The following is a 54099-nucleotide window of genomic DNA, read 5'->3' on the forward strand; positions in this document are numbered from 1 at the left end:
GAAACGATGCATCGCCGATGGTAGTGTGGGGTTTCCCCATGTGAGAGTAGGTCATCGTCAAGATTAAATTCCGAAACCCCTATCTGCGTATGCAGGTAGGGGTTTTGTTTTTGTCCGGGAGAAAGTTACATTTCAGGATCGACACAAAATTGCACAGTTATTTCTGAGCCAGAACACTAGAATAGAGCCCTTATTTTCACACTCAGAGCCTTCTATGCCAGATCCGGTTGACGCCTGCGGGCTGTCAGATTTACCGCTGGACAACTTGGTGGGGTGTCATGAATGCGACTTGCTGATGCGCAAGCCACACCTCGCTCATGACGAGAAAGCCTTATGCCCGCGCTGCGGTTATGAGCTCTATGCCCATCGACACAATGTTGTGGAGCGTAGCCTCGCACTAGTGATCGCTGCGCTGTTGTTGTTCGTCCCTGCGAACTTTTTACCGATCATGGAACTCAATCTACTCGGGCAGACGTCACACGACACGGTCTGGAGTGGTGTCGTTGGCCTGTTCGATACCGGCATGCAAGGCGTGGCGGTGGTGGTGTTCCTGTGCAGCATGGGGATCCCCCTGCTGAAGTTGCTCTGTCAGTTATTGGTGTTGTTAAGCGTTCGATTCGATGTCGGGCGCAGCTACGGCCTGCTGCTTTATCGCATTTACCACCATCTGCGGGATTGGGGGATGCTCGAGGTTTATCTGATGGGGGTGCTGGTGGCCATCGTCAAGCTGGCTGACCTGGCGTCCATCACCATTGGCTTGGGCCTGGGGTGTTTTATCAGCTTGTTGTTGGTTCAGGTCTGGCTTGAGGTGGTGATGTCGCCGCACCAGATCTGGGAAGCGCTATCCGGGGAGGATGCACATGCGGGCGATTGATGCAGGCATTCTGATCTGTGCTGAGTGCCATCAGTTGAACAAACAGGAACCCGATACCGACGAGCAGACCTGCACGCGCTGTGGCGCGTTGGTCCATGCTCGCCGGCCCAATAGCCTGGTGCGCACCTGGGCGCTGCTGATCACCGCCGCGATTCTGTATATCCCCGCCAATTTGCTGCCCATCATGACGGTCAGCGCCCTGGGGCAGGGGGAAGGCGATACGATCATGTCCGGCGTGATCACCCTGGTGCAGCACGGGATGATCCCTATCGCGGCCGTGGTGTTCGTCGCCAGTATCCTGGTACCGACCTTCAAGCTGGTCGGCATCGCCTTGCTGCTGTTTTCGGTGCAACGCCGCCAGCCTTTATCCGCGCGGCAACGCATCCTGATGTACCGCTTCATCGAGTTCATTGGCCGCTGGTCAATGCTCGACATCTTTGTCATCGCGATTCTGGTGGCAGTGGTCAACTTTGGTCGGCTCGCCACCATCGAGGCCAATCTCGGTGCAGTGGCTTTCGCCAGTGTGGTGATTTTGACAATGCTTGCTGCAGTAACTTTCGATCCCCGACTGATTTGGGATAACACGGAGTCGGACGACGACCATGACTGATTTGCCTAAAGCTAAAACCCGACCGGCTTCCAACTGGTCGGCCATCTGGGTACTGCCCCTGATCGCCTTGGTCATTGGAGGGTGGTTGGGCTGGCGTGCCTACAACGAGACCGGGATCCAGGTCCAGGTCCGTTTCGAGAGCGGTGAAGGCATTCAGGCCAACAAGACCGAAGTGGTCTACAAAGGCATGTCGGTGGGCAAGGTCAAAAGCCTGGCCCTCGATGACGAAGGCAAGAGCCGTGGGGTGATTGCCACGGTCGAGATGAACAAGGACGTCGAGCAGTACCTGAAGACCAGCACGCGCTTCTGGCTGGTCAAGCCCAGCGTGACCCTGGCCGGCATTACCGGTCTGGAAACCCTGGTCTCGGGTAACTATGTGGCGATCAGCCCGGGTGAGGGCGAACCCACCCGCAAGTTCAAGGCCCTCGCCCAGGAGCCGCCCCTATCGGACTCCAAGCCGGGTCTGCACCTGACCATCAAGGCCGATCGCCTGGGCTCGCTGAACCGCGGCAGCCCGGTGTTCTACAAGCAGATCCAGGTCGGTCAGGTGAAGAGCTACCTGTTGTCCGAGGACCAGAGCACCGTCGAGATCAAAGTCTTCATCGAACCCACTTACGCCAATCTGGTGCGCAAACACACGCGTTTCTGGAATGCCAGCGGGATCAGCATTGATGCCAACCTGTCGGGTGTGAAAGTGCGCAGCGAGTCGCTGGCCAGCATCGTGGCCGGCGGTATCGCCTTTGCGACGCCGGAAAACCGTAAGGACAGTCCGCCCACCGACCCGAGCCTGCCGTTCCGGCTCTATGAAGACTTCGACGCGGCCCAGGCGGGTATCCGGGTCAAGGTCAAGCTCAGCGATTTCGAAGGCCTGCAAGCCGGTCGTACACCGGTCATGTACAAAGGCATTCAGGTCGGCAATCTCAAGGCCCTGAAGGTCGACTCCGACCTGTCCAGCGCCACCGCTGAACTGACCCTCGACCCACTGGCTGAAGATTACCTGGTCGATGGTACGCAGTTCTGGGTGGTCAAGCCGTCGATTTCCCTGGCCGGTATTACCGGGCTGGAGGCCCTGGTCAAGGGTAACTACATTGCCGTGCGTCCGGGCGACAAAGGCAGTGCGCCCAAGCGCGAGTTCGAGGCGCGGCCGAAGGCGCCGCCATTGGACCTGCGCTCCCCAGGCCTGCACCTGGTGCTGTTCACCGAGAACCTCGGCTCGCTGGAGGTCGGCAGCCCGATTCTCTACAAGCAGGTCAAGGTCGGTTCGGTGCAGAGCTATCAGTTCTCGCGGACCAAGAAGCAGTTGGTCATCGGCGTGCACATCGAGAAGGAGTACGAGGGCCTGGTCAACGCCTCGACGCGTTTCTGGAATGCCAGCGGCATCACCCTCACTGGTGGTCTCACCGGCGGCATCCAAGTCAAGAGCGAGTCCTTGCAAAGCCTGATGGCTGGCGGTATTGCGTTCGAGACGCCGGAAGCCAAGGCACCGCTGCAAAAACGCATCCCGCGCTTCCGCCTGTTCACCAGCCATGACGAAGCAACGCAGAAAGGCGCCGTGGTCACCCTTAAGCTCGATCGCGGCGACGGTCTGCGCAATGGCACGCCGATTCGCTACAAAGGCCTGGATGTCGGCAAGGTGGAAGACGTCGACCTCAGCGACGACCTGCAATCGGTGCTACTCACCGCGCGCATCACCGTAGTGCCGGAGCGTATTGCCCGGGTAGGCAGCCAGTTCTGGGTGGTCAAGCCGCAGCTGGGCCTGATCAAGACTTCCAATCTGGAAACCCTGGTGACTGGGCAATACATCGAAGTGCAGCCGGCGGCGAAAAACCTCGGCCCACAGAACAACTTCGTTGCCCTGCCGCAGCCACCCGAAGCCACCGCGCAAGAGGCGGGCCTGAGACTGGTGCTGAGCGCCGCGCGCCGTGGCTCGTTGAAAACCGGGGTACCGGTGACCTACCGTGAAATCACGGTGGGCAAGGTCACCGGTTATGAGTTGGGGCAGACCGCGGATCGGGTGTTGATCCATATCCTCATCGAACCGAAGTACGCGCCCCTGGTACGCAGCGGCACGCGCTTCTGGAATACCAGCGGTTTTGGCCTGGATTACAGCCTGTTCAAGGGCGCGACCGTGCGCACCGAATCCCTGGAAACCCTGATCCAGGGCGGCGTTGCCTTCGCTACTCCGGACGGTGAGCGCATGGGTAACCCGGCGCGACCACAACAGACCTTCCCTTTGTTCGACAAGTTCGAAGACGAGTGGCTGGAGTGGGCGCCGAAAATCTCCCTCGGCAAGTAAGCCAAACCTGCTGTACAAAAAAGGCCGCGATCCAATGGATCGCGGCCTTTTTTGTTGTGCACCAATAGAGCGTTTAGACAGCGTCCAGCTCGGCTTCGGTCGACTCGACGCTGACCGCCGGTTTCACCTCGTCATGCCGGCGAATGTACTTCCAGTCGGCCTCGTCGATGTAGATACCGTTCGGTCCGCTGCCACCTTCCAGGTCAATCGCCACACTGGCGCAGACCTGTGGCTTGACGCTGGCCAGGATCGGCACGAAGCCCAGTTGCAGGCTGGTTTCCAGCAGGGCCGCCTGGTTCTTCTCATCGATGTCCGCGGCTTCGTCGAGGTAGTACGGCAGACGCACACGCCCGGCCTGGTCGCGGTCCATCAAGTGCAGCAACAGGTACATGTTGGTCAGTGCCTTGATGGTCATGGTGGTGCCGTTGGACGCCGCGCCATCGATGTCGGTGTGGATCACCGGCTGGCCGTTGACCTTGGTGATCTCGAACGCCAGTTCGAACAGGTCCTTGAGGCCGAGCTGGTTGTGGTTCGCGGCCACCAGGCGCGCCAGATACTCCTTGGCCTCTTCGTTCTTGTTGTCCTGCTCGGCACTCTGGCTCAGGTCGAATACCGAGAGGGTTTCGCCTTCTTCGTACTGACCGGCACTGTGGATGATCTGGTCAATGTGCTTGAGGGCTTCCTTGTTCGGCGCCAGGACGATGCGGAAGCTTTGCAGGTTGGACACCTGGCGCTTGTTGATCTCGCGGTTGAACAGCGCCAACTGGTGCTCGAGGCTGTCGTAGTCGCTGCGGATATTGCGCAGGGTCCGGGCGATGTCGGTGACGGCCGCACGCCGCGCCTTACCCAGGGTCAGGGCTTCGTCGGTACGGTGGGCGTAAGCGTTGATCAGCAGTTGCAGGCGACGCTCCATGTCGTCTTCGCTGTCGAACTTGGCCACGCCCTTGAGGCGAACCTGGGCATACAAGGCATCGATCTGGCCGTCGACACGCAGCAAGCCTTGCCAACTGTCCTGGTAGTCATTGAGCAGCGGTAACAGGTTGTCCATGGAGTCGTCGATCGGGTCCATGAACGGCGTGCCGAACGGCAGATCGGCCGGCAACAACTGACGGCGGCGCAGGGCGTCGTCGAGGGTGCGTTGCTTGGCTTCCATGTCGCCGATCTGCCGGCCGACCAGTTGCAGTTTGGCCGACAGTTGCTGGACGCGTTCGGTGAAGGCATCGCTGGAGCGTTTCAACTCGTCCTGGGCGGCCTCCATCTGCGCCAGTTGTTCGAGCTTGTCGCCTTCCTCGGCGCTGAGGGTTTGCGCGCGGCGGAAGTCCTCCAGGGCCTTTTGCGCGTCCAGCACCTGCTGGTACAGCGCTTCAGTCTGGGTCTTGCTGGCAGCGCGGTCGGCGGCGACGGCTTGTTGGGTCTTGAGTTGCTTGAGTTCTTTGTCCAGGCGCTCTTTCTGGTCGCGCAGGGCGGCGCGGTCGGCCAGGGCTTGCAGGGCCGGCGGTTCGATGTGGGAGATGTCGATGGACAGTCCCGGCACTTCGAAACGCTCACCCTTGAAGCCGTCGAGGATCAGCTCCAGGGATTTGACCCACTGACCGTCCTCGTCCAGCGTAATGCCGTGCTCACCCAACGGCAGGCTGAACAGTGCGCTGTTGAACAAGCGCATCAGGCGTTCAACGTCTTGTTGCGAAAACTCTTCGCGCAGGCGTGCGTAGCTGTTGTTGTCGGCGTGATCGAGTTGCTGTCTGACCGACTTCAGGCGTTTTTCCAGGTCCCGCAGGCGCTCTTCCAGGTCTTCGGCACTGAACTGCCGGGATTGGGCCAGGGCGCCGGCCAGTTCATCGTGGGCATCCTTGGCTGCCAGCAATTGCTGCTCCAGCACTTTGACGTCGTCGACCAGCGCGAAACGATGCTTGAGCACCGACAACTCGCCGAGCCAGCGCTGGATGCCGGTGATCTCCCGTTCCAGGCGCATCAGTTCCTGGGTGCCACCACGTTGGTCGTTCTGCAGGGCGTCCTGCTCGTTGCGGTAGTGCTCGGCCTGGATCGTCAGCTCTTCCTTGCGCGCACTGGCGTAGTCCGACCAGGTGCCCAGCAGGGAGTCGAGCAAAGGCGAGATGCGGTGCAACTTGCCGCGCAAAATGTTGCGCTGGGTCACGCCTGCGGACAGGGCTTCGACCAAGGGGCCGGCGGTAACCAGCGAGTTGTAGTCCTGCTCCATGCGTCGCACATCGCGGAAGGCTTCTTCACACGCGGCAATGTAATCGACGCTGCCGGAGCGCAGGCTATGTTCGAAAGCGTCGAGGAACAGTTGCTTGAGCTTGGCCGCAGTGATTTCCCGCATGTGCAGCAGGTTGATGAACAGCGCCCGGAAGGTCTTCAGGCTCTGCTCACTGGTGGAGCGCAGTGGAATCAGGGTCAAGTCCAGCGGGATTGACGTATGGCCGCCCACCAGCAGGCGCCGCAGTTCATCGGGCTTGAGCTCGTAGGCCTTGAGGCCTTCGCGTTCGAGGTTGCTGAACAACTCTTTCTGGCGCAGGCACGTGTCGTTTTTCTGGTAATGGGCCAGGTCCAGCTTGCCGGCGTAAGCGAAGAACTGGTGGCCAAAACCACCGCCCGGTCCACGTCCGACCACGCCGATCACGTGGGGACCGTGCGGCAGCGAAACCTCCACCAGGATGTAGCTGGTGTCGGAGGCGAAGTAGAATCGCCGCGATTGCTCCAGGCTGTACTTGCCGAAGCTCATGTCCGACATGCGCGCCAGGATCGGGAACTGCAGGGCGTTGATCGAAGCGGACTTGCCCAGGTTGTTCGCACCGTAGACCGACAGCGGTTCTTCCAGCGGGAACAGACCGAGGCTGTAGCCGGCGGTGTTCAATAGGGCAAAGCGGCGAATGCCGTAGCGTTCCTTGCTCATGCGTCGAGCTCCTGTTCTTCGGCAATGGCACGGGCCAGGGCGTCTTCTTCACTGTCTTCAGCGAAGTCGCTGAGGTCCAGCGGATCATCGGTCTGCAGCAGTTTTTCGTCGCTGTCGTCGTCAATCAGCACCGGCGCCGGCAGTGGCAGCACGCTGTGCAGGCTGGCGGCCAGGTCGCGGTCCTGCTGCACCGACAGGCAGACGTCGAGGAAACGGTGCATTGGTGGCAGGAAGCGGTAGATGCCGTTCTCTTCCCCCGCAAAACCGAGCTGGGTCATGCGCCGCATGATTTTTTCTTCGAGTTCTTCCACGGTCTGCACTTCGGCCTGGATGAACAGGTCACGGTACTTTTCCAGCAACGACGGCAACTCATCGCGGCCCAGGCTGCCGCCGTCCAGCACGGCGATCGGGTCGCGGCCCTGATCGGCCAGGTGTTCGACCAGGATGAAGGTGAACAGCGCCAGGCGCTGGGCGGTCTTGTTCACGGCCGCTGCGGCGAGGTCCGGCACGAAGTAGTAGAAGCCCCGGGTGTCGCACACCAGTTCGAAGCCCAGGGCCCGGAACAAGGTGCGGTACTGGTCCTGAAAATTCGACAACTGCGCGTACAGCTCAGGATCGCGACGGCTGACGTGATAACCCTTGAACAGCTCGCGAAAGATCGGCGCCAGCTGAGACAGTTCGGAAAGATCAAGATGCATGGGGAGTGCTCGCAGAATTCTCGCTGGCGTCAGTGCCGGCCGAGAGCAGGGCGAAGGAGCGCAGGCTGACCTGATGCTCGTGAGTGTGGTAATCGCGGCGCTCCAGGCGCTCGCGCTTGAAGCGTTTTTCCCGTGACAGGCGCGAGAACCAGTACAGCAGCTCGTCGGTCGCGCCATCCGGCTCCTGCTCCAGCAGCCAGGTCATCAGGTCCGGCATCGGCAGCGCGTCTTCGCAGCGCTCGAGCATTTCCCGAACCGTACGTGGCGCGCGCGGGGCTTCGCCGGTCTGGGTCTTGTGGGCCTTGGGAAAGCGCGCCGGTTTAGGCTCGAAACGCGCCAGGGCGTAGACGTAGGCTTCGACCTGGCTGGCACTGCCGAGGAAGGTGCTTTGCGGACGAGTGAACATCGGCATCGCCGCTTGTGGCACCGCGTCGATGCCCTTGCGCCGGATCACCGACAGGGCCAGTGCCGCGCCACGGGTCACGGCATTGTGCCGGCGCGCTTCTTCGCGCAGCGGCAGCAACAGTTCGCGGGCATGGCGCAGGGTCAATTGGGCGCTGGTCTGCATTTCGAGGATGCGTGCATGGGTACGCAAGAGCATGTCGTCGTCGACCAGATGGCCCAGGCGCTGCTGCTCGGTGAGCATCTTGAGCAGGACGTTCTCGACCTTGCGCACGCCTTGTTCGAAGGCGCCGTCGGCGTTGACCAACTGGATCATCGGCTCGACATATTCGTCCCAGGTCGCCAGTACTTCGGCATAACGCTGGCGCAACGGGATCTGCCGATCGCTGGTCTTGGCCCGTTCGGCGACCGCCACCAGGGCCTGTTCGTCGTTGGCGAGCTTTTTCAACACATCGCGCACGCGCATGTCGAGCAAACGCAACTGGCGCGCCAGGTCGTTGCCATCGCGAATGTCGAAGGCGTCTTGGATGTAGCCGGCCAGCCGCTCCAGGTGCCGCAGATAGGCTTCGATCTCCAGGCACAGTCCCAAGCGGTGCTCACGGCGCAGGTAGGCCAGGAAATCGTGGATCTGCGCGTTCAGTTCAAAGCGGTTCGGGCTTTTTGCCACCGGAACCAGAATGTCGAGGCGGATCCACACGTCCAGCAGGCTGGTGATGTCCTGTGGCGTGCTGTCCAGTTGCTGGGCGGCCAGTTGCGAGCGCAGTTCGTTGAGGCTCAGGGTGCCTTGGTCGAAATGCTCACACAGTGGCTCCAGAAGTGCCCAGTGTTCGGCGAGGGCGCGCAAGACGCGCTTGGGTTCGATCATTGGATTGGCCGGCTGGTTGGCGATTAAAAGCAGCGATTGTACTGCATCGCAGGCGATGAGAATCCCCCTCGGCAGATCGACGGGACGGACTGTCGCTTTTCTCTGCGCTACTGCGGGCGATCTTTGGCGAAGGGCGGTAGAATCCCCGCACTTTCAGTTATCCACAAGTGGCCGACCTTTGCTAATCGAGTCCCGTCGCCGCGCCTATTTGACCGCCATGCAGGTGGTCAACTGGCTGCCGCGCACCGAATTGCCCTTTGCCGCCCCCTCGCGGCCCGAGTTGCAGGAGCGGGTCGAACCGTTGGTCGTCGAGCCGCCAGTGCCTGTGGCTGGGGCCAAGGTCGCCGTCGCGGTCGAGCCGCTAACCGCCCCCGCGGCGCGGCCCAGGATCGAAGTGCCGCGCCCGTCGCTGGCCAGTACCCGTACCAACGCCAAGGCCGAGGAAGAAGCGGCCCCGGTTGTGGTCAAGACCCCGACCGTGCCGCCACCGCGGTTTGCCCTGCAATTGCTGCGTGCTGGCCGTTGTCTGCTGCTGGTGGAGTTACCCACAGGCGACACGTTTCAAACGCGCGACCCGGCCTACCTGCTGCTCAAGGACATGCTGCGCGCCGCCGGCCTGCCGGACAGCCCGCAAATCGTCGGCGAGCCGGTGCGCTGGCCGCTGTTGACTCGGGGCACCCTGGACCAGGGGCCGGAAGCGGCGCGGGATTTCGTCCAGGGCTTCGTCTCGGCGCGCCTGGAAGATGAGCCCTGCGTCTGCCTCTGGCTGATCGGCCTGCCCGCCGTGCGGTTTGCCGGCGAGGGGGATGCACAGGCGTACAATCGTGAACTCCAGGTCGAAGGCCTGGGGCCGGTCTGGGCGCTGCCTGGCCTGGAATTATTAATGGAAGAGCCACAGCGTAAGGCTGATGTCTGGCAAGCCATGCGTCGGCTGATGGCGCGCTGGAAAGAATCCAATGAGTGACGCTGTATCGTTCCGCCCCATGACCGAAGCCGACCTGGACGCTGTACTGAAGATCGAATACGCGGCGTTCAGCCATCCCTGGACCCGCGGGATCTTTCTCGATGGCCTGGGCAAGTACCAGATCTGGCTGATGTTCGAGGGGCAGCAACAGGTGGGCCACGGGGTGGTGCAGATCATCCTCGATGAAGCGCACCTGCTCAATATCACGGTCAAACCGGAAAACCAAGGGCGTGGCCTGGGCCTGACCCTGCTCGAACACCTGATGTCGATCGCCTACAAGGCGCAAGCACGGGAATGCTTCCTCGAAGTGCGCGACAGCAATCGCGCGGCCTTTCGCTTGTATGAACGTTATGGTTTCAACGAAGTGGGGCGCCGCCGGGATTACTACCCGGCGGTCGGTGGGCGTGAAGACGCGGTGGTCATGGCCTGCACCTTGGTCGACTGATTCCTTGGCGCTTCGCGGGCAAGCCTTGCGCCTACCGAGCAAGGCGTTCTATCGATTGCCGTCGACCGGATCGCGCCGCGCCAGCTCCGCCTCATCCAGGCCATTGCCGCCGCCAATCTCGTCCTCACCGACTATGCTCAAGTCCCAGTCGGCCTGATCACCTTCGCCGACATCGTGGGCGTCCCGTGCGCCGTCTTCACGAATCAGGTTGCCCGGGGTCAGGTCATCATCGCTGGCGTCGTCGTCATCGGCCGAAGTCTCGTGCATCCCCGCTTCAGCCGCAGGTTGGCGGGGCACGGGTGGCTTGCGCAGGTGTTCGGGCAACTCATCGCGCAGGATGGCGCTGGAGGGTTCCTCGTCGAAGTCCAGTTCGCGCATCGAGCCCATGCGGTCTTCGTTGTCGTCGATGGGCTCGGGTTGTACCGCGCCATACGGACGTCGTGAATCAGTCATGGCAAATCCTCATAATGTGGGGCTTATAGGGTGGACAGGCGCTACCCTTGAAGATTCCAAGCCATTTGCCCTAATAACGGCGTGACCCCGGCGCACGCTGGGGTGTCAAACCAGCGCATCATTCTTGAGGCTTCAGAACATGAACGAATTACAAGATCTGATTGATAACAACGAGCGCTGGGCTGATGCGATCAAGCAGGAAGATCCTGACTTCTTCGCCAAACTGGCCCGCCAGCAGACGCCTGAATACCTGTGGATCGGCTGTTCAGACGCGCGCGTGCCAGCCAACGAGATCGTCGGCATGCTGCCCGGCGACCTGTTCGTACACCGTAATGTGGCCAACGTGGTGTTGCACACCGACCTCAACTGCCTGTCGGTGATCCAGTACGCGGTTGACGTGCTCAAGGTCAAACACATCCTGGTCACCGGTCATTACGGCTGTGGCGGGGTGAGGGCGTCCATGCAGGACCGTCAGTTGGGACTGATCGACGGTTGGCTGCGCTCGATCCGCGACCTCTATTACGAACACCGCGAAGCGTTGGCCCAATTGCCGACTGAAGAAGAGCGGGTCGACCGGCTCTGCGAGCTGAACGTAATCCAGCAAGTGGCCAACGTCGGCCATACCAGCATCGTGCAAAATGCCTGGCATCGCGGGCAGAGCCTGTCGATCCACGGTTGCATCTACGGCATCAAGGACGGTCGCTGGAAGAGCCTGAACGCGACCATCAGTGGTTTCGAGCAACTGCCGCCGCAGTATCGCTTGCGTCCGGTGGGTGCCATTTAGGGCTCCCCTGATGGGCGTTCAGCAGAAGCCATGGCGATGCCATTGCTGCAGGAAAAGCCGCCCCTCAGCGCTGGGCTGTTCATCATGACCGGTGATCCAGCCACGGCACTGAGGCGAGTCGCATTCACAGGCAAACTGGCGCAACAAGCAGGCTTCAGTGCTGGCGTAGTCCATGCACAGCGGGCTGCCGGGTGTAATGTCCTGCAGCGCCCATAGCCAGAGCTCGCTCATATCGAGAAAGACATTGGGGTCGCAGGAGTGGCGCAGTCGTCCACAGAAGTAAGGGTCATAGGCGTGAATGCCCGCCGCTAACTGGACGCTGTGCAACTGGGGGGTGTGGATCAACTGTCCGGAGACCCGGCACATTCGGGTAATCCGCTGATAGTGACGCAGGGCCATGACTCCCCGGCCTTTCGCGCCGCGCCCGGACTCCACAATGAAGTCGGCGATGGACGGGTAACCCTGCTTGGGGCTGAGCCCCTCGAAAGGATAGAGGCATCCGTTGTGTATGGACTGGGCATTGACCTGGGGTTTCATAGACATCCCTGCCTGGTTCAAGCCTGCGACAGCCGTAGACGGGGCATCCTGTCAGCCCTGCAACGCTTGAGTGTTGTTCAAGCCTCTCGCAAATGACACAGATCGTCTACTGTCAGGCCTGACAGGGGATAGTGGCGATTTATGCTGTAAGCCAAGACTTACAGTGGCATTCAAGTCACCTCGGCAGTGGTGTTTTATGCGCTTGGGACTATGGTCTAACGGGTTGTCCGGGAGCGCGTTTGCGTAGACCATGGGCGCCGTGATTTTTTGCCTATTTTTCGAGCCCGTTTATGACTGCCATTGCCGACACTCGACCCGCCCCTTTCTCCCGGTCTGATTACAAGACCCTGGGCTTGGCGGCACTGGGCGGGGCGCTGGAAATCTACGACTTCATCATTTTCGTGTTTTTCGCCCTGACCCTCAGCCAACTGTTCTTCCCGCCGGAAATGCCCGAATGGCTGCGTCTGCTGCAGAGTTTCGGGATCTTTGTCACCGGGTACCTGGCGCGGCCGCTGGGCGGCATTCTGATGGCGCACTTTGCCGACCGGCTGGGGCGCAAAAAGGTCTTCAGCCTGAGCATCCTGATGATGGCGCTGCCGTGCCTGCTGATCGGGATCATGCCGACCTACGCCCAGATCGGCTATTTCGCGCCCTTGCTGCTGCTGGTGCTGCGGGTGTTCCAGGGCGCCGCCGTCGGCGGGGAAGTGCCGAGTGCCTGGGTGTTTGTCGCCGAGCATGCTCCCGCCGGCCACCGGGGGTATGCCCTGGGATTCCTGCAGGCCGGGCTGACGTTTGGTTACTTGATCGGCGCCTTGACGGCGACCTTGCTGGCGCAGGCCTTTACCCCGGCGGAAATCCTCGACTACGCCTGGCGTTATCCGTTCCTGCTGGGTGGGGTGTTCGGCGTGCTGGGCGTGTGGCTGCGCCGCTGGCTCAACGAGACCCCGGTGTTCATGGCGATGCAGGCAAGCCGTGAGCGGCACGTCGAGCTGCCGTTGCGCACGGTGCTGCGTGATCACCGCCTGGCGATGCTGCCGGCGGTGATCCTCACCTGCGTACTGACCTCGGCCGTGGTGACCTTCGTGGTCATCACGCCAACCATGATGCAGAAAACCTTCGGCATGACCGCCAGCCACACCTTTGCGCTGAGCAGCCTGGGCATCGTGTTCCTGAACATCGGCTGCGTGATCGCCGGGTTGATCGTCGACCGGATCGGCGCCTGGCGTACGGTGATGCTCTATAGCCTGCTGTTGCCCCTGGGCATCGGCGTGCTCTACAGCAGCCTGATTGGCGGAGCGCAGTGGATCGGCCTGGCCTATGCGATTGCCGGTCTCGGCTGCGGGGTGGTGGGGGCGGTGCCGTCGGTGATGGTCAACCTGTTCCCGGCACGGATTCGCGTCTCGGGGATTTCCTTTACCTACAACATTGCCTACGCAATATGGGCCAGCACCACACCGCTGTTGCTGATCGGCCTGATGCCGTGGAGCCCATGGATCTGCGTGATCTTCTGTGCCGTGATGGGCGCGGTGGGCATCAGTGCGGCGCTGTACTTCGGCTCGCGCCTGCCCCAGGTCGCCCAGCCGGCTGGCGCGACCTGCTGTCCCTGAGAGCGGTCAATCGCTGATCGAGTCTTCATCCAGCGGCGCTGCGAGCGGCTTGAGGGCGACAATCATGTCGACTTCGACCGCGGCGCCCTTGGGCAACTGGTACACCCCCACCGAGGTGCGGGTATGCACACCGGCCTCGGCGAAAATCCGGTACAGCACGTCTGAGGCGCCGTCCGCCACTTCACTTTGCTGGGTGAAGTCTTCGGCGCTGCGCACGTAGACATTGATGCGCAAGATCTTGTCGATCCGCTCCAGGTCACCCACTCGCTGCGTGAGGATGGCCAGCGCGCGCATCGTACAAATCTTCGCGGCCAACCGCCCTTGCTCCAGCGACACCTCGGCGCCCACGCGGCCCACCACCCTCACCGTATCGTCGAGGCGCGGAATCTGCCCGCTGATGTACACCTCATCGCCATGTTGCACCGCCGGCACGTAGTTGCCGCCAATGCGCATTTCACCGTTGAAACCGTGATCCAACGTCTGGGCGATGCCCTCGAACAGCGCTTTGCGTGATTGATCCATGCCGGGTGTCTCCTGAGTTTTTTAAGGGGCTGCGCCGACTATAGCGGGTTGTTGCTGGCCCAACATAGCGCGGCCAAACAGGGGTATGGCGCAGTCGCCGAGTATTTTTGTCGGTCACGCTTGCCAGGCTCTTCAGAAAATCCGCGCAAGGCCGATGGTTAAACACAGCGATGCACTCACCCCGGCCCATTGGTGTCCCCTCATGTTCAACAAACGCTTGAAGCAGGAGCTGTCAGCTCTTCGCGAGGAACTCTCCAGCCTTCAACAAGTGAAGGAAAGCCTGGACAGCGAGATGCTGGTGCTCACGCTGGACCCGGATGGGCGAGTGCAATCGATCAACCACAATTTCGCCGAGCAAATGCGCTACAAGGGCAACGAATTGATTGGCCGGCTGATCGACGACATCGTTGCGCCGCACGTCAAGAGCGACGAATTTCACCAGCGTTTTCGCCATGCCTTGACCCGTGGCGAGCACTTCGCTGGCGCCCTGCGCTTGCTTCGCGGCAGCGGTGAGGAGGCCTGGTTGCGCTCAATCTCACAACCGGTGCGTGGACCGGACGGGCGGGTCAAGCACATATCGATTTACGCCAGCGACCTGACCCGCACCATCGAAGCCTCTCGCGAGCACGAGAATCTGGTTGGTGCGCTGGTGCGCTCCACGGCGGTGATCGAGTTTGACCTGAGCGGCCACGTGCTAATGGCCAACGAGCGTTTTCTCAGCGGCATGGGCTACACCCTGGCGCAAATCAAGGGCCAGCACCATCGCCTGTTTTGTGAGCCGCAGGAGCACCAGAGTGCGGGCTACCAGGCGTTCTGGCAGCGCTTGAACGCCGGTGAGTTCGTCGCCGACCGCTTCAAGCGGGTCGACAGTCACGGGCGGGCGGTCTGGCTGGAAGCGTCCTACAACCCGGTGCGCGATGCCAATGAAAAGCTGTACAAAATCGTCAAGTTCGCGACCATCATCACCGACCAGGTCAATCAGGAACAGGCGGTCGCCGAGGCGGCCAACATCGCGTACACCACCTCGTTGCAGACCGACAGCAGCGCGCAACGTGGCACGGCGGTGGTCACCCAGGCGGTCGATGTGATGCGTGAGCTGGCCCGCCACATGCAGCAGGCCGGTGAGGGTATCGAGGCACTGAACGAGCAGTCGCAGGTGATTGGCAGCATCGTCAAGACCATCAGTGGCATTGCCGAGCAGACCAACCTGCTGGCGCTCAACGCGGCCATCGAAGCGGCCCGCGCCGGTGAGCAGGGCCGCGGGTTTGCCGTGGTCGCGGACGAAGTCCGGCAGTTGGCTTCGCGTACCAGTAAAGCCACCGACGAAATCGTTGGGGTGGTGCGCCAGAACCAGGACATGGTGCGCGATGCGGTGGTGCTGATGAACGACAGCAAACTCCAGGCCGAGCAAGGTTTGGCTCTGGCGGCCGAGGCGGGGACGGTGATTGTCGAGATTCAGGACGGCGCGCAGAAAGTGGTCGACGCGGTCGGCCAGTTTGCCAATCAGCTCGCCACGTGAGGGCTTCAGTGATCGCTGCGCAAGCGTGACAGCATCAGCAAATCACAGTGCCGGCCGGACCAGAACCCGGCCTCGCGCAGCCGCCCTTCCTGTCTGAAGCCCTGGCGCTGGAGCAGGTTCAGGCAGGCCTGGTTGCGTGGATGAACCAGGGCCTCCACGCGGTTCAGTTGCATGTGCGCAAAGCCCCAGGCCAGTACCGCCTCCAGTGCCTCGCCCATCAGGCCGTTGCCCCAGGCCGAGGGCAGCAGGGCGAAGCCCAGGGAACAGCTCTGCCAGCCGCGATTCCATTTGAAGAGCCCACAATTACCGATCAACCGGTCCTCGCCCTTGAGCTGTAGGCCCCAGCGGGTACCGGGGTTGGCGTGGGTGCGCCAGGCGGCGAAAGTCTCGACCAGTTCCTCGGCCTGGGCCAGCTCGGTCAGTGGGTCGATACCGAACCACTTCATGGCTTGGGCGTCGCCATGAATCGCCAGCAATTGCGGCGCGTCGTCCATCTGGATCTCACGCAGGTGCAAGCGCGGGGTGTCGAGGGTGGGGAAGGCGAGCATTGAATCTCCTTATTCAGCGTCTGGGCGTCGAGCTTCAGATCCACTGATCATTCTGCGCCGTGCGCGAGCCCCCTGCATCACCGGTATTGAGCACGCCCCGGGGTTCGATCAGCATCAGGCTGACTTCCTGCTCGGCATAGGGTTTGTGCTCGACGCCCTTGGGCACCACGTACATTTCGCCTTTGCGCACCAGTACCTGACCATCGCGAAAATCGATGCGCAACTGGCCTTCGAGGACGATGAAGGTTTCGTCAGTGTCCTGGTGATCATGCCAGATGAAATCCCCCAGCAGTTTCACCACTTTGAACTGGTAGTCGTTCATCTCGGCAATCACCCGCGGCGACCAGTGCTCGTTGATCTGTTGCAGTTTGCTGGCAAGGTTGAGGCTTTGATAGGACGGCATGGCGGGGCTCCCGGAGGTCAATGATGAGCCCAGGGTACCCAGGACCTGCGTCTCGCTCTTGCACGATTGTGCGGCGCTCAGGCGCGGTGCATGTTCATCCAGCGCGCGGGCGACAGGCCATAGGTCTTGCCGAATTGCCGGGTCATGTGGCTTTGATCGCTGAAGCCGGCGATCAGCGCGGCGTTGCTCAGCGACTCGCCTTGCATCAGCAGCGCCCGCACCAGGTCCAGGCGACGCATGGTCAGGTAGCGGTAGGGGCTGGTGCCGAACAGCAAGCGAAAGTCCCGTGACAGGCTCCAGCGGTCGCGTCCGCTGTGTTCGGCCAGTTGGTCCAGGGTCACCGGCTGATCCAGGGCGCTGTGCATGAACTCGCGGGCGCGCTCTGCTGCCAGATAATCGAAGCGCTGGCGGCGGGCGGGGACACCGGACACCGCGTTCATGGCCTGGGCCAGGTCAAACAGTGCGTCCTGTTGCTCCAGCGGGTCGAGCGGTCGATCGAGGCTTTGCAGCAACACGCCGGTGGTGGCGAACAGGCGCGGATCAGTGGAGATGCCGTGCTTGATGAAGGGCAACGGCTGGCCGCCGAGCATCTGCTGGATCAGCGCGGGCTCGACGTACAGCATCCGGTACTTGAAGCCCTCTTCGGTGCCGGCCTCGCCATCGTGGGCCTCATCCGGGTGCAGCACCATGGTGCTGCCGGGCAGGCTGTGGCGCCAACCACCGCGATACTGAAAACTCTGGACCCCGGCCAGGGTATGACCGATGGCGTAGGTATCGTGGCGGTGAAGGTCATACCCGTGGCCGGAAAAATACGCCTCGATGCGCTCCAGTCCACCTGCTTCAGGGGCTCGATGCAACCAGTCGGTGAGGCGTTTTGGCTTGCTCATGGGCAGTCTTCATCATGGGGGGCACTGGCGCCCACGGTATCTCAGGTGTGGGTGGGCTGTCAGCCGGATAACCGGTTGCCTGATGGGCTCAAGGTCGAGTAAAAACGCTGTTCCAGCGTGTGCACCGATGACTGAGCAATGGCGGTCCCCCCCTGACCGATGTCGCACCTTTGTCATCGCTGACGTTGCTGTTTGCCAATCGTTGAAATAAGGGACAAGGAGACCCCACCCATGACCATCACGTTCAGAGCGGTAGAAGCCCGGGATATTCCGCGGATCCGTGGTTTTGCCCGTACCCAGGAAGAGCAGTTTTTCTTTTTTCCGGCCGCCACCTGGCCGCTGACCGATGAACAATTGCAGGGTTCGATCGACAAACGTTCGGACTCCACAGTGATCGAGCTGGACGGTGTGGTCGCAGGCTTTGCCAATTTCTATCAATGGGCAACTGCGGGCACCTGCACCATCGGCAATGTGATCGTCGATCCTGAGGTGCGGGGCCAGGGCATCGGCGCGCAACTGATCGAGCAGATGATCGCGATTGCCCGCACCCGGCACCAGGCCAGGGAGGTGACGCTGTCGTGCTTCAACACCAACGTGGCCGGGTTGCTGCTTTACCCCAAGCTGGGGTTTACCCCGTTTGCCATTCAAGAGCGCCAGGATCCCCAGGGCCGCCGGCTGGCCCTGGTTCATTTGCGTATAGCGGCGTAGGCGGCGGGCCGCGCGGTTCCTGTCCGGTTTCCCGATCAATCCCCCAGCGCCGCCCCTTCACGCCGTGGGTCGGCGCCACCGGCCCAGGCCGCCTTGCCCTGTGCGTCGCGCACGCGAACGATGGCTTGGGTGCCGCTGGTCATGTCGATCTCGTTCACCGTATGCCCTTTGTCCTTGAGCGTTTGGATCAGCGCCGGGCTGAACTGGCCGCGCTCCAGTTCGGTGGGGCCGTTACGGCTGCCGAAGTTGGGCAGGCTGATGGCGGCTTGCGGGTCGAGTTGCCAGTCGAGCATGCCGACCACCGATTTGGTGACGTACTCGATGATTTGCGAACCGCCGGGTGAACCCACGGTGGCCAGCAGCTCGCCGCTTTGGCGGTCGAAGATCAGCGTCGGTGCCATGGAGGAGCGTGGGCGTTTACCGGGCTCGACGCGGTTGGCCACCGGTTGGCCGTGTTCTTCGGCGATGAACGAGAAGTCCGTCATCTGGTTGTTGAGCATGAAACCCTGCACCATCAGGTGCGAACCGAAGGCGGCTTCCACGGTGGTGGTCATCGACACGGCACCGCCCAGGTCATCGACGGCCACCACCTGGGAGGTCGAGATGCGCAGGGGCGAGCGATCCGCCGCGTACGCCACCTGGATACCTGCCGGTGTGCCTGGCTTGGCAGTGCCCATGCTGCGCCCACCGATCAAGGCGGCGCGGCTGCTCAGATAAGCAGGGGAGAGGAGGCCCGCCAGCGGCACCGGCACGAAGTCCGAGTCGGCGACGTACAGCGCGCGGTCGGCGTAGGCCAGGCGTTCGGCTTCGGCAATCAGGTGCACGGCCTCAGGCGCCGGCTCAAGACCGGCCGGGCGGTCGCTCTTGATCGGCCTGAGGGGCGCCAGGGCAAAACGGCTGTCGCGGCCTTCCAGGGCCTGCAGGGTGCCGAGGATCTGTGCCACGGCGATCCCGCCAGACGAGGGCGGCGGCATGCCGCAGACCTGCCAGCGCTTGTAGTCGGTGCACAGTGCCGCGCGCTCCTTGGCCTGATAGCCCTTGAGGTCATTGAGCGACAGGCTGCCGGGGTTGGTGTGGCCCTGGACCTTGGCCACGATCTCCTGGGCAATCGGCCCTTGGTACAGGGCGTCCGGACCTTCCTTGGCAATGCGTTCGAGGACCTTGGCCAGGGCCGGGTTTTGCAGCAGGGTGCCGACGGCTTTCGGGCTGCCATCGCGGTTGAGGAAATACGCCGCCATGTCGGGGGTGCGCGGCAGGAAAGGATCGGAGGCAATCATCGTGTGCAAGCGTGGCGAGATCGCAAAGCCCTTTTGCGCCAACTCGATGGCCGGCTGGAACAGCCTGGCCCATGGCAGGCGCCCGTGTTCACGGTGCGCCATCTCCAGTGCGCGCAAGACCCCCGGTGTGCCGACGGAACGCCCGCCGATCTGTGCCTGCGGGAACGGCATGGGCTTGCCGTCGGCCTGCAGGAACAGCCGTTCGTTGGCGCCAGCCGGTGCGGTTTCGCGGCCATCGTAAGTGCGCACGGCCTTGCCGTCCCACAGCACGATCATGGCGCCGCCACCAATCCCCGAGGACTGGGGCTCTACCAGAGTCAACACCGCCTGCATGGCGATGGCCGCGTCGATGGCCGAGCCGCCCTGGCGCAGCATCTCCCGCCCGGCAGCCGCGGCCAGCGGATTGGCCGCAGCGGCCATGTGCTTGCTGGCGTACTGGGTGCTCAGCTCGGTGCGAAAGCCCGAGGCCATTTCCGGGGCCGCGGGCAGGGCGTTGACGGCGGTCGAGGCCGGTGGTGCGCTACAGGCGGCGAGGGTCAGCGCGGTGGCGAGCAGCGACAGGGCGCCGAGGCGCAAGCGGCGTGTAGGGAAGGCTGGGAACACGAGGGCACTCCGTCCGTGGACAAATAGAGTGGGCGACTGTATCGGCGGCAGGCGCCAGCTGCAACGGCGGGGCGGATACTGGCGTGAGCTGCGCGGTACTTTTCTCCAGGCATAAAAAAACGGCTTACCTTGCGGTAAGCCGTTTTTAGTACTTGGTGGCTACACAGGGACTTGAACCCCGGACCCCAGCATTATGAATGCTATGCTCTAACCAACTGAGCTATGTAGCCAAGTGGCGCGCATTATTGGCTTGGAACGACGATGTGTCAAGCATAAATCTAAAATATTTCTCTACACTTTCAACCGCTTAACCTCCGGCCACGGAAAAACCCCGGTTTTTCTGCTTCGTCCCCGGACAAATCATCCTGCACGTGGGTTATTTAAAGTCGTTAGCAGGCTAAGGGGATGGCGCTACCGCAGCGAAAAATGGCACATTGGCGCACCTGCACGTGCGCACCCATCTGCTGTTTGGAAACTTTCATGGCAACCAGTCCCCCTCAAGTGGCCGTCTCAGCGACGTCCGCGAGCTCGCAAAGTAGCCCCTTGGTCATGCGCATCATCGGCGCGGTGGCGCTGGCGCATTTGATCAACGACCTGATCCAGGCGGTCCTGCCGTCGATCTACCCGATGCTCAAGGACAGCTACGGGCTGACGTTCACCCAAGTCGGCCTGATCACCCTGACCTTCCAGCTCACGGCCTCGCTCCTGCAGCCCTGGGTCGGCTATTACACCGACCGTCACCCCAAGCCTTATCTGCTGCCGATGGGCATGATCTGCACCCTGATCGGCATCCTGATGATGTCCCAGGTCGGCAGCTTCCCCTTGATCCTGCTGGCGGCGGGGTTGATTGGCATCGGTTCCTCAACCTTTCACCCGGAAGCCTCGCGGGTGGCACGGCTGGCATCGGGTGGGCGTTTTGGCCTGGCGCAGTCGACCTTCCAGGTGGGCGGGAACGCTGGCTCGGCATTCGGTCCCTTGCTGGCGGCGGCGATCATCATTCCGTTCGGCCAGGGCAACGTGGCCTGGTTCGGTCTGTTCGCCGTGTTCGCCCTGCTGGTGCTCTACCGCATCAGTCGCTGGTACGCCAACCATTTGAACCTGTTCAGGCTCAAGCAGGGCCAGGCGGCGACCCACGGGCTGTCGAAGGGCAGGGTGCTCAGTGCGCTGGTGGTGCTCGGCCTGCTGGTGTTCTCCAAGTACTTCTACATGTCCAGCCTGACCAGCTACTTCACCTTCTACCTGATCGAGAAGTTCGACCTGTCGGTGGCCAGTTCCCAGTTGCACCTGTTCCTGTTTCTCGGTGCGGTGGCGGCGGGGACCTTTTTCGGTGGGCCGATTGGCGACAAGATCGGCCGTAAGGCGGTGATCTGGTTCTCGATCCTGGGGGGCGCGCCTTTCACCTTGCTGCTGCCCCATGTCGACCTGTTCTGGACCAGCGTCCTCAGCGTGGTGATCGGCTTCATCCTGGCCTCGGCTTTCTCCGCCATTGTGGTCTATGCGCAGGAGCTGGTGCCGGGCAATGTCGGGATGATCGCCGGGGTGTTTTTCGGCCTGATGTTCGGTTTTGGCGGGATTGGTGCGGCGCTGCTGGGCTACCTGGCGGACATCCACGGCATCGAGTACGTGTATTACCTGTGTTCGTTCCTGCCGTTGCTCGGGGTGTTGGCGATCTTCCTGCCGCGCACCAAAAAGGCCTGAAACGCAAAAGATCGCAGGCACAAAAAAGCCGCGTATCAAACGCGGCTTTTTCTTGGACGTGTGGCTTACACGTTGAAGCGGAAGTGCATCACGTCGCCGTCTTTGACGATGTAGTCCTTGCCTTCCAGACGCCATTTACCGGCTTCCTTGGCACCGGCTTCACCCTTGAACTGGATGAAGTCGTTGTAGGCGATCACTTCGGCGCGGATGAAGCCTTTTTCGAAGTCGGTGTGGATCACGCCAGCAGCTTGCGGGGCGGTGGCGCCGACGCGTACGGTCCAGGCGCGGACTTCTTCGACACCGGCGGTGAAGTAGGTCTGCAGGTGCAGCATTTCGTAGCCAGCGCGGATCACGCGGTTCAGGCCAGGCTCTTCCAGGCCCAGGGCCTCGAGGAACATGTCTTTCTCTTCGCCGTCATCGAGCTCGGCGATTTCCGCTTCGATCTTGTTGCACACCGGCACAACCATGGCGCCTTCTTCTTCGGCGATGGCCATCACCACGTCGAGCAGCGGGTTGTTCTCGAAGCCGTCTTCGGCCACGTTGGCGATGTACATCACCGGCTTGGTGGTCAGCAGGTGGAAGCCCTTGATCACCGCCTTTTCGTCGGTGCTCATGTTCTTCATCAGGCTGCGCGCCGGCTTGCCTTCGGTGAAGTGGGCGATCAATTGCTCCAGCAGGCCCTTCTGGACCACGGCGTCCTTGTCACCACCCTTGGCGTTACGCGCGACTTTCTGCAGTTGCTTCTCGCAGCTGTCGAGGTCGGCGAAAATCAGTTCCAGGTCGATGATCTCGATGTCGCGTTTCGGGTCGACGCTGTTGGAGACGTGAATCACGTTGTCGTCTTCAAAGCAGCGGACCACGTGGGCGATGGCATCGGTTTCGCGGATGTTGGCCAGGAACTTGTTGCCCAGGCCTTCACCTTTCGAGGCGCCGGCTACCAGGCCTGCGATGTCGACGAATTCCATGGTGGTCGGCAGGATGCGCTTGGGATTGACGATGGCCGCCAGGGCTTCCAAGCGTGGATCCGGCATCGGCACGATCCCGCTGTTCGGCTCGATGGTGCAGAAGGGGAAGTTCTCGGCCGCGATACCGGACTTGGTCAGGGCGTTGAACAGGGTGGACTTGCCGACGTTAGGCAGGCCGACGATGCCGCAATTGAATCCCATGGTGTTTCCCCTCGGGTAAAAGTCAGGCCTTCTGGCTGTGCAGGTTTTTCATCGCGCGGTTCCATTCACCGGCGAGGATATCCGGCAGCACGCCGAGGGCAAAGTCGATGCTGGCATCGAGTTTTTCCTGTTCGGCGCGTGGCGCACGACCCAGGACGAAATTTGAAACCATACTGGCAACGCCCGGGTGGCCAATGCCAAGCCGCAGGCGGTAGAACGTATTCTGATTGCCCAGTTGCGCGATGATGTCGCGCAACCCGTTGTGACCGCCATGACCGCCGCCTTGCTTGAGCTTGGCAACGCCGGGTGGCAAGTCGAGTTCGTCATGCGCCACGAGAATTTCTTCAGGCTTGATGCGGAAGAAACCTGCAAGGGCCGCGACGGCCTGGCCGCTGCGGTTCATGTACGTGGTGGGAATCAGCAGGCGAACATCCTGACCCTGATGCGAGTAGCGCCCGGTCAGGCCGAAATATTTGCGATCGGCGACAAGGTTGACCCCTTGCGCGTGCGCGATGCGCTCAACAAAAAGGGCCCCTGCGTTATGCCGGGTCTGTTCGTATTCGGCGCCTGGATTTCCCAGGCCAACGATCAGTTTGATGGCAGTCACGTCAGGGACCCTTCCTTGGAGTGGTTAATAACATCGCGGCCATGGAGATGTGCGGCGAAAGTGGACGAAAAGTGCTCATTTACCATGATGTAAACTCCGCGTTCCGCCCGCTTTCTCGCTACGTTCCAGCCCGCGATGTTACTCGGTCACTCCGGCGTACAGAGTAAATTACTCTGCAGCGCCTTCTGCAGCTTCTGGAGCAACACGTGGAGCGTGAACGTTGGCAACAGCCAGGTCGTTACCGTGAGCCAGAGCAACAAATTCAACGCCTTTAGGAGCGCTGATGTCGGACAGGTGAATGATCGAGCCGACTTCGGCGTTAGCCAGGTCAACTTCGATGAATTCAGGCAGGTCTTTTGGCAGGCAGGAAACTTCGATTTCCGCAACAACGTGCGAGATCTCGCCGCCTTTCTTCACTGGAGCAGCTTCGTTGATGAAGTGCACAGGAACGATAGCGGTCAGTTTCTGACCAGCAACAACGCGTACGAAGTCTGCGTGCATCACGTGGCCTTTGGCCGGGTGACGTTGCAGCGCTTTGATGATTACGTTTTGCTTGGTGCCGCCAACGTTCAGCTCGATGATGTGGCTGTAGGCCGCTTCGTTTTCGAGCAGTTTGGCAACTTCTTTGGCCAGCATGCTGATGGATTCAGGGGCTTTTTCGCCACCGTAAACTACAGCTGGAACCAGGCTTGCGAGACGACGCAGGCGGCGGCTCGCACCTTTCCCCAGGTCGGAACGCGCTTCAGCATTCAGAGTAAAATCATTCATGTTGTATCTCCAAAATAACCACATTCGCCCCAGCGTTTGCGACCAGCGCTAAAGGCGATATGGGCAAAAAAGCCCCGCCCCGACAGGAATGCCGGGGCGGGGCGCTTTTCGTCATCGAGAAGTCCGAAGGGCAGGCCCTTAACGGAACATCGCGCTGATCGATTCTTCATTGCTGATGCGGCGAACCGCTTCGGCAACAACCGGTGCGATATCCAATTGACGGATACGTGCACAGGCTTGTGCTGCAGCGGACAGCGGGATGGTGTTAGTCACCACCAGCTCATCCAGCACGGAATTTTCAATGTTTTCGATGGCCCGACCCGACAGCACAGGGTGTGTGCAGTAGGCAAAGACCTTGGCAGCGCCATGCTCTTTCAAGGCTTTAGCCGCGTGGCACAGAGTGCCGGCGGTATCGACCATGTCGTCAACCAGGATACAGGTACGCCCTTCGACATCACCGATGATATGCATCACTTCAGAGTGATTGGCTTTCTCACGGCGCTTGTCGATGATCCCGAGATCCACACCCAGGGATTTGGCAACCGCACGTGCACGCACGACGCCGCCAATGTCCGGGGACACGATCATCAGGTTTTCGAAGCGTTGGTCTTCGATGTCATCCACCAATACAGGGGAGCCGTAGATGTTATCTACCGGAATGTCGAAGAAGCCCTGGATCTGGTCAGCATGCAAATCAACCGTGAGAACACGATCGATGCCGACGACGGTAAGCATGTCAGCGACAACTTTCGCGCTGATAGCTACACGTGCGGAACGCGGACGGCGATCCTGACGGGCATAACCAAAGTAGGGGATCACCGCAGTGATTCGAGTGGCTGAGGAACGGCGGAAGGCATCGGCCATCACGACGAGTTCCATCAGGTTATCGTTGGTCGGAGCGCAAGTCGGCTGAATAATGAAGACATCTTTACCGCGGACGTTTTCATTGATCTCGGCTGTAATTTCGCCGTCGGAAAACTTACCGACAGAGATGTCACCGAGAGGGATATGCAGCTGACGTACGACACGCCGAGCCAGATCGGGGTTAGCGTTCCCCGTAAAGACCATCATCTTGGACACGCGCAGTACCTGAAGGCTGAGGGTAACCTGGATGAGAATAGGAAAATGGCAGGGGCGGCTGGATTCGAACCAACGCATGGCAGGATCAAAACCTGCTGCCTTACCGCTTGGCGACGCCCCTGTATCTGTTGCAACGATTACCCAGTAATCGGTTCCTTTAGAGCAGACTTTGCAGCTTGCGATGCAACATCGAAACGTTGCTTCCCTTTGCTACAAACCCTGTAAGGGTCTCTGTAAGAAGGGCCGAGACTTTATCAGCTTCAGCTTTGCTTGGGAAGCCCCCAAACACACAACTTCCAGTGCCGGTGAGTTTTGCTTCGGTAAATTTACCTAACAAATTCAAAGCGTTACGTACCTCTGGATAACGCCTTGCTACTACCGGTAAGCAGTCATTTCGACTGTTTCCCTTGGGAACGGGGCGCACTTTAATGGCAGACGAGTTACGTGTCAACAACGGATCGGAAAAAATTTCTGCTGTACTTACAGATACTTGCGGTACCAGTACGAGATACCAGGGTTCTTCGGGTTCTACAGGGGTCAGTTTCTCGCCCACGCCCTCGGCAAAAGCGGCATGGCCGCGGACAAAAACCGGGACGTCCGCACCCAGTGTCAGCCCCAGCGCAGCCAGGCGATCTTCATCCCAGCCCAGTTGCCAGAGGTGGTTGAGGCCCAGCAGGGTGGTGGCCGCATTCGAACTGCCGCCACCGATTCCGCCGCCCATGGGCAGGACTTTATCGATCCAGATATCAATGCCCAGCGTCGATCCGGATTGCGCCTGGAGTTTTTTCGCGGCCTTGACGATCAGGTTGCTGTCGTGGGGGACGCCTTCGAACTCGGTGTGCAACCGGATGATGCCGTCATCACGAACGGCAAACGTGATTTCATCGCCGTAGTCGAGAAATTGAAACAGTGTCTGCAGTTCGTGATAGCCGTCTTCGCGGCGACCCAGAATGTGCAGCATCAAATTGAGTTTTGCCGGCGAAGGCAATGTCAGGCGAGCGGTCGGCATGTCATTGCCCCAACTTGCGGGGTTGCCAGGCCTTGATCACCAGCGTGACATCAAGGTTGGTGCCGTGCAGCTTGATGCGCTCGGGCAGCCAGTAACCGTTTTGCTGGGTGTAAGCGCTGTACTGGACCTGCCAACCGTCCTGTTCAAGACTGGCCAGGCGGCTGTCGGCATCCAGGGACAGGCGGCTTTTGCTGCTTGGTGCCGGCAGTCCGCGAACCCACCAGGCCAGGTTGGAGACCGGCAGTTTCCAGCCCATCTGTTCTTCGAGCAGGGTTTCCGGGCTCGCGGCGCTGTAGCGTCCCTGATTGGCCACTTCCAGGCTGACGTCGCCGGGGCGACCGGTCAGGCGCGCGGCGCCACGACCCAGCGGGCCGGACAGGCGAATGTCGTAGTAGTCCTGGCGCTGCAGCCAGAACAGAGTGCCGCTGCCCGAGTCTTTCGGCGCGCGAATGCCAATCTTGCCGTCGATCTGCCAGCCATCGAGGGCCGTCAGTTGCTGTTTGTGCTCGCGCCATAACGAGGGGGTGCCGTGGCCCTCGACCGATTCACGGGCGCCAAAACCGGCGCAGCCGGCGAGCAGGGCGATGAAGCTGAAAACGATGATGTGGCGCAAAAACATGATTTTAAAGAGTCTCGGATCCGGTCAGGCGCTTGATGGTGCTGCGCAGGATAGGGCTGTCAGGCTGTTCCTTGAGGAACTTGGCCCAGATTTGTTTGGCTTCACGTTGTTTGCCCTTGGCCCACAGGACTTCACCCAGGTGCGCGGCGACTTCCTGGTCGGGGAAACGCTCCAGGGCCTGGCGCAGATAACGCTCGGCTTCGTCGAGGTTGCCCAGGCGAAAGTTGACCCAGCCCAGGCTGTCGAGGACGGCCGGGTCTTCCGGGCTCAACTGGTGCGCTTGCTCGATCAGCGTCTTGGCTTCGGCGTAGCGGGTCGTGCGGTCGGACAGGGTGTAGCCCAGGGCGTTCAATGCCATGGCGTTGTCCGGGTCACGCTTGATGATTTGCCGCAGGTCACGTTCCATCTGCGCCAGGTCGTTGCGTTTTTCCGCCTGCATGGCACGGGTGTAAAGCAGGTTGAGGTCGTCCGGGTACTGCTTGAGGGCTTTGTCGAGCACGCTCCAGGCGCGGTCTTCGTGCTTGTTCGCCGCCAGGGTTTCGACTTCGATCAGGTACAACTGGATCGCGTAGTCCGGCTGCTCGTCACGTTCCTTGGCCAGGCGCCTCTGGGCTTCGGTGCTGCGGCCGTTCTCCATGAGGATGTCGGCCTGGCGCAACTGGGCCGGCAGGTAATCGCTGCCCGGGGTGACCAGGGCGTATTCGATCAGTGCACCTTGGGGGTCGCTCTGCTCTTCGGCAATGCGCCCCAGGTTCAGGTGTGCGGAATCGACGTGGCTGTCCCGGGCAATCAGGTCTTCCAGGTAGCCCTTGGCCTCGTCCCAGGCCTTGGCTTCCAGGCACACCAGGGCCAGGGAATAACGCAGTTCATCGTCTTCGGGGTACTGCTGGACCAGGCTGGAGAACTCGGTCTTGGCGTCATCCATGCGGTCCTGCTCCACCAGCAGGCGGGCATAGGTCAGGCGCAGGCGTTTGTCGTCCGGGTACTGGCGGATGCTTTTTTCCAGCAGCGGCAGTGCTTCATCACCCCGGTCGAGGCTCTGCAGCAAGCGCGCGCGCAACAGGATCGGCGCCACTTCGCCGGCTTCCGGCGGGTGTTTCTCCAGCAGGCTCAGCGCTCCCTGGGAGTCGCCATTTTGTTGCAGCAGCAAGGCCTTGCCGAAAATCAGCTGGCCGTTGTTCGGGTGGCGCTGCAACAAACGGTCGAAACTGTTCATCAGGCCGTCGCGGGTGTCCTGGTCGGTGTCGGCGGCCGACAGGGCGAGAAAGTCGAAATGGGTATCGCCCTGGCCCTGCAGGACTTTCTCCATGTAGACCATGGAGTCGTCATAACGGCCGCTGCGCGCCAGCTGGATGGCGGCGGCGCGTTGTGCCTCGAGGTCCTCTGGGGCATTCCTGGCCCAGATCAGTGCGCTATCGAGTGCCGCCTGGTCAGCCCCCAGGTATTCGGCAATGCGAAACGCCCGCTCGGAAATGCCCGGGTCCTGGGTGTTGATGGCCTGGGTCACGTAGTTGTCCAGGGCAATGTCGTAGCGATTGCGCTGGCCAGCCAGTTCGGCGCTCAGCAGGCTGAAGATCGTCTCTTCGCTGAAGGCGCTGTAAACCTTGGGCTTTTCAGGGGCTGCAGGGCTGCCTGCGACCGGCGGTGTACCGTCCGTCGACACGGGCGCCAAGGCCTGGCAGCCGCTGAGGAAGACTAAAGCGAGGAGCAACGTGGAAGATCTATTCATATAGGAAGAGGACGACTAACCTGCGGTCGGATCATCATGACACAAGCCTTCGGCCAAACATAACCGGGGCGCTCTTTATCTCTTTATGTAGGAGCGGGCGCCCGCTTGCGGCTTGCTCGCGATGGTCGTCAACGATGCAGCGGCCACCCAGAACAAGCGCAATGCCCTTGAGTTTTTCGCGAGCAAGCTCGCTCCTGCAGGCGCCTTTAAAGGCACAAGGTAGTAGGACAATGGTTAACGGTGGTTGTTCTCGGTCTGGCGAAGTAGGACAATTGCCGGCTTCTCGACATCATCAGCGATCTTGAATGGCCTTCCTTGCACTCGGTATTAACCACAAGACTGCTTCCGTAGACGTCCGCGAGCGCGTGGCCTTTACGCCGGAGCAGCTGGTTGAGGCCTTGCAGCAGCTCTGCCGACTCACCGACAGCCGCGAAGCTGCGATCCTCTCCACCTGCAATCGCAGCGAACTCTATATAGAGCAGGATCAGCTGAGTGCCGATACCGTGCTGCGCTGGCTGGCCGATTATCACCATCTGAGCCTCGAAGAGCTGCGCGCGAGTGCTTATGTGCATGAAGATGATGCGGCAGTTCGTCACATGATGCGGGTCGCCTCCGGGCTCGACTCCCTGGTCCTGGGTGAGCCGCAGATCCTCGGCCAGATGAAATCGGCCTATGCCGTGGCGCGTGAGGCCGGCACCATCGGCCCGTTGCTCGGGCGGCTGTTCCAGGCCACGTTCAATGCCGCCAAGCAGGTGCGCACCGACACGGCCATCGGCGAGAACCCGGTGTCGGTGGCGTTTGCCGCCGTCAGCCTGGCCAAACAGATTTTCAGCGATCTGCAGCGCAGCCAGGCGTTGTTGATCGGCGCTGGCGAGACCATCACCCTGGTCGCCCGCCATTTGCACGAACTGGGGGTCAAGCGCATCGTGGTCGCCAACCGAACCCTGGAGCGTGCCAGCCTGTTGGCCGAACAGTTCGGCGCCCATGCCGTGCTGCTCTCGGACATCCCGGCGGAACTGGTGCGCAGCGACATCGTGATCAGCTCCACCGCCAGCCAGTTGCCGATCCTGGGCAAGGGCGCCGTGGAAAGCGCCTTGAAACTGCGCAAGCACAAGCCGATATTCATGGTCGATATTGCCGTACCGCGGGATATCGAGCCGGAAGTGGGTGAACTGGACGACGTCTACCTGTACAGCGTCGATGATCTGCACGAAGTGGTCGCCGAGAACCTCAAGAGTCGCCAGGGTGCAGCCCAGGCGGCGGAAGAGATGGTCGCGATCGGTGCCGACGATTTCATGGTGCGCCTGCGTGAACTGGCCGCAGTCGATGTGCTCAAGGCCTATCGTCAACAGAGTGAACGCCTGCGTGATGAAGAACTGCAAAAGGCCCAGCGCCTGCTCGCCAATGGCAGCCGCGCCGAGGACGTGCTGGTGCAACTGGCCCGTGGCCTGACCAACAAACTGCTGCACGCGCCCAGTGTGCAGTTGAAAAAGCTGACTGCCGAAGGCCGCCTCGATGCGCTGGCCATGGCCCAGGAACTCTTTGCCCTCGGTGAGGGCGCGTCGGATAGCTCTTCGGATAAAAAACCGCAATGAAAGCGTCACTGCTCAATAAACTGGACATCCTCCAGGACCGTTTCGAGGAACTGACCGCCTTGCTTGGCGATGGCGAAGTCATTTCCGATCAGAACAAGTTCCGCACCTATTCCAAGGAATACGCGGAAGTCGAGCCGATTGTCGCCACCTATAAACAGCTGCTCAAGGTCCAGGCCGACCTCGAAGGGGCCCAGGCCCTGCTCAAGGACAGCGACCCGGACATGCGCGAAATGGCCGTGGAAGAAGTCCGCGAGGCCAAGGAGCAACTGCAGGAGCTGGAAGCCAGCCTGCAACGCATGTTGCTGCCCAAGGACCCGAATGACGGGCGCAATGTGTTCCTCGAGATCCGCGCCGGCACCGGTGGCGACGAGGCCGCGATTTTTTCCGGCGACCTGTTCCGCATGTACTCGCGTTATGCCGAGCGGCGTGGCTGGCGGGTCGAGATCCTGTCGGAGAACATCGGCGAACACGGTGGCTATAAAGAAGTCATCGCCCGGGTCGAAGGCGACAACGTCTACGGCAAGTTGAAATTTGAATCCGGTGCGCACCGCGTGCAACGGGTCCCGGCCACCGAATCCCAGGGTCGGATCCACACCTCGGCCTGCACCGTGGCGGTGCTGCCGGAGCCGGACGAGCAGGAAGCGATCGAGATCAATCCCGCGGATTTGCGGGTCGACACCTACCGCTCGTCCGGCGCGGGCGGCCAGCACGTGAACAAGACCGACTCGGCCATTCGTATCACCCACTTGCCGTCCGGGATCGTGGTCGAATGCCAGGAAGAGCGTTCGCAGCACAAGAACCGGGCGCGGGCGATGTCCTGGCTGTCGGCCAAGTTGAACGACCAGCAGACCAGTGCCGCGGCCAATGCCATCGCCAGCGAGCGCAAACTGCTGGTGGGGTCGGGTGATCGCTCCGAGCGGATCCGTACCTACAACTTCGCCCAGGGCCGGGTCACCGACCACCGGGTCAACCTGACCCTGTACGCCCTCGATGAAATCCTCGCCGGTGGCGTTGATGCCGTGATCGAGCCCCTGCTGGCTGAGTATCAGGCGGACCAACTGGCGGCGATAGGTGAATAAATGACCATCATTGCCAGTTTGTTGCGCGCCGCCGACCTGCCTGACTCGCCTACCGCGCGCCTGGATGCCGAGTTGCTGCTGGCCGCTGCCCTGGGCAAATCCCGCAGCTTCCTGCACACCTGGCCCGAGCGCATCGTGCCCAGTGATGCCGCGCTGACCTTTGCCCACTACCTGCAGCGTCGTCGCGGCGGCGAGCCGGTGGCTTATATCCTCGGGCAACAGGGCTTCTGGAAGCTGGACCTGGAGGTCGCACCGCATACGCTGATCCCGCGTCCGGACACCGAGCTTCTGGTAGAAACCGCCCTTGAATTGTTGCCGGCCACACCGGCCAAAGTGCTCGACCTGGGCACCGGCAGCGGGGCGATCGCCCTGGCCCTGGCCAGCGAGCGTCCGGCCTGGCAAGTGACAGCGGTGGATCGCGTGCTGGAAGCCGTGGCCCTGGCCGAGCGCAATCGCCAGCGCCTGCATGTGCATAACGTCACGGTGCTCAGCAGCCACTGGTTCGATGCCCTCAAGGACCATCGCTACACGCTGATCATCAGCAACCCGCCGTACATTGCTGCCGCCGACCCGCACCTGGTCGCCGGCGACGTGCGCTTCGAACCGACCAGTGCGCTGGTGGCCGGGACCGACGGCCTGGATGATCTACGGGTGATCATCGCCCAGGCGCCCCAGCACCTGGAAGCCGGTGGCTGGTTGATGCTCGAGCACGGGTACGATCAGGCGCAGGCCGTGCGTGATTTGCTGCTGGCCCAGGGGTTCGTCGAGGTCCACAGCCGCATGGACCTCGGCGGCCACCAACGCATCAGTCTGGGGCGCCTGCCGTGCTGAATGATCAGGAGCTGTTGCGCTATAGCCGGCAGATTCTGTTGCAACACGTCGACATCGACGGCCAGTTGCGACTCAAGCAAAGCCGCGCGCTGATTGTCGGTCTCGGTGGCTTGGGTGCGCCGGTGGCGCTGTACCTGGCGGCCGCAGGCGTGGGCGAGTTGCACCTGGCGGATTTCGACACGGTCGACCTGACCAACCTGCAGCGCCAGATCATCCACGACACCGACAGCGTCGGGCTGAGCAAGGTCGATTCGGCGATCCGCCGCTTGAACGCGATCAACCCCGAGATCCAACTGGTTGCCCATCGCACCGCTCTGGATGCCGACTCATTGGCGGCAGCAGTGGCGGCGGTCGACCTGGTGCTCGACTGTTCCGACAACTTTGGTACCCGCGAAGCGGTGAACGCGGCCTGCGTGGCCGCGGGCAAGCCCCTGGTCAGCGGCGCGGCTATTCGTCTGGAAGGGCAATTGTCGGTGTTCGATCCGCGTCGCGCCGAAAGCCCCTGTTACCACTGCCTGTACGGGCACGGCAGCGAGGCCGAACTGACCTGCAGCGAGGCCGGCGTGGTCGGTCCGCTGGTGGGCCTGGTCGGCAGCCTGCAAGCCCTTGAGGCACTGAAGCTGCTGGTGGGTTTTGGGGAGCCGTTGGTGGGCCGGTTGCTGTTGATCGATGCCCTCGGGACGCGGTTCCGTGAGCTGCGGGTCAAGCGTGATCCGGGCTGCAGCGTCTGTGGTGCGAAACATGCGTGAGGCGCCCATCGGTGTGTTCGATTCCGGCGTTGGCGGGTTGTCGGTGCTGGCGGAAATCCACCGGTTGCTGCCCCATGAGTCGCTGCTGTACGTGGCCGATTGCGGGCACATTCCCTACGGCGAGAAGTCGCCGGAGTTCATCCGTCAACGCTGTGCAGTGGTGGCCGATTTTCTCCAGGCTCAGGGCGCCAAGGCCATGGTCGTGGCGTGCAATACAGCAACCGTGGCGGGTGTGGCGGATTTGCGTCGCGACTACCCGTTGTGGCCCATCGTCGGCATGGAGCCCGCGGTCAAGCCGGCGGCGGCGGCGACCCGCAGCGGTGTGGTCGGGGTGCTAGCCACCACCGGAACCTTGCAGAGTGCCAAGTTCGCCGCCTTGCTCGACCGTTTCGCCACCGATGTGCGGGTTGTCACTCAGCCGTGCCCGGGTCTGGTGGAGCTGATTGAAGCCGGTGACTTGCAGAGTCCGGCGCTGCGCCAGTTACTGGGCAGCTACCTGCAGCCTTTGCTGGACGAGGGCTGCGACACGATTATCCTCGGCTGCACCCATTACCCCTTCCTCAAGCCGATGCTCGCGCAGATGCTCCCCGCCGACATCAGCCTGATCGACACCGGCGCTGCCGTTGCCCGGCAAACCCAGCGCCTGCTCGCTGAACGTAAACTGCTCGCGAACGGTCCTGCCCAGCCAGCCCAAATCTGGACCAGTGCCAGCCCTGAGCACCTGAGAAATATCCTGCCGCTGCTCTGGCATAACGGTGGCGTTGTGCAAAGCTTCAAGCTGTAGGCACGCTGAATTTCAGCTGAACTTCTGCGCGGGGGCGAGATTCTATTGCTGCGTCTGTTGAGCATCAAAACCTAAAACAATCGTTCGCATAAAAGGATGTTTCCTATGAAGCGAGTGTTCTGTCTGGCTGCGCTTGCGGCCGTATTGTTGGGGCATGGTTACAGCGCACACGCGGCGGGTATCGAGTTTGCCGTCGGGCAAACCAGTGACTCGACCATGACCTATCGACTGGGCCTGCAGTCTGAATGGGACAAGAGCTGGTGGCAGAGCGACGTGGGGCGCCTGACCGGCTACTGGGATGGGGCCTACACCTTCTGGGACGGTGATGAAACGGCAAGTAACCACAGCCTGTCGGTCTCGCCGGTGCTGGTGTATGAATTCGCCGGGGAGACGGTCAGGCCCTATCTGGAAGTAGGGATCGGGGTGGCGGTTTTTGCCCACACCGAAGTGGAGAACAACGCGCTCGGCTCGGCTTTCCAGTTCGAAGATCGTTTCGGTGCCGGCCTGCGCTTTGCCGGTGGACAGGAAGTGGGGATACGCGCCACCCACTACTCAAACGCGGGGATCGCCAGTCCCAACGACGGCGTCGAAAGTTACGCCTTGCACTACACCATGGCCTTGTAGGCGCTGGCGTGTCAGCGAAGGAGCGCCATCACCTGTAGGCCGTGGTGATTCCCAGGCGTTCCTCGATACACTCCGGCGCGCCCATCTCGAACTCCCGGCATATCAACGGGCGTTTTTCGTAGATGGTGCACATCATCGTGTCGCGATCCAGCGCCGCGCACCAGCCGTCGTCCAGGCGCAGCATGACTTCTCCACCCCAATCGTCGGTGTCGATAAAGCGATCAGGCACGCCGGTGTCGGTGATCAGCATCACTTCGAGCTGGCAGCAGCAGGCCGCGCACGTCGAGCAGGTGACCGTCGGCTCGACGATTTCGGTGAGGGGGATGGTATTCATGGGCGCCAGTGTAAGGCAGTGCACCCCGGCTGTGTGAACGCTCTGACGGACGCTCAGTGGGATAGGCGCCGGGCCATCAGGTGGAGCAATGGAAAAATCAATGCCCATAGCATCGCGATACCGATCAGCGTTGGCCACACCCCCATTGGAAACTGTACCCCGGCCAGTCGCCCGCCTGCGTAGTACGACAACGGTCCGCCCACGGCGCCGGTGACACTGGCCAGCCACCAGGGGTGGGCGCTCCAGCGCAGGCAATGACGCAGGGTCGTGGCCAGCAAAGCCCACAGCATGATCAGCCACAGTGGAATCAAGGCAACGGTTTGCTGGAACTCAAATACACCGAGCCGCTGCAATGAGCTGTCCAGCGCAATGCCAAGCAGCACCACCCAGAGTATCAGCCGACTGTCCTGTCCTCGGCGACTTATCCACAGGTGGTGAATCAACAACACGGCCAGCGGGATCACTAGCCAGAGGCTGTCACCGCCCAACACGCAGGCCAGCCAGCCGAGCTGAAACAGCACGGCATTGGCCAGGCGTTCAAGCATCGAAGCGCCCGAGCAGCGGTTGTGGCATGGCTGCGGGTTTGGCCAGAAGCAGTTGCGCGGTGCCGATGGTGCGCTCCAGAAAACCACCCTCGCAGTAGCACAGGTAGAACTCCCAGAGGCGCAGGAAATACTCGTCGTAGCCCAACTCACTCAAACGCCCATGGGCGCGGCGGAAGTTCTCATGCCACAAACGCAGGGTTCGCGCGTAGTGCAGGCCGAAGTCTTCCATGTGCAACAGGTTCATGTCGGTATCGCGGCTGACGATTTCCAACATCTTTTGTACACAGGGCAGGGCGCCGCCGGGGAAGATGTAGCGCTGGATGAAGTCCACCCCATTGCGGGCCTGCTCGTAACGTTGCTCGCGAATGGTGATGGCTTGCAACAGCATCAGGCCGTTGCTTTTGAGTAGATGGGCGCATTGTTTGAAGTAGGTCGGCAGGAAACGATGGCCTACCGCTTCAATCATCTCGATCGAAACCAGTTTGTCGTACTGCCCGGTGAGGTCGCGATAGTCCTGGAGCAACAGCGTGACCTGAGCGTGCAGCCCGAGCGCCTCAATGCGTTGCGCAGTGAAATCGAACTGCTCCTTGGACAGGGTGGTGGTCGTTACCTGACAACCGTAATGCTGCGCCGCGTAAAGCGCCATGCTGCCCCAGCCGGTGCCGATCTCCAGCAGGTGATCGCTGGCCTTGAGGTCGAGTTTCTGGCAAATGCGCTCGAGTTTGTTGAGTTGCGCCTGCTCGAGGCTGTCGTCGGCGCTGCGAAACTGGGCGGCCGAATACATCATGGTCGGGTCGAGAAACTGCTCGAACAAATCGTTGCCCAGGTCGTAGTGCGCCGCGATGTTCTTTTGTGAGCCCTTGCGTGTGTTGCGATTGAGCCAGTGCAGGGCGCGAACCAGTGGCCGGCCGAGTCTCGCCAGCCCGCCCTCCAGTGCGTCGAGCACCTCAAGGTTACTGACGAAGACGCGCACCACGGCGGTCAGGTCCGGGGAACTCCAGTAGCCATGGATGAACGCTTCACCCGCACCAATCGAGCCATTGCTGGCCACCAGGCCCCAGGCTGCTGCATCGAGGATGTGGATCTCCCCCTGCAGCGGGCTGCCAGCCGTACCAAATACATGCCGCTCGCCCTCTTCGACGACCAGCAGTTGAGCGTTTTTCAGGTGTGCCAATTGTCGCAGTACGCCACGGCGCAACAGGGCCCCGCTCAACCCGTGAGTGCCGAGCAGGTTGGTCTTGGCCGAAACACTAGGAGATTTCATGACGGCGATCCTTGGGGGAAACAATGGCGCTTTGAACGCTGCCGTCGGCAGCCTGATGAGCAAAAATCGGTGTGCGCTTGAGCAGCAGGCGAAAGGCTTGCCAGTAAATCGCCAGGCAGGTTTTCGCCGTCATCCACGGGAAGCGCCGCAGGTAGCGGTGCAGGCTGTGGCGATCCAGGGCTTCGCGTTGCAGATTGAGCGTGGCGTCGAACAGTTTCAGTTCGCCCTGCCAATCGGCCATGTGCACGCCGAGTCTGTGTCCGGCGGGGCTGAAACTCATGCGGTGTTCCAGATCGCGCGGCAGAAACGGCGAGACATGAAAGGCCTTGGCCACGGCGAAGTGCTGGTGCGTGTCGTTCGAATCAGTCGTGGCCCTGGCGGGTAACACGTAGTGATAACGCTCGCCCCAGGGCGTATTGGTGACCTCGCACAGAATCGCCGCCAGTTGGCCGTCAGTTTCATGGCAGTAGAAAAAGCTCACCGGATTGAACGACACCCCCCAACTGCGTGCCTGGGTCAGCAGATAGACCGAGCCCAGGGGGATGTGGCCGATGACGAGGGCGACCTGCTGTCGTACCGCTTCGATCAGTGGCATGCCTTGGCCAGTATCGGCTTGCAGGTAGTCGCGTTGACGAAAAGAGAAGGGCGCGAAACGGCTGTTGCCCGCCAATGGAGACAGCCCCAGCACGGCGTCCTGTTCGTCGAGGTCTAGGTACAACAGGCCGATTCGGTAGCGGAACGCATGATGTTTGGGCGCAAATCGCCGGTGGCTGATCCAGCCGCTGTAGAGGGCGCTGTTCATAGTCGCTCACCCAGTGCATGGGCGACGCGCAAGGCGCTGACCACCCCGTCCTCATGAAAGCCGTTGGCCCAGTAGGCGCCGCAATACCAGGTGTGCTGCGCACCGTCGAGCTCTCCCCAGCGCGCTTGCGCGGCCACCGCCGCGAGGCTGTACTGGGGGTGGGCGTAGGTGTATTGCGCAAGCACTTTGAGCGGGTCGATCTGTGCGCGCTGATTGAGGCTGACACACAGCGTTGCGTCGCTTTGCAGACCTTGCAGGATGTTCATGTTGTAGGTGACGGCGGCCTGTTGACCGTGCCCTCCCAGGCGATAATTCCAACTGGCCCAGGCCAGTTTTCGATCAGGTAGCAGGCGCGTGTCAGTGTGGAGTACGACGTCGTTTTCAGCATAGGGCAGGGCGCCAAGAATCGACTGTTCTGCGCGGCTCGGCTGGGCCAGCAGTTGCAACGCCTGATCGCTGTGGCAGGCGAATATCACCTTGTCGTAACGCTCGTTGCCGGCCTTGCTGTGGACGGTCACGCCGTGCTCATCGCGCTCGACCCGGTGCACAGGGCAATTGAGGCGAATGCGCTCGGCAAAAGAGGCCGTCAGGGGGGCGATGTAGGCACTGGAGCCGCCTTCAATCACTTGCCATTGCGGACGATTGCTGACGGACAGCAATCCGTGGTTTTTGAAAAAGCGTACGAAAAACTGCAGTGGGAAACTCAGCATATCGGCCAGCGACATCGACCAGATCGCCGCGCCCATCGGCACGATGTAATGCTGGGTGAAACGCTTGCCATAGCCGTTGCTGTGCAAATACTCACCCAGGGTGGTGTGTGCGGCGATCCGTTGTTCGGCCAGGTCGCGCTGGGCTTCGCGGTTGAAGCGCAGAATGTCGCGCAGCATGCCCCAGAACCGCGGCGACAGCAGATTGCGCCGTTGGCTGAAAAGGCTGTTGAGGGTGTTGCCGTTGTACTCCAGCCCACTGTCCGGGTCGCGCACCGAGAAGCTCATCTCGGTGGGTTTAAAGCGCACGCCGAGCGTTTCCAGCAGACGGATGAAATGGGGGTAGGTCCAGTCATTGAACACGATGAAGCCGGTGTCCACCGCATGACGCTGGCCGTTGACCGTCACTTGCACCGTGTGGGTGTGGCCGCCGATCCAGTCGTTGGCCTCGAACAGCGTGATCTCGTGTGTGCGGTTCAGCAGGTAAGCGCTGGTCAGCCCCGAGATCCCACTGCCGATGATGGCAATTTTCACGGCTGATCCTTGATCGGCGGGGAGCTTCTGACCATGCGTTTGCCGATCGCCAGTTGCACTCGGCTGGGCAGTTTCGACAGCGGCCACAGCGCAGCCATGAACAAGGCCGGGAAGGCGATCTCCAGGGGGCGCTTTTTGAGTTTTTCGACGATGTAGCAGGCAGCCTTGTCTGCCGGCCAACTCAGTGGCATGGGGAAGTCGTTTTTTTCCGTCAACGGGGTTTCGACAAAGCCGGGGCTGACCACGGTGACCTCGATGCCCTCGGGGGCCAGGTCGATGCGCAAGGATTCGAACAGGTAGCGCAGGCCGGCCTTGGACGCGCCATAGGCTTCGGCGCGTGGTAGCGGCAAGTAAGTCACCGAGCTGGCAATGCCTACCAGATGAGGTGCGGTGCCGGCGCGCAGCAGCGGCAAGGCGGCCTCGATGCAATAGCTGCTGGCGAGCAGGTTGGTGCGCACGACATGCTCGATGATCGACGCATCAAACTGCTTGGTGTCCACATATTCACAGGTGCCGGCATTGAGGATGACGGTGTCCAGCGAGCCCCAGTCGTGCTGAATCTGCTCGCCGATCTCGCGCACAGTCTGGCTGTTGGTCAAGTCTCCGGGTGCCACCAGCACTTGCCCTGGATACCGCTGGGCCAGGACTTTCAACGGCTGCACCGTGCGGGCGCTGACCGCCAGGTGCACGCCGGCCTTCAACAGTTGTTCGGCCATCGCCGCACCAAGGCCGCTGCTGGCGCCCGTTAACCAATATCGTCGCGGGGTCACATGACTCATCCCATTCTCCCTTTCAACCAACCGATGGCTCGGCCCATTACGGGTAGGTGTTCATACAGCAATGCCCCGGCATCGAAGTAGTCCCGGTGGCGGTAGACCCGGTCGCGCCAAAGCAGGAACGAGCAGCCCTCGACTTCGATCGTTTGCCCGCCCGCCAGGCGCGAGTGGCGATAGCTCATGGTCCAGCGCAGATAGCCCTGGCCTTCAGCCACTTGATCAACACCATGAAAGTCGAAGTGCAACTGGCTGACGTTGGCGTAGAGCTGGGCGAAGTAGTGGTGCAGTGGCCCAAGCCCCTGCACGTCGTGCAGCGGGTCGGTGAAGTGCACGTCCTCGCTGTACAGCTTGTCGAGGCGTTGCAGGTTGTCTTTGTCCAGTGCCGAGAACTCATGGGCAAAGCGCCGCAGGAAGTCACTCATGCCAGACCTCGGCTTCCTGGCGCGAGGGCAGGTTCTTGAACGCAGCCAGTGCGCGCTCGCGCGATTGGCCGAGGTTGACGATCGGCAACGGATAATCCGCCACGCCAAACAACCCGCCCATGGCGGCCGGGTTGTGGATATCTTTTTTGTTCAGCCCGGCCAGTTCCGGCAGCCAGTGGCGGATGAACACGCCTTCACTGTCGAATTTTTCCGACTGGCTCAACGGGTTGAATATCCGGAAGTAAGGCGCCGAGTCGGTGCCGGTGGAGGCGCTCCATTGCCAGCCGCCATTGTTGGCGGCCAGATCACCGTCGATCAGGTGGCGCATGAAAAACCGCTCGCCTTCGCGCCAGTCGATCAACAGGTTCTTGGTCAGGAACATGGCCACCACCATCCGCAGGCGGTTGTGCATCCAGCCGGTTTCCAACAGTTGGCGCATCGCGGCGTCGATGATCGGCAGGCCGGTGCGCGCCTCCTTCCAGGCCGCCAGTTCGTCGGGGGCATCCCGCCAGGCCAGGGCTTCGGTTTCCGGGCGAAAGGCGCGGTGCCGGGAGACACGGGGGTAGCCGACCAGTATGTGTTTGTAGAACTCGCGCCACAGCAGTTCGTTGATCCAGGTCACCGCGCCGGCGCTGCCGCTGTCGAATTCACCCTGGTTGGCTTGCAGGGCCGCATGCAGGCATCGCCGAGGCGAGAGCACGCCGGCGGCCAGGTAGGGCGACAGTTGGCTGGTGCCAGGCTTGGCCGGCAAGTCGCGTTCGTCCTTGTAGTAGTCGATCTGGGCGTCGGCGAAGTGGGCCAGGCGCTGCTGCGCGTGCTCTTCCCCCGCCGGCCAGAGTGCCCGCAGCTGCTCGCTGGGGGGGGCGAAGCCGCTGATCAGCTCGGGTATCGGGTCGCTGTGGATCCCTGTCGGCAGTTGGGCTTGCGGCGCCGCTACCCGTTGTGGCGGCGAGCCGTACAGGCGGGCATGACAGACTTTGCGAAACTGGCTGAAGACCTGGAAATAGCTGCCGGTTTTGGTCAGCACACTGCCGGGTTGGAACAAAAGCTGATCGAGATAGCCCTGCAGGGTGATGTCCTGGCCTTCCAGGGCCTGGCGCACGGCGCGGTCGCGGCGGGTTTCATGCACGCCGTATTCTTCGTTGAGGTGCACCGCCGCAACGTTCAGCTCGTGGCACAGTTGCACCAGCACCTGGGGGGCATCGTCCCAAACGGGGGCGCTGCGGATCAGCAGCGGGATGTTCAGCGCGGCCAATGCCCGGCTCAGTTCGCGCAGGTTACGCAGCCAGAAATCCACCTTACACGGCGCATCGTCGTGGGCCAGCCATTGCCCGGGGCTCAGCAGGTACACCGCAACACTCGGGCCGCGGGCGGCTGCGGCGCTGAGGGCGGTGTTGTCATGCAGGCGCAAATCACTGCGCAGCCAGACCAGTTGGCGAGTCGCTTGCCCATCGAGCATCAAATCAGCCCTCGTTGAATGAGTGCCCGGTGTGCCGAAAGCGGATCCTCGGCGAGGAATACATCAGGCAGTTCACGGGTGGTTACGGACAATTCACTGTGATGGATGCACACCGTGGGTCCGGCAATGAGTTTCGGGCAACTGACGTTGTGCAGGAGTTTCATCACGTGCTTCAGGTTGCTGGCCTTGCTCGAATACAGCAGCACCGCGCGGGCCTGCAGGTGCTCCACCGCCAGCGCCAGTTCACCCACCGGCAGCGGCCAGTCGAACACTTCCACCGGGCAATCGCTGCTGCTGATCAGCCAGGCGCTGAGCCACAGATGGGGTTCCAGCGGCAGGTCGGATTGATTCACCAGCAGCAGCGGGGCGCCACGCAACTGGCGGTTGTTGTGGTAGATCCGCGCGCCGAACTTGCTGCGCAACCAACTATGGAAAAAGCTGCGTTCCATCTGTGCGCCGAACTGCCCTTGCCAGCGCTGCTCGAACTCGGCGAGCAGCGGCAGCAGCAACTGCTCGCACAAGGTGCTGGGCGGATACAGGGCCATGGCCTGGTTGAACAGGTCATCGACCTGGCGCTCGGCCAGGCGGCAGATGGCCTGGGCCAGGTTCTGGCGCAGGATCTGCCAGTCATTTTCCACCGGCGAACTGAAAGCCTGGGGCGTGTCCAGCAGTTGCTTGACCTGACTCACCGCCACGCCGCGATTGAGCCAGGTCAGGATGTCGTGGATGCGCTGCACATGCCCGGCGGAGAACAGCCGGTGACCCTTGGGGGTGCGCTGCGGCACCACCAGCCCGTAGCGGCGCTCCCAGGCACGCAGGGTGACGGCGTTGACGCCGGTCACGCGGGCGACCTCACGGATCGGCAGCCAGCCTTCGTCCAGCGCCTGCTGGTAGTCGGGGTCTGGCTCATGGGGGTGAGTAGCGCTGGGCATCTTCATTCAAATCGCATTTCTGAGGCTGAGGTTTTCCGGGTGCGGCTGCAGGTAGACCTGCTGCGCGATGTACGGATCGGGATGATGACGCAGGTGATGCTTGAGCAGGGTCAGCGGGACCACCAGCGGCACGACGCCAAGGCGGTACTGGCCGATCACGTGCTGGACTTCCTGTTTGTCCTCGACGCTAAGGGTCTGCTTGAAATAGCCGCTGAGGTGTTGCAGTACATTGCTGTGGGTCCCGCGGGTGGCGCATTGCTTGAGCGCCGCCATCAATTGGCTGAAATAGCGCGGGCCGAACTCTGCGGGGTCGCTCTGGCCCATGTTGCCCAGGAGTTTGCCCAGGGCCTTGTATTGCAGCGGGTTGTGGGCCATCAGCAAGTATTTGTAGCGCGCGTGGAAGTCGGTCAGGCCATGGCGACTGAGGCCCTGTTGCAGCACCTCCTGCCAGGCGGCATAGGCAAACACCCGGGTCAGGAAGTTCTCGCGCAGCACCGGATCGTTGAGCCGGCCGTCTTCTTCCACCGGCAGGTCAGGGTGGCGGGCACAAAACGCCTCGGCGTAGATGCCCCGACCGCCACCGTCCTGTGGGATGCCGTTGGCGTGATAGACCTTGACCCGTTCCAGGCCGCAGGAAGGGGATTTGTGCATGAAGATGTAACCGCATAGATCGGTCAGTTCAGCGGCCATGCGTTGCCCGTAGTCGGCCAGCGGCTGAGTGACATCGAGCTGCGGGTTGACGCTGCCGATGGCGCTGGGGTGTTGTGGGTCGCCGACCAGGCGAATGGGCTCGCGCGGGATGCCCAAGCCGATGGCGACTTCGGGGCACACCGGGACAAACTCGAAGTAAGCACTGAGGGTCCGACTGCAGAGGCGGGATTCTTTGTGTCCGCCGTTGTAGCGCACCTCGTCACCCATCAGGCAGGCGCTGATGGCGATTTTCGGTTTGCGTGGGGATTCGCTCTGCATCGGCAGACCTCGGGCTAAAACCTGTACAATCGGTGATCGCTGTACAATATTCGTTGATCATAGGTCGAAAGGTGTACAAGTCAAACTTTTTGTATAGGTTTTGCCCGTCGATCGTTCCTCTAGCTGCTGTCGAGCTCGCGAGGCTTCGCCAACTGCTGCAAGGAGGCAGCTACTGCAGGTGTTCGTGCAGGCGGCGGGCGGCTTCCTGGCCGCTCAGCCAGGCGCCTTCGACTCGACCCGACAGGCACCAGTCGCCGCACACATACAGGCCCAGGTCGGCATCCGCCAGTACCCCCCATTCGTGACTGCTGGCAGGGCGCGCGTACAGCCAGCGATGGGCCAGGCTGAAGGTCGGGGCGGGCATGGCGCTGTGCAGCAGTTCGGCAAAGGCACCGTGCAGTTGTTCGATCACCGCCTCCTTGGACAGGTCGATGTGTTGCCGGCTCCAACTGCTGGTGGCGTGCAGCACCCAGGTGTCCAGGCTGTTGTCGCGCCCCGGTTTGCTGCGGTTGCGGGCCAGCCAGTCGAGGGGGCTGTCCTGCACGAAACAGCCCTCCATCGCGGTGTCCAGCGGTGTATCGAATGCCAGGGCGACGGCCCAGGTCGGGTCCATTTTCACCCCGGCGGCGACCCCGGCGAGTTTCGGTGCAGAGGCCAGCAGGGCAGTCGCCTGCGGGGCAGGAGTGGCGATCACCACGTGGCTGAAGGGGCCGTGGGTAAAGCCTTCGGCGTCCTGCAGATGCCAGTGCTGTTCACCACGATAGACCTCGGTGATACGGCAGGCGAAATGGACCTCCAGGTCGCCAATCAGGGCGCGGGTAATGGCGCTCATGCGCGGCGTGCCCACCCAGCGGGTCTGCTCGTCCGGCGACGGGCTGAGTTGGCCGCCCTGAAAGTTGTAGAGCTGCGGCGTCCACTCGGCGACCCAGCCATTGGCCTGCCAGCGCTGCACTTCAGTGACAAAGCGCCGATCGCGGGCGGTGAAATACTGTGCCCCCATGTCGAGTGCGCCGGCGTCGCTGCGTTTGCTTGACATGCGGCCACCGCTGCCACGGCTTTTATCGAACAGTTGCACGACGTAGCCGGTCTCTTGCAGAGCCTGGGCGGCGGAGAGTCCGGCGATGCCGGTGCCGATAATTGCGATGGGTAGAGTCATAAGGGCCTCGTTTACCTTTCTCTACAGGCTACGCTTAGGGTTAAACCTGTACAATTTAATTTTTTGGTATAACTTTCAGCGTTCTCGTTCTGACAGCTTGGCCTATTGTTAATCACAGGGCCTGCCCGATCCGAAACATCCCTGCCTATAAAAATAGACTAGTGATTGAGGTAAAACGCCACGCGAGGAAGAAGTCATGCACATATTGCTGACCGGCGGTACTGGATTGATAGGACGCCAGCTTTGCCGACTCTGGGTGAGCCAGGGCCACAGCTTGACGGTGTGGAGTCGCAAGCCGGAAAAAGTGCCGGCCCTGTGCGGCGCCCAGGTGCGAGGCATTGCGCGCCTGGAAGAGATCGGCCAGGACCCGGTGGACGCGCTGATCAACCTGGCGGGTGCGCCGATTGCCGACCGCCTCTGGACTCATAGGCGCAAGGCGTTGCTCTGGAGCAGTCGGATCAGCCTGACCGAAACCCTGTTGGCCTGGCTGGAAAGCCGTGAGCAGAAGCCCCCGCTGATGATTTCCGGGTCGGCCGTGGGCTGGTACGGCGATGGCGGCGAGCGTGAGCTGACCGAGGATTCGCCGCCGGTCAGCGAGGACTTTGCCAGCCAGCTGTGCATCGCCTGGGAAGAAACCGCACAACGCGCCGAGGCCCTGGGCATGCGTGTGGTGCTGGTGCGGACCGGGCTGGTGCTGTCGGCCGAGGGCGGCTTTTTGTCGCGCCTGCGCCTGCCCTTCAAAGCGGGGCTGGGCGGGCCTATCGGCAATGGTCGGCAGTGGATGTCGTGGATTCATATCGACGATCAAATCGCGCTGATTGATTTTCTTCTGCATCAGAATATGGCCAGCGGTCCTTATAATGCCTGCGCGCCAAAACCGGTGCGTAATCGCGAGTTTGCCAAGACGCTGGCCAGTGTCCTGCACCGGCCGGCTTTCATGCCCCTGCCATCGTTCGTCTTGAAGGTCGGGCTGGGTGAGTTGTCGCTGTTGCTGTTGGGCGGCCAGCGGGTGACCCCGATGCGTTTGCTGGCGGCGGGTTTCACCTTTCGTTTCACTGATTTGCGTGCGGCTCTGGACGACCTGTCCAGCCGCCTTTGAAATAGGACGTTGCATGACCGATCACGCGTTGCTCCTGGTCAACCTGGGTTCGCCCGCTTCCACTCAGGTAGCGGACGTGCGCAGCTACCTCAATCAATTCCTGATGGACCCGTACGTCATTGACCTGCCGTGGCCGCTGCGGCGCCTGCTGGTGTCGTTGATCCTGATCAAGCGCCCGGAACAGTCGGCCCATGCCTACGCCTCGATCTGGTGGGACGAAGGCTCGCCGCTGGTGGTGCTCAGCCGGCGCTTGCAGCAGGCCATGACGGCGCAGTGGACCCACGGACCGGTCGAATTGGCGATGCGTTACGGCGAGCCGTCGATCGAAACGGTACTGACTCGCCTGGCCGCCCAAGGCATCAGGAAAATCACCCTGGCACCGCTGTATCCGCAGTTCGCCGACAGCACCGTGACCACGGTGATCGAGGAAGCCAAGCGGGTGGTGCGCGAGAAAAAACTCGCGGTGCAGTTCGCGATTCTCCAGCCGTTCTACGACCAGCCGGAATACCTCGACGCCCTGGTGGCCAGCGCCCAGCCTTATCTGGAGCAGGATTACGATCACCTGCTGCTGAGTTTCCATGGTTTGCCGGAGCGGCACCTGAAGAAGCTCAATCCGGGTCATTGCTTTGAATGCAGTAACAATGGCGATTGCTGCGCCGCAGCGCCGGCAGAGGTGATTGCCACCTGTTATCGCACCCAATGCCTGCGCACGGCGGCGGCCTTTGCCAAACGCCTGGGCTTGCCGGACGGCAAGTGGTCGGTGTCATTCCAGTCGCGCCTGGGGCGTGCCAAGTGGATCGAACCCTACACCGAAGCCCGCCTCGATGAACTGGCCAAAAGTGGGATGAAGAAGATTTTGGTGATGTGCCCGGCGTTTGTCGCCGACTGCATCGAAACCCTGGAAGAGATCGGTGACCGCGGCCTGGAACAGTTCCGCGAAGCGGGGGGAGAGGAGTTGGTGCTGGTGCCTTGCCTCAACGATGAGCCGCAGTGGGCGCAGGCGCTGAACACTCTGTGTGAAAGGGCACCGTTGGTTTTGTAGGCGGCCAGAAAGCATCGCGGGCCAGCCTTGTTCCTGTAGGAGCAAGGCTGGCCCGCGATAACGTTCTTTCAGGCAGCAAAACCCTTAGAGCAGAGGTTCATCCGGCTGCTTGTTCTTCCAGCCGTCATTGCCCGGTAACAGCAGGTTTAACCCGATTGCCACAATGGCACACAGAGCAATGCCCTTGAGGCCGAAGTCGTCGGGGCCGGTGCCGGTGCCGATCAGCACACCGCCGATACCGAACACCAGGGTGACCGAGACAATCACCAGATTGCGCGCTTCGCCCAGGTCGATCTGGTGGCGGATCATGGTGTTCATGCCCACCGCGGCAATCGAGCCGAACAGCAGGCACAGGATCCCGCCCATCACCGGCACTGGAATGCTTTGCAGCAGCGCACCGAACTTGCCGATGAAGGCCAGGCTGATGGCGAAGATCGCCGCCCAGGTCATGATTTTCGGGTTGTAGTTCTTGGTCAGCATCACCGCGCCGGTGACTTCGGCGTAGGTGGTGTTGGGTGGGCCGCCGAGCATGCCGGCTGCCGTGGTGGCGATACCGTCGCCAAGCAGGGTGCGATGCAGGCCCGGTTTTTTCAGGTAGTCGCGACCGGTCACGCTGCCGACCGCAATCACCCCACCGATGTGTTCGATGGCCGGGGCCAGCGCCACCGGGACAATGAACAGGATTGCCTGCCAGTTGAACTCTGGTGCTGTGAAGTGCGGTAAGGCAAACCAGGGGGCAGCAGCGATTTTCGCGGTGTCGACGACGCCAAAGTAAAACGCCATGCCAAAGCCCACCAGCACCCCGGAAATGATCGGCACCAGGCGGAAGATGCCTTTGCCGAACACGGCCACGATCAGGGTGGTCAGCAGCGCCGGCATCGAGATCATCATCGCCGTCTGGTAATGAATCAGCTCGCTGCCGTCACCGGCCTTACCCATGGCCATGTTCGCGGCAATCGGCGCCATGGCCAGGCCGATCGAAATGATCACCGGGCCAATCACCACCGGCGGCAGCAGGCGGTCGATGAAACCGGTGCCCTTGATCTTCACGGCCAGGCCCAGGAAGGTGTAGACAAAACCTGCCGCCATCACGCCGCCCATGGTCGCCGCCAGGCCGAACTGGCCCTTGGCAAGAATGATCGGGGTGATGAAGGCAAAGCTCGAGGCCAGGAACACCGGCACTTGCCGCCCGGTAACGAGCTGGAACAGCAGAGTCCCCAGACCCGCCGTGAACAGCGCGACGTTGGGGTCGAGGCCGGTGATCAGCGGCATCAACACCAGCGCGCCAAACGCCACGAACAGCATCTGGGCACCCGACAGAATCTGGCGCCAGAGCGGGTCGTTGAACTCATCCTGCATGCTCACGCGTCCTTCTGCTTGGTGCCGAAGATCTTGTCGCCAGCATCGCCCAGGCCAGGAATGATGTAGCCGTGCTCGTTGAGTTTTTCGTCAATCGAGGCGGTGTAGATGGTCACGTCCGGGTGAGCCTTCTCGACGGCTGCGATCCCTTCGGGGGCAGCGACCAGGACCATGGCGCAGATGTCCTTGCAACCGGCTTTTTTCAGCAGGTCGATGGTGGCGACCATGGAGCTGCCGGTGGCCAGCATCGGGTCGATGATCATGGCCAGCCGTTCGTCGATTTCTGGAACCAGTTTTTCCAGGTAGGTGTGCGCTTCAAGGGTTTCCTCGTTGCGGGCCACCCCTACGGCGCTGACCTTGGCGCCCGGGATCAGGCTCAGGACACCTTCGAGCATGCCGATACCGGCGCGCAGGATGGGGACCACGGTAATTTTCTTTCCGGCGATTTTCTCGACCGAAACGGTACCGCACCAGCCCTCGATGTCGTAGGTTTCCAGGGGCAGGTCCTTGGTTGCCTCGTAGGTCAACAGGGCACCGACTTCCTGAGCGAGCTCACGGAAATTCTTCGTGCTAATGTCGGCGCGGCGCATAAGGCCAAGTTTGTGTCGGATCAGCGGATGGCGGATCTCACGGATGGGCATAGGGAAAGGCTCCGGCGGCGGGCAAAAAAACCGGCCTAGATTAATCTATCCGGGGTTGTTGTCCTATAGACATTCAGTACGTTAGTCCAGAAACGCTTGATTCGACCGGTCGGGATGCGTACCTTTGCTCGCTTTTCCGAATCCGCCACCCCTTGGAGAGCACCATGTCCGCTGATCTCGAGCATATCCGTCAAATCATGCGAGAGGCTGACTGCCTGTACACCGAAGCTGAAGTCGAGGCGGCCATCGCCCGTGTCGGTGCGCTCATCAACGAACAGCTGGCTGACAGCAATCCGGTGGTGTTCTGCGTGATGAACGGCGGGCTGATCTTCTCTGGCAAGTTGCTCACCCATCTGCAGTTCCCCCTGGAAGCGTCCTACCTGCACGCCACGCGCTATCGTAACGAAACCAGCGGCGGCGATCTGTTCTGGAAAGCCAAGCCGGAAGTCTCGTTCATCGACCGTGACGTGCTGATCATCGACGACATCCTCGATGAAGGGCACACCCTGGGCGCGATCATCGACTTCTGCAAACACGCCGGTGCCCGCAAAGTGCACACCGCGGTGCTGATCGACAAGGATCATGACCGCAAGGCGCGTCCGGACCTGAAGGCCGATTTCGTTGGGCTACCTTGCATAGACCGCTACATCTTCGGCTACGGCATGGACTACAAAGGCTACTGGCGCAACGCCAACGGGATTTTTGCCGTTAAAGGTATGTAAGCCATGACGACCCCCAGCTTTCTTGATCAGGCACTCTTTGCTCAATTGGCCGAGAAGGCTGCGGCCAGTCCGCGTGGGCGCCAGCACCACAATTTCCACCAGATGGAAGAGCCGTGCCACCGCATGGCCGTGGGCTTGCAGCCGTCGACGTACATCCCGCCCCATCGCCACCTGAGCGACGACAAGGCCGAGACCTTGCTGGTGCTCAAGGGGCGCCTGGGCGTGCTGATCTTCGACGACGCCGGCCAGGTGGTTGCCAGGCGGGTCCTGGAGGTCGGTGGTGACGCCGTGGGCGTCGACCTGCCGGCCAGGGTTTACCACGGCCTGGTGGTGCTGGAGGCCGATAGCGTGATGTTCGAGTGCAAGTCCGGCCCTTATCGCCCGGTGGGCGAGGGTGAGCACGCACACTGGGCACCCCGTGAGGGTGAAACCGGCGTTGCCGACTACCATGCCTGGATGCGCGCGCAGTTCGCCTGAGCGAGCTTCACGCACCTTTGTAGCAGCTGCCGCAGGCTGCGCCAGCTGCTACAGTGACGGGCCCATCCTGGAGCCCGTCATGAGCCTTTTGATCCGCAGTTGCGCCGTTCTGTTACTGAGCCTCAGCCTGCCACTGGCGGCCGCGCCTGCCGTGATGCACGGGCAATTCCTGCCACCCGATGACCTGACCCTGCGTGACGCCTCGCCCGAGCAGCAACAACTGCTACAGGTCACCGAGTATTCGGTCGTGGTGGGCAGCCAGCGCCAGTCCAATCAGCAGCCGATTCCGGTGACTTCGCCGGTACTGATCCGCCTCAAGGGCAAGCCCCTGAACAAGGGGGCGACCATCAGCCAGGTGCTGGTGAATTTCGACGGCGAAAGCAAAAGCCTGAAAAAGCCGATCTACGACGCCAATACCCGCACCCTCACCCTGTTTTACCCCATGGCCCAATACCGGGTGGTGCTGGACCTGTTGCGCAACGACACGGTCTATTGCCAGTTCCTCGGCTACGCCAATGGCCATGTCTGGGCAGACCTGCACACGGGGGCGGTGAAGCGTGGTCGTTGAGGCATCGGGCAGGGCGGGGGTAAACTGCCTGCCCCGTGAAATGTCTGCGAGCTGGAGTCGGCAATGCGTAAAGATAAGAAGCAAGTGATTGGTGACGAGATCGGCGATGAGCAGATCAAGTTGTTCCTCGATTTCGAACCGGTTGACGCCACTTCACCGTCCCAGCACAAGTTGATCAAGGCTTATCGCGGCCTGCGCATCGACGATTTCGAGCGTTTCCTCGTGTTTTTTGTCGAGGCCGGCTACGACCTGGGCGGCAAGGATGAGCATGGCCAGACCTTCGCCGAGGTGATCAAGGACCAGCGCAATAGCGCCGAGTACCTCGAGTTGATCGAAAAAGCCCGCGGCTGAGATTTTTTACGGCCAAAAAAACGCCCCGCACTCAATGAGAACGGGGCGTTTTTTATGGGCGAGGCTCAAGCGAAGCTTGGGGTCTCGCTGCTGGCTTCCACCAGCTCCAGGGCAACGTTGTTCTGCGCGTTGATCTTGCGATACAGCGCAGCGTCGGTTTCCAGGACTTTTTCACGCGCGGGGAAAATTTCCGCCAGTTTGGCAGCCCATTCGCCCTTGGTCTTGCCCGGGAAGCATTTCTCGATCAGCTCGAGCATGATCGAAACGGTCACCGAGGCGCCTGGCGAAGCGCCGAGCAGGGCGGCCAGCGAACCGTCCTTGGCGGCAACCAGTTCGGTGCCGAACTGCAGGACGCCGCCTTTTTTCGGGTCTTTCTTGATGATCTGCACCCGTTGGCCGGCCACTTCCAGGCGCCAGTCCTCGGCCTTCGCTTCTGGGTAGAAGCGACGCAGCGACTCCAGGCGTTGCTCCATGGATTGCATCACTTCACTGACCAGGTATTTGGTCAGGTCCATGTTGTTCTTGGCCACGGCCAGCATCGGTCCGATGTTGCCGGCACGTACCGACAGCGGCAGGTCCATAAAGGAGCCGTGCTTGAGGAACTTGGTGGTGAAGCCGGCGTATGGGCCGAACAGCAAGGACGTCTTGCCATCGACCACGCGGGTGTCCAGGTGCGGTACCGACATTGGCGGCGAACCGACCGCGGCCTGGCTGTAGACCTTGGCCTGGTGATGCTTGACCACTTCCGGGTTGTCGCAACGCAGCCATTGGCCACTGATCGGGAAGCCGCCGAAGCCTTTGCTTTCCTCGATGCCCGAGGCCTGCAGCAACGGCAGGGCCGCACCACCGGCACCCAGAAACACGAACTTGGCGTCGACTTCACGGCTGCTGCCGCTGTTGACGTCCTTGATGCTGACGGTCCAGCCGTTGGCATTGCGCTTGAGACCGGTCACGCGCTTGCAGTACTTGACCTGGGCATCGCCGGCGCTGGTCAGGTGCTTGAGCAGTTGATTGGTCAGGTTGCCGAAGTTGACGTCGGTGCCGTTGAGCACGCGGGTTGCGGCGAGGGTCTCGCCAGCCTCACGCCCGGGCATCATCAGGGGCATCCACTCGGCCATCTTGGCCTTGTCTTCGGTGTATTCCATGTCGGCGAAGGCATGGTGCTTTTTCAGCACGTTGAAGCGTTCCTTGAGGAACGACACGCCAGCGTCACCCTGCACGAAGCTCAGGTGCGGGACCGGGCTGATAAAGGATTTCGACGAGCCGAAGGTGCCTTTGCGGGTCAGGTAGGACCAGAACTGCTTCGACACCTCGAACTGGGTGTTGATGTGCACGGCTTTCTTGATGTCGACGCTGCCGTCAGCGGCCTGTGGCGTGTAGTTCAGCTCACACAGGCCGGCGTGACCGGTACCGGCGTTGTTCCACGGGTTGGAACTCTCCGCGGCCCCGGAATCCATCAGCTCGACGACTTCCAGCTTGATCGCGGGGTCGAGCTCTTTGAGCAGTACAGCGAGGGTAGCACTCATGATGCCGGCCCCAACCAGTACTACGTCGACTGCTTCGTTATGCGCCATTTAACGCGTCTCCAAAATCTGCAGCACCAAATTGTCGGCATAGCTGCCAGGAGTTACGGGGCATGCTCTGTAGAGCCCCAGGTCACCCATGGCGAGGATCGCCATGTCCGAATCTTCGCAATTTATCGCAACTTCGACAGACGTTACCTGCTGGCCTCAGGGTTCCCATGAACTCATTTCAGCGCGCGGCAGGCAATTCGACTTATGGTCGATACGTCCGTTTGTGCAACCAAATCCGTAGCGGACAGGCTTCAGGCTCCGGTATTCGAGGCGTATCCGGTCCTGTGTCGTTGGGCTGTTGTAGACGCTAATGGTGCATATTCAGACGCAAAACTATTCATTTGCTCGCCACACTCTTGTGAAGTTGTGAAAACCCGTTTTTTCACGCTCTTTTGAAGACGTGAACCTCAAAAAGGGCTATCTGCGCCTGGCACCGGACCCGCGTCAAAAACGGGCAAACAGCTCAGTGGCCGAGCGTCATGACAGCTCTGCAGATTCGCGAAAAGTGGTGGTTTGCAAGATAAAACAGCAAGCTCGCCAGCTTCACTCGATCTGTGTGGGCGGCTCTCTGTGGGCGGTGCGGGGGTGCCAATACGCAGGTATCAGCGGTGCTGCGAGGCCCGATCAGGAGACGTCCTTATAATCGGGGGGAGATTGTAGCGAAGAAACGCAGGGAAATGGTCGTGTTTAATGACTTTTATTAGCCGTTCGGTCAGCCGGCCAGTGCCGAGTGCAACCTGAGGCGACGAATGCGTGGGCTCAGGCGGGCGCTGGCGGGCAGTGGCTGGTGCAACCAGTGAGGGCGAATCTCGTTGATTTCGACCCAGCCATCGCCCATCGGGGGCACCTGGCAGTGCTTGAATGCCAGGCAGCGTTCGGCGCTGTCGAGCCGGGCAAAGTAACGATAGGTGCGACGTGGAGCGAATAACGACCAGAGAAAATGCATGGCAATGCCCTCGTTCGGTGACGGCGTTGAAGTTAGCAGTCTGGCATGACACTCCCGTGACCGGGCAGTCGCCACGGATGACATTGCGCAAGTCTTCAGCCGGTGTTCAGGGTTGCTGGTTTGCAGCCGGTGCCGACCGCTATACTGCGCGTCTGTCTGTGCCTGATTCTGGAGAGAAACGCATGTTGCAACGCCTGTTGTTCGGTTTGATCACTGTGACCAGTTTGACCCTGGTTGGCTGCGCCCACAGCCCGCAACAACTCGCCCCGGAGCCGAAACTGACGACTCAGTTGGCGCCGGTCGGGCGTGGCCAGCCGGTGGTGGTGAGGGTGGTGGACGGTCGTCCGTCGCCGACCCTGGGTACCCGTGGTGGCCTGTACCCTGAAACCAGCGCAATCACGGTGCAAAGCGCGCAGATCCTGCCCAAGCTGCAGGCCCAGGCCGAAGCGGCTGTGCGGCTACTGGGCTTCACCCCGACCGCCAACGCGCTGAATGCCCCGCAGTTGACCGTGACCCTGGCGGAACTGAAGTATCAGTCGCCCAAGGAAGGCATGTACGTGACCGAGGCGACCATTGGCGCGACCTTCCGCTCCGATGTGCAGAACGCCGGCCGTCGTTACAGCGGGCGCTACGGTGCCTCGCTGGACCAGCGTTTTGGCATGGCGCCAAACCAGGAGACCAACACCAAGCTGGTCAGTGATGTGTTGAGCGATGCGTTGACCCGCCTGTTCAAGGACCCGACCGTGGGTCAGATTCTGGCCGAGTAACGCTCGGTAGTGCGTTTACAAAACCCGGTGCCAGCCATGGCCCGGGTTTTTTATTGCCTGTGCCAGCCGCTCACGCCGCCTGCGAGTAGAAATCCAGCACGCTCACCCCGGTCAGCAGGTCGGTTTCCGGCAGGTCGGCATGCTGGTGTCCGCCCAGGGCGCAATACACCAGCCAGTGACGGTCCTGAACATTGAAGGCCAGGCTGCCGACGAGCGCCTGTTGTTCGTCGGTTGCAGTGATGAGGTACAGGCGGTCCTGGTTTTCGGCGTGCAGCATGACAAGCTCCGTGTCGGTTTCGAGGGGCGACAGACTGGCGTATTTAGATGACGAAGCTGTGACGCAGAGCATTAGACGGGCAGATGTTTCGTTTTTTGTCGGAAAGCCCGGGCAGACAGTGC

56 protein-coding genes and 2 tRNA genes are annotated in these 54099 nt (G+C 61.5%); 23 read left to right on the forward strand and 35 right to left on the reverse strand.

From position 1 onward, the window contains the following. The first annotated feature begins 214 nt into the window (after positions 1-214). The 3 genes from AACY45_RS22700 to AACY45_RS22710 are packed head-to-tail and all read left to right on the forward strand — an operon-like array spanning position 215 to position 3780. The gene (locus tag AACY45_RS22700) at positions 215-874 is read left to right on the forward strand and encodes a paraquat-inducible protein A (RefSeq protein ID WP_339547486.1); all 660 of its coding nucleotides are present in this window, start codon (positions 215-217) and stop codon (positions 872-874) included. Further along, positions 861-1484 carry a paraquat-inducible protein A gene (locus tag AACY45_RS22705; RefSeq protein ID WP_339547487.1) on the forward strand — a complete coding sequence of 208 codons (624 nt, stop codon included), beginning with the start codon at positions 861-863 and terminating at the stop codon, positions 1482-1484. Before AACY45_RS22700 ends, AACY45_RS22705 begins: the two co-directional genes overlap by 14 nt. Further along, the gene (locus AACY45_RS22710; protein WP_339547488.1) at positions 1477-3780 is read left to right on the forward strand and encodes a PqiB family protein; all 2304 of its coding nucleotides are present in this window, start codon (positions 1477-1479) and stop codon (positions 3778-3780) included. The genes AACY45_RS22705 and AACY45_RS22710 overlap by 8 nt, the downstream gene beginning before the upstream one ends. Before the next feature lie 73 nt (positions 3781-3853). Here the strand turns inward: AACY45_RS22710 and mksF are convergent, their stop codons facing one another. Genes mksF through mksB form a run of 3 tightly spaced genes read right to left on the reverse strand, consistent with a single transcriptional unit; the run spans position 3854 to position 8659 of the window. Further along, entirely contained in the window at positions 3854-6694 is a 2841-nt protein-coding gene (gene mksF, locus AACY45_RS22715) for an Mks condensin complex protein MksF (protein ID WP_339547489.1), read from the reverse strand. Continuing rightward, on the reverse strand, positions 6691-7392 hold the full coding sequence (gene mksE, locus AACY45_RS22720; RefSeq protein WP_095169029.1) for an Mks condensin complex protein MksE: 702 nt from the start codon (positions 7390-7392) through the stop codon (positions 6691-6693). The genes mksF and mksE overlap by 4 nt, the downstream gene beginning before the upstream one ends. Beyond that, complete coding sequence (mksB, locus tag AACY45_RS22725; protein WP_339547490.1) at positions 7382-8659, reverse strand: Mks condensin complex protein MksB; 1278 nt, start codon at positions 8657-8659, stop codon at positions 7382-7384. Before mksB ends, mksE begins: the two co-directional genes overlap by 11 nt. 217 nt (positions 8660-8876) lie before the next feature. On the opposite strand from mksB, the gene AACY45_RS22730 reads away from it, so the two are divergent. Both AACY45_RS22730 and rimI read left to right on the forward strand, forming a co-directional pair. Continuing rightward, the gene (locus tag AACY45_RS22730) at positions 8877-9623 is read left to right on the forward strand and encodes an energy transducer TonB (protein WP_339547553.1); all 747 of its coding nucleotides are present in this window, start codon (positions 8877-8879) and stop codon (positions 9621-9623) included. Next, a complete protein-coding gene (gene rimI, locus AACY45_RS22735) occupies positions 9616-10068 on the forward strand; it encodes a ribosomal protein S18-alanine N-acetyltransferase (protein WP_095169027.1) in 453 nt (150 codons plus the stop codon). Before AACY45_RS22730 ends, rimI begins: the two co-directional genes overlap by 8 nt. A 48-nt stretch (positions 10069-10116) precedes the next feature. Here rimI and AACY45_RS22740 read toward each other — a convergent pair whose 3' ends face one another. After that, entirely contained in the window at positions 10117-10521 is a 405-nt protein-coding gene (locus AACY45_RS22740; RefSeq protein WP_339547491.1) for a serine kinase/phosphatase, read from the reverse strand. A gap of 139 nt (positions 10522-10660) precedes the next feature. Between AACY45_RS22740 and can the strand changes: the two genes are divergently transcribed. Continuing rightward, positions 10661-11305 (forward strand): carbonate dehydratase, encoded by a 645-nt coding sequence (can, locus tag AACY45_RS22745; protein WP_095169025.1) that lies wholly within the window; start codon positions 10661-10663, stop codon positions 11303-11305. An 18-nt stretch (positions 11306-11323) separates the two neighbouring features. Here can and AACY45_RS22750 read toward each other — a convergent pair whose 3' ends face one another. Beyond that, positions 11324-11842, reverse strand: a complete 519-nt coding sequence (locus AACY45_RS22750) for an SET domain-containing protein-lysine N-methyltransferase (protein ID WP_339547554.1) — start codon at positions 11840-11842, stop codon at positions 11324-11326. Positions 11843-12132: 290 nt separating this feature from the next. Here AACY45_RS22750 and AACY45_RS22755 point away from each other — a divergent pair, with 290 nt between their 5' ends. After that, positions 12133-13449 carry an MFS transporter gene (locus AACY45_RS22755; protein WP_339547492.1) on the forward strand — a complete coding sequence of 439 codons (1317 nt, stop codon included), beginning with the start codon at positions 12133-12135 and terminating at the stop codon, positions 13447-13449. A 6-nt stretch (positions 13450-13455) separates the two neighbouring features. Here AACY45_RS22755 and AACY45_RS22760 read toward each other — a convergent pair whose 3' ends face one another. Beyond that, the gene (locus AACY45_RS22760) at positions 13456-13971 is read right to left on the reverse strand and encodes a RidA family protein (protein WP_339547493.1); all 516 of its coding nucleotides are present in this window, start codon (positions 13969-13971) and stop codon (positions 13456-13458) included. A 202-nt stretch (positions 13972-14173) separates the two neighbouring features. Between AACY45_RS22760 and AACY45_RS22765 the strand changes: the two genes are divergently transcribed. Then, complete coding sequence (locus AACY45_RS22765) at positions 14174-15490, forward strand: methyl-accepting chemotaxis protein (RefSeq protein ID WP_339547494.1); 1317 nt, start codon at positions 14174-14176, stop codon at positions 15488-15490. Between the two features lie 5 nt (positions 15491-15495). Here the strand turns inward: AACY45_RS22765 and AACY45_RS22770 are convergent, their stop codons facing one another. The 3 genes from AACY45_RS22770 to AACY45_RS22780 form a co-directional block, all read right to left on the reverse strand. Continuing rightward, a complete protein-coding gene (locus tag AACY45_RS22770; protein WP_339547495.1) occupies positions 15496-16038 on the reverse strand; it encodes a GNAT family N-acetyltransferase in 543 nt (180 codons plus the stop codon). A 34-nt stretch (positions 16039-16072) separates the two neighbouring features. Next, positions 16073-16441 (reverse strand): cupin domain-containing protein, encoded by a 369-nt coding sequence (locus AACY45_RS22775; protein ID WP_339547496.1) that lies wholly within the window; start codon positions 16439-16441, stop codon positions 16073-16075. A gap of 77 nt (positions 16442-16518) precedes the next feature. Further along, positions 16519-17328 carry an AraC family transcriptional regulator gene (locus AACY45_RS22780; RefSeq protein WP_339547497.1) on the reverse strand — a complete coding sequence of 270 codons (810 nt, stop codon included), beginning with the start codon at positions 17326-17328 and terminating at the stop codon, positions 16519-16521. Positions 17329-17559: 231 nt separating this feature from the next. On the opposite strand from AACY45_RS22780, the gene AACY45_RS22785 reads away from it, so the two are divergent. Continuing rightward, positions 17560-18036: a GNAT family N-acetyltransferase gene (locus tag AACY45_RS22785; protein WP_339547498.1), complete on the forward strand. Its 477-nt coding sequence runs from the start codon at positions 17560-17562 to the stop codon at positions 18034-18036. Positions 18037-18071: 35 nt separating this feature from the next. Here the strand turns inward: AACY45_RS22785 and ggt are convergent, their stop codons facing one another. Both ggt and AACY45_RS22795 read right to left on the reverse strand, forming a co-directional pair. Next, on the reverse strand, positions 18072-19916 hold the full coding sequence (ggt, locus tag AACY45_RS22790) for a gamma-glutamyltransferase (RefSeq protein WP_339547499.1): 1845 nt from the start codon (positions 19914-19916) through the stop codon (positions 18072-18074). 153 nt (positions 19917-20069) lie between these two features. After that, a tRNA-Met gene (locus AACY45_RS22795) sits at positions 20070-20146 on the reverse strand. A 250-nt stretch (positions 20147-20396) separates the two neighbouring features. Here AACY45_RS22795 and AACY45_RS22800 point away from each other — a divergent pair. Further along, positions 20397-21614: an MFS transporter gene (locus tag AACY45_RS22800; RefSeq protein ID WP_339547500.1), complete on the forward strand. Its 1218-nt coding sequence runs from the start codon at positions 20397-20399 to the stop codon at positions 21612-21614. A 65-nt stretch (positions 21615-21679) separates the two neighbouring features. Here AACY45_RS22800 and ychF read toward each other — a convergent pair whose 3' ends face one another. From ychF to AACY45_RS22840, 8 genes are all read right to left on the reverse strand, one after another. Continuing rightward, a complete protein-coding gene (gene ychF, locus AACY45_RS22805) occupies positions 21680-22780 on the reverse strand; it encodes a redox-regulated ATPase YchF (RefSeq protein ID WP_339547501.1) in 1101 nt (366 codons plus the stop codon). Positions 22781-22802: 22 nt separating this feature from the next. Beyond that, positions 22803-23387 (reverse strand): aminoacyl-tRNA hydrolase, encoded by a 585-nt coding sequence (gene pth / locus AACY45_RS22810; protein ID WP_095169011.1) that lies wholly within the window; start codon positions 23385-23387, stop codon positions 22803-22805. A 168-nt stretch (positions 23388-23555) separates the two neighbouring features. After that, complete coding sequence (locus AACY45_RS22815; protein WP_095169010.1) at positions 23556-24155, reverse strand: 50S ribosomal protein L25/general stress protein Ctc; 600 nt, start codon at positions 24153-24155, stop codon at positions 23556-23558. Positions 24156-24293: 138 nt separating this feature from the next. Further along, a complete protein-coding gene (locus AACY45_RS22820; RefSeq protein ID WP_003171603.1) occupies positions 24294-25235 on the reverse strand; it encodes a ribose-phosphate pyrophosphokinase in 942 nt (313 codons plus the stop codon). A gap of 46 nt (positions 25236-25281) precedes the next feature. Next, positions 25282-25356 (reverse strand) — tRNA-Gln (locus tag AACY45_RS22825). 36 nt (positions 25357-25392) lie between these two features. Next, positions 25393-26244: a 4-(cytidine 5'-diphospho)-2-C-methyl-D-erythritol kinase gene (ispE, locus tag AACY45_RS22830; RefSeq protein ID WP_339547502.1), complete on the reverse strand. Its 852-nt coding sequence runs from the start codon at positions 26242-26244 to the stop codon at positions 25393-25395. Between the two features lies 1 nt (position 26245). Next, positions 26246-26863 (reverse strand): lipoprotein insertase outer membrane protein LolB, encoded by a 618-nt coding sequence (lolB, locus tag AACY45_RS22835; protein ID WP_339547503.1) that lies wholly within the window; start codon positions 26861-26863, stop codon positions 26246-26248. A gap of 4 nt (positions 26864-26867) precedes the next feature. Further along, positions 26868-28592 (reverse strand): tetratricopeptide repeat protein, encoded by a 1725-nt coding sequence (locus AACY45_RS22840; protein ID WP_339547504.1) that lies wholly within the window; start codon positions 28590-28592, stop codon positions 26868-26870. A gap of 305 nt (positions 28593-28897) precedes the next feature. On the opposite strand from AACY45_RS22840, the gene hemA reads away from it, so the two are divergent. The 6 genes from hemA (at position 28898) to AACY45_RS22870 (ending at position 34254) form a co-directional block, all read left to right on the forward strand. Beyond that, positions 28898-30187: a glutamyl-tRNA reductase gene (gene hemA / locus AACY45_RS22845; RefSeq protein ID WP_339547505.1), complete on the forward strand. Its 1290-nt coding sequence runs from the start codon at positions 28898-28900 to the stop codon at positions 30185-30187. Beyond that, the gene (prfA, locus tag AACY45_RS22850) at positions 30184-31266 is read left to right on the forward strand and encodes a peptide chain release factor 1 (RefSeq protein WP_339547506.1); all 1083 of its coding nucleotides are present in this window, start codon (positions 30184-30186) and stop codon (positions 31264-31266) included. Before hemA ends, prfA begins: the two co-directional genes overlap by 4 nt. Then, positions 31267-32097, forward strand: coding sequence for a peptide chain release factor N(5)-glutamine methyltransferase (gene prmC / locus AACY45_RS22855; protein WP_339547507.1), 831 nt, complete (start codon positions 31267-31269; stop codon positions 32095-32097). Then, positions 32091-32846, forward strand: coding sequence for a molybdopterin-synthase adenylyltransferase MoeB (locus AACY45_RS22860; RefSeq protein ID WP_339547508.1), 756 nt, complete (start codon positions 32091-32093; stop codon positions 32844-32846). The genes prmC and AACY45_RS22860 overlap by 7 nt, the downstream gene beginning before the upstream one ends. Beyond that, positions 32839-33630, forward strand: coding sequence for a glutamate racemase (gene murI, locus AACY45_RS22865; protein WP_339547509.1), 792 nt, complete (start codon positions 32839-32841; stop codon positions 33628-33630). The genes AACY45_RS22860 and murI overlap by 8 nt, the downstream gene beginning before the upstream one ends. Positions 33631-33735: 105 nt before the next feature. Next, the gene (locus AACY45_RS22870; RefSeq protein ID WP_339547510.1) at positions 33736-34254 is read left to right on the forward strand and encodes an acyloxyacyl hydrolase; all 519 of its coding nucleotides are present in this window, start codon (positions 33736-33738) and stop codon (positions 34252-34254) included. Positions 34255-34282: 28 nt separating this feature from the next. Here the strand turns inward: AACY45_RS22870 and AACY45_RS22875 are convergent, their stop codons facing one another. From AACY45_RS22875 to AACY45_RS22925, 11 genes are all read right to left on the reverse strand, one after another. Beyond that, positions 34283-34588, reverse strand: a complete 306-nt coding sequence (locus tag AACY45_RS22875; RefSeq protein ID WP_339547511.1) for a YkgJ family cysteine cluster protein — start codon at positions 34586-34588, stop codon at positions 34283-34285. 53 nt (positions 34589-34641) lie between these two features. Continuing rightward, positions 34642-35133, reverse strand: coding sequence for a DUF2878 domain-containing protein (locus tag AACY45_RS22880; protein ID WP_339547512.1), 492 nt, complete (start codon positions 35131-35133; stop codon positions 34642-34644). Then, complete coding sequence (locus tag AACY45_RS22885; protein ID WP_339547513.1) at positions 35126-36397, reverse strand: cyclopropane-fatty-acyl-phospholipid synthase family protein; 1272 nt, start codon at positions 36395-36397, stop codon at positions 35126-35128. Before AACY45_RS22885 ends, AACY45_RS22880 begins: the two co-directional genes overlap by 8 nt. Next, entirely contained in the window at positions 36384-37199 is an 816-nt protein-coding gene (locus tag AACY45_RS22890) for a DUF1365 domain-containing protein (protein ID WP_339547514.1), read from the reverse strand. The genes AACY45_RS22885 and AACY45_RS22890 overlap by 14 nt, the downstream gene beginning before the upstream one ends. Beyond that, positions 37196-38440, reverse strand: a complete 1245-nt coding sequence (locus AACY45_RS22895; RefSeq protein ID WP_339547515.1) for an NAD(P)/FAD-dependent oxidoreductase — start codon at positions 38438-38440, stop codon at positions 37196-37198. The genes AACY45_RS22890 and AACY45_RS22895 overlap by 4 nt, the downstream gene beginning before the upstream one ends. Continuing rightward, positions 38437-39219: an SDR family NAD(P)-dependent oxidoreductase gene (locus tag AACY45_RS22900; RefSeq protein WP_339547516.1), complete on the reverse strand. Its 783-nt coding sequence runs from the start codon at positions 39217-39219 to the stop codon at positions 38437-38439. Before AACY45_RS22900 ends, AACY45_RS22895 begins: the two co-directional genes overlap by 4 nt. Next, positions 39216-39638, reverse strand: a complete 423-nt coding sequence (locus tag AACY45_RS22905; protein WP_339547517.1) for a nuclear transport factor 2 family protein — start codon at positions 39636-39638, stop codon at positions 39216-39218. Before AACY45_RS22905 ends, AACY45_RS22900 begins: the two co-directional genes overlap by 4 nt. Beyond that, the gene (gene phrB, locus AACY45_RS22910; protein WP_339547518.1) at positions 39631-41097 is read right to left on the reverse strand and encodes a deoxyribodipyrimidine photo-lyase; all 1467 of its coding nucleotides are present in this window, start codon (positions 41095-41097) and stop codon (positions 39631-39633) included. The genes AACY45_RS22905 and phrB overlap by 8 nt, the downstream gene beginning before the upstream one ends. After that, entirely contained in the window at positions 41097-42035 is a 939-nt protein-coding gene (locus AACY45_RS22915; RefSeq protein WP_339547519.1) for a MerR family transcriptional regulator, read from the reverse strand. The genes phrB and AACY45_RS22915 overlap by 1 nt, the downstream gene beginning before the upstream one ends. Beyond that, a complete protein-coding gene (locus tag AACY45_RS22920) occupies positions 42036-42998 on the reverse strand; it encodes a YbgA family protein (RefSeq protein WP_339547520.1) in 963 nt (320 codons plus the stop codon). Positions 42999-43167: 169 nt separating this feature from the next. Beyond that, positions 43168-44154 carry an NAD(P)/FAD-dependent oxidoreductase gene (locus AACY45_RS22925; protein WP_339547521.1) on the reverse strand — a complete coding sequence of 329 codons (987 nt, stop codon included), beginning with the start codon at positions 44152-44154 and terminating at the stop codon, positions 43168-43170. Positions 44155-44350: 196 nt separating this feature from the next. On the opposite strand from AACY45_RS22925, the gene AACY45_RS22930 reads away from it, so the two are divergent. Both AACY45_RS22930 and hemH read left to right on the forward strand, forming a co-directional pair. Continuing rightward, positions 44351-45253 (forward strand): TIGR01777 family oxidoreductase, encoded by a 903-nt coding sequence (locus AACY45_RS22930; protein ID WP_339547522.1) that lies wholly within the window; start codon positions 44351-44353, stop codon positions 45251-45253. Positions 45254-45266: 13 nt separating this feature from the next. After that, positions 45267-46295, forward strand: coding sequence for a ferrochelatase (gene hemH, locus AACY45_RS22935; RefSeq protein WP_339547523.1), 1029 nt, complete (start codon positions 45267-45269; stop codon positions 46293-46295). Positions 46296-46379: 84 nt separating this feature from the next. On the opposite strand, the gene AACY45_RS22940 is transcribed toward hemH, so the two are convergent. Together AACY45_RS22940 and upp are read right to left on the reverse strand one after the other, a co-directional pair. Further along, on the reverse strand, positions 46380-47654 hold the full coding sequence (locus tag AACY45_RS22940; protein WP_339547555.1) for a uracil-xanthine permease family protein: 1275 nt from the start codon (positions 47652-47654) through the stop codon (positions 46380-46382). Positions 47655-47656: 2 nt separating this feature from the next. Next, positions 47657-48295 (reverse strand): uracil phosphoribosyltransferase, encoded by a 639-nt coding sequence (gene upp / locus AACY45_RS22945; RefSeq protein WP_095168992.1) that lies wholly within the window; start codon positions 48293-48295, stop codon positions 47657-47659. A gap of 164 nt (positions 48296-48459) precedes the next feature. Here upp and AACY45_RS22950 point away from each other — a divergent pair, with 164 nt between their 5' ends. The 4 genes from AACY45_RS22950 (at position 48460) to AACY45_RS22965 (ending at position 50413) form a co-directional block, all read left to right on the forward strand. Beyond that, positions 48460-49017, forward strand: a complete 558-nt coding sequence (locus AACY45_RS22950; protein ID WP_339547524.1) for a hypoxanthine-guanine phosphoribosyltransferase — start codon at positions 48460-48462, stop codon at positions 49015-49017. 3 nt (positions 49018-49020) lie between these two features. Beyond that, positions 49021-49494: a WbuC family cupin fold metalloprotein gene (locus AACY45_RS22955; protein ID WP_339547525.1), complete on the forward strand. Its 474-nt coding sequence runs from the start codon at positions 49021-49023 to the stop codon at positions 49492-49494. A 79-nt stretch (positions 49495-49573) separates the two neighbouring features. Further along, on the forward strand, positions 49574-50062 hold the full coding sequence (locus tag AACY45_RS22960) for a hypothetical protein (RefSeq protein ID WP_339547526.1): 489 nt from the start codon (positions 49574-49576) through the stop codon (positions 50060-50062). A 63-nt stretch (positions 50063-50125) separates the two neighbouring features. After that, entirely contained in the window at positions 50126-50413 is a 288-nt protein-coding gene (locus AACY45_RS22965; protein WP_339547527.1) for a PA4642 family protein, read from the forward strand. Between the two features lie 65 nt (positions 50414-50478). Here the strand turns inward: AACY45_RS22965 and mqo are convergent, their stop codons facing one another. Both mqo and AACY45_RS22975 read right to left on the reverse strand, forming a co-directional pair. Next, on the reverse strand, positions 50479-51987 hold the full coding sequence (gene mqo / locus AACY45_RS22970; RefSeq protein ID WP_339547528.1) for a malate dehydrogenase (quinone): 1509 nt from the start codon (positions 51985-51987) through the stop codon (positions 50479-50481). A gap of 712 nt (positions 51988-52699) precedes the next feature. Further along, positions 52700-52933 carry a hypothetical protein gene (locus AACY45_RS22975; RefSeq protein ID WP_339547529.1) on the reverse strand — a complete coding sequence of 78 codons (234 nt, stop codon included), beginning with the start codon at positions 52931-52933 and terminating at the stop codon, positions 52700-52702. Between the two features lie 182 nt (positions 52934-53115). Between AACY45_RS22975 and AACY45_RS22980 the strand changes: the two genes are divergently transcribed. After that, positions 53116-53700: a YajG family lipoprotein gene (locus AACY45_RS22980; RefSeq protein WP_166589753.1), complete on the forward strand. Its 585-nt coding sequence runs from the start codon at positions 53116-53118 to the stop codon at positions 53698-53700. 70 nt (positions 53701-53770) lie between these two features. Here AACY45_RS22980 and AACY45_RS22985 read toward each other — a convergent pair whose 3' ends face one another. Then, entirely contained in the window at positions 53771-53977 is a 207-nt protein-coding gene (locus AACY45_RS22985) for a hypothetical protein (protein WP_166589752.1), read from the reverse strand. Between the last annotated feature and the right edge of the window lie 122 nt (positions 53978-54099).

The organism is Pseudomonas sp. RA_35y_Pfl2_P32 (assembly GCF_963970735.1).
Lineage (GTDB): Bacteria > Pseudomonadota > Gammaproteobacteria > Pseudomonadales > Pseudomonadaceae > Aquipseudomonas.

Bases quoted from the DNA above. Each gene is read 5' to 3' on its own strand.
- AACY45_RS22885 (WP_339547513.1), bottom strand. From the start codon at position 36,397: ATGAAATCTCCTAGTGTTTCGGCCAAGACCAACCTGCTCGGCACTCAC.
- rimI (WP_095169027.1), top strand. From the start codon at position 9,616: ATGAGTGACGCTGTATCGTTCCGCCCCATGACCGAAGCCGACCTGGAC.
- AACY45_RS22940 (WP_339547555.1), bottom strand. From the start codon at position 47,654: ATGCAGGATGAGTTCAACGACCCGCTCTGGCGCCAGATTCTGTCGGGT.
- AACY45_RS22880 (WP_339547512.1), bottom strand. From the start codon at position 35,133: ATGCTTGAACGCCTGGCCAATGCCGTGCTGTTTCAGCTCGGCTGGCTG.
- AACY45_RS22915 (WP_339547519.1), bottom strand. From the start codon at position 42,035: ATGAAGATGCCCAGCGCTACTCACCCCCATGAGCCAGACCCCGACTAC.
- AACY45_RS22710 (WP_339547488.1), top strand. From the start codon at position 1,477: ATGACTGATTTGCCTAAAGCTAAAACCCGACCGGCTTCCAACTGGTCG.
- AACY45_RS22765 (WP_339547494.1), top strand. From the start codon at position 14,174: ATGTTCAACAAACGCTTGAAGCAGGAGCTGTCAGCTCTTCGCGAGGAA.
- AACY45_RS22980 (WP_166589753.1), top strand. From the start codon at position 53,116: ATGTTGCAACGCCTGTTGTTCGGTTTGATCACTGTGACCAGTTTGACC.
- AACY45_RS22785 (WP_339547498.1), top strand. From the start codon at position 17,560: ATGACCATCACGTTCAGAGCGGTAGAAGCCCGGGATATTCCGCGGATC.
- mksB (WP_339547490.1), bottom strand. From the start codon at position 8,659: ATGATCGAACCCAAGCGCGTCTTGCGCGCCCTCGCCGAACACTGGGCA.
- AACY45_RS22870 (WP_339547510.1), top strand. From the start codon at position 33,736: ATGAAGCGAGTGTTCTGTCTGGCTGCGCTTGCGGCCGTATTGTTGGGG.
- lolB (WP_339547503.1), bottom strand. From the start codon at position 26,863: ATGTTTTTGCGCCACATCATCGTTTTCAGCTTCATCGCCCTGCTCGCC.
- AACY45_RS22965 (WP_339547527.1), top strand. From the start codon at position 50,126: ATGCGTAAAGATAAGAAGCAAGTGATTGGTGACGAGATCGGCGATGAG.
- AACY45_RS22975 (WP_339547529.1), bottom strand. From the start codon at position 52,933: ATGCATTTTCTCTGGTCGTTATTCGCTCCACGTCGCACCTATCGTTAC.
- ispE (WP_339547502.1), bottom strand. From the start codon at position 26,244: ATGCCGACCGCTCGCCTGACATTGCCTTCGCCGGCAAAACTCAATTTG.
- ychF (WP_339547501.1), bottom strand. From the start codon at position 22,780: ATGGGATTCAATTGCGGCATCGTCGGCCTGCCTAACGTCGGCAAGTCC.
- AACY45_RS22925 (WP_339547521.1), bottom strand. From the start codon at position 44,154: ATGACTCTACCCATCGCAATTATCGGCACCGGCATCGCCGGACTCTCC.
- AACY45_RS22905 (WP_339547517.1), bottom strand. From the start codon at position 39,638: ATGAGTGACTTCCTGCGGCGCTTTGCCCATGAGTTCTCGGCACTGGAC.
- can (WP_095169025.1), top strand. From the start codon at position 10,661: ATGAACGAATTACAAGATCTGATTGATAACAACGAGCGCTGGGCTGAT.
- hemA (WP_339547505.1), top strand. From the start codon at position 28,898: ATGGCCTTCCTTGCACTCGGTATTAACCACAAGACTGCTTCCGTAGAC.
- AACY45_RS22920 (WP_339547520.1), bottom strand. From the start codon at position 42,998: ATGCAGAGCGAATCCCCACGCAAACCGAAAATCGCCATCAGCGCCTGC.
- AACY45_RS22760 (WP_339547493.1), bottom strand. From the start codon at position 13,971: ATGGATCAATCACGCAAAGCGCTGTTCGAGGGCATCGCCCAGACGTTG.
- upp (WP_095168992.1), bottom strand. From the start codon at position 48,295: ATGCCCATCCGTGAGATCCGCCATCCGCTGATCCGACACAAACTTGGC.
- AACY45_RS22815 (WP_095169010.1), bottom strand. From the start codon at position 24,155: ATGAATGATTTTACTCTGAATGCTGAAGCGCGTTCCGACCTGGGGAAA.
- AACY45_RS22740 (WP_339547491.1), bottom strand. From the start codon at position 10,521: ATGACTGATTCACGACGTCCGTATGGCGCGGTACAACCCGAGCCCATC.
- AACY45_RS22960 (WP_339547526.1), top strand. From the start codon at position 49,574: ATGAGCCTTTTGATCCGCAGTTGCGCCGTTCTGTTACTGAGCCTCAGC.
- mqo (WP_339547528.1), bottom strand. From the start codon at position 51,987: ATGGCGCATAACGAAGCAGTCGACGTAGTACTGGTTGGGGCCGGCATC.
- AACY45_RS22875 (WP_339547511.1), bottom strand. From the start codon at position 34,588: ATGAATACCATCCCCCTCACCGAAATCGTCGAGCCGACGGTCACCTGC.
- AACY45_RS22900 (WP_339547516.1), bottom strand. From the start codon at position 39,219: ATGAGTCATGTGACCCCGCGACGATATTGGTTAACGGGCGCCAGCAGC.
- AACY45_RS22780 (WP_339547497.1), bottom strand. From the start codon at position 17,328: ATGAGCAAGCCAAAACGCCTCACCGACTGGTTGCATCGAGCCCCTGAA.
- AACY45_RS22840 (WP_339547504.1), bottom strand. From the start codon at position 28,592: ATGAATAGATCTTCCACGTTGCTCCTCGCTTTAGTCTTCCTCAGCGGC.
- prfA (WP_339547506.1), top strand. From the start codon at position 30,184: ATGAAAGCGTCACTGCTCAATAAACTGGACATCCTCCAGGACCGTTTC.
- AACY45_RS22955 (WP_339547525.1), top strand. From the start codon at position 49,021: ATGACGACCCCCAGCTTTCTTGATCAGGCACTCTTTGCTCAATTGGCC.
- AACY45_RS22700 (WP_339547486.1), top strand. From the start codon at position 215: ATGCCAGATCCGGTTGACGCCTGCGGGCTGTCAGATTTACCGCTGGAC.
- AACY45_RS22750 (WP_339547554.1), bottom strand. From the start codon at position 11,842: ATGAAACCCCAGGTCAATGCCCAGTCCATACACAACGGATGCCTCTAT.
- AACY45_RS22985 (WP_166589752.1), bottom strand. From the start codon at position 53,977: ATGCTGCACGCCGAAAACCAGGACCGCCTGTACCTCATCACTGCAACC.
- AACY45_RS22930 (WP_339547522.1), top strand. From the start codon at position 44,351: ATGCACATATTGCTGACCGGCGGTACTGGATTGATAGGACGCCAGCTT.
- mksF (WP_339547489.1), bottom strand. From the start codon at position 6,694: ATGAGCAAGGAACGCTACGGCATTCGCCGCTTTGCCCTATTGAACACC.
- prmC (WP_339547507.1), top strand. From the start codon at position 31,267: ATGACCATCATTGCCAGTTTGTTGCGCGCCGCCGACCTGCCTGACTCG.
- murI (WP_339547509.1), top strand. From the start codon at position 32,839: ATGCGTGAGGCGCCCATCGGTGTGTTCGATTCCGGCGTTGGCGGGTTG.
- phrB (WP_339547518.1), bottom strand. From the start codon at position 41,097: ATGCTCGATGGGCAAGCGACTCGCCAACTGGTCTGGCTGCGCAGTGAT.
- AACY45_RS22890 (WP_339547514.1), bottom strand. From the start codon at position 37,199: ATGAACAGCGCCCTCTACAGCGGCTGGATCAGCCACCGGCGATTTGCG.
- AACY45_RS22950 (WP_339547524.1), top strand. From the start codon at position 48,460: ATGTCCGCTGATCTCGAGCATATCCGTCAAATCATGCGAGAGGCTGAC.
- mksE (WP_095169029.1), bottom strand. From the start codon at position 7,392: ATGCATCTTGATCTTTCCGAACTGTCTCAGCTGGCGCCGATCTTTCGC.
- hemH (WP_339547523.1), top strand. From the start codon at position 45,267: ATGACCGATCACGCGTTGCTCCTGGTCAACCTGGGTTCGCCCGCTTCC.
- AACY45_RS22775 (WP_339547496.1), bottom strand. From the start codon at position 16,441: ATGCCGTCCTATCAAAGCCTCAACCTTGCCAGCAAACTGCAACAGATC.
- AACY45_RS22800 (WP_339547500.1), top strand. From the start codon at position 20,397: ATGGCAACCAGTCCCCCTCAAGTGGCCGTCTCAGCGACGTCCGCGAGC.
- AACY45_RS22705 (WP_339547487.1), top strand. From the start codon at position 861: ATGCGGGCGATTGATGCAGGCATTCTGATCTGTGCTGAGTGCCATCAG.
- AACY45_RS22770 (WP_339547495.1), bottom strand. From the start codon at position 16,038: ATGCTCGCCTTCCCCACCCTCGACACCCCGCGCTTGCACCTGCGTGAG.
- AACY45_RS22755 (WP_339547492.1), top strand. From the start codon at position 12,133: ATGACTGCCATTGCCGACACTCGACCCGCCCCTTTCTCCCGGTCTGAT.
- AACY45_RS22730 (WP_339547553.1), top strand. From the start codon at position 8,877: ATGCAGGTGGTCAACTGGCTGCCGCGCACCGAATTGCCCTTTGCCGCC.